The sequence below is a fragment of the Hymenobacter glacieicola genome (assembly GCF_014640315.1).
GTDB classification, from domain to species: domain Bacteria; phylum Bacteroidota; class Bacteroidia; order Cytophagales; family Hymenobacteraceae; genus Hymenobacter; species Hymenobacter glacieicola.
The window spans coordinates 173,014-222,248 of the sequence record NZ_BMGS01000010.1; the positions used below are offsets into that span (position 1 = coordinate 173,014).

A 49,235-nucleotide genomic window follows, 5' to 3' on the forward strand; every position below is an offset into this window, starting at 1 on the left:
ATGTCAATGTTCGTTAGCTCGGCGGCAAACGGGCCCTGGCGCACCGTTGTAGATTTTTCGACAAAGCCAATATTAGGCAGTTCCTGCTGAACCAACGGTTCCAGAATGTCTTCGGTGGTAATCCAGCTCCGGGGCACTTCCCGCTGCAAGGTGTTGCGGATTTCCCAGGTATCGAGGTTGCCGTTGGGAACCGGGGTGGGCGTTTGGGCCAGCGCTGCCGTGCTGGCGGCCAGCACGCTTATTCCGGCCAAAAAAGAGCGTAGCAGATGGCGCATAACGTCAAAAAAAGAAGTGAGTGAAATGGAATGCAGGCAATTTAAAAGATTCAATAGGATAGTAGCGGGCTGGGCTGGGCTAATTTCAAAACGCTACCCCACATTCTGCCGGGCAGAGGCGGGCGGGGCGGCGAGCAGACCCAGTAAACTGCCGGTGAGCAGACCGCCCACGTGGGCAGCATTATCGGTGGTATGAGCTTGCAGGCCGCCGGCTAAGCTGCTGGCCAGCAAATAGAACACGAACAACAACATGGTATAGCGCCCGGTCCGGGTAAAGGTTGCGGGCCGCCGCACCAGGGTAGCCAGCAGTAAGCCGTACCACCCGAAAATAGCGCCGGAGGCTCCCACCGAATTCAGGCCCTGGGTGTGCCAGTACCAGCTCAGCAAGCTACCGCCCACCCCGCTCAGCACATAGCCCACCAGCAGCCGCCGCCCACCCACGAAGCCCTCGGCCAGCAGCCCCAGAAACACCAGGGAAGCCATGTTCAGCACCAAGTGGGCCGCGCCGCCGTGCACGAAGCAGCTAGTGAGCAGGCGCCAGGGCTGGGTAGGCGTCAGGGGCGAAAAGTTGGAGCCCCACTGCACCAGGTCGGTGCCGGCTGGCTGCCAGGCATTCACGCCCGTGGCCACCATAGCCAGGTACACCAGCACGTTCAGCCAGAGCAGCAGGGGCGTTACCCGGTAGCCGGGCCGGGGCCAGCTCACACCCCGCAGGGCCCGCCAGGCCAGGGTACCCGCGCCAGGCTCGGGACCGGGCGCTTCAGTAGGGTGCGGCGCGGGGCCAGCGGGCAATTCGGCCGGAATCAGACCGCGCCGCTGCAGTTCGCGCACGGCGGCCTGGCCCACCGCCGCCGGGTACTGGTGGGCGTGCTGAGCCAGGTAAAGCAGCTCAGCATCCGTTTTCTGGGCAAATAGGGCGGCGGGGTCGGGGGCAGACATACGCAGGAAATACAACGGGGGCGCCCCGGCTACGAAACGCCGGCGCGGCCCCGTGGGCGCGTCATAAACCCTGCCAGCCCCCGCCTACCTGACAGGATTGCGCTCCTCGGGCTACAGCTCCGTAATGTTGCCGCGCAGGGGCTGCTTGCGCTGGTAGTGGCCGCGCAGTTCCTCGGCCAGGCCGGTGGCTTCCTGGTGCAGCTTCTCCTCCTGCGGGTCCATCAGCTGCATCTGGGCCTCGTAGCGCGACTTGAACACCTGCAGGGAGCTGCGGCGCAGCTTCAGGCCCTGTTGCATCAGGTTCAGGCGCTCTTCCATGGTGGCGGTTAGGTGCTGGTTGTAGGCCTTGGCCCGCATAAACCAGGCAATGCGCTCCTGGGTCAGGTCAACCTGGCCGGGAAATACGGCCGTTACGGCGCCGGTGCGGGCCTGGCTGGTGAGGTGGGCTGCCGCGTTTTCCGCCAGCCAGTAGCGCCGGGCCATGCGCAGGTAGCGGCCCGTGGCGGTGGTATCGGCGCGGTCGGCGGCCGGGAGCAGTCGGCGCAACTCGGCCACCTGGGCGGCGGTTTTGGCCTCGAAATCGGGCAGGCGTTCAGTTTTTACGGCTTCCAGCACAATGGGCTCGGCCTTTTTGGCGGCTACCGGGGCCGATGTGGCGGCGGGGGCGGTGGGGGAGTGCAGGCCCCACCAGCCCAACCCGAGCACCGCGGCGGCCAGCACCCCGGCCGGCCACCACCGGGCCATGCCGGCAGCTGCGGGCTCCGGCTCGTGGTAGACGGGTTCCGGCGTGGCGGCGGGCCCTGGGGCAGGGGTAGGGGGCAGGCTAGTCCCGCGGCGGCGCAGCTCGCGGCCAGCTTCGGCTACCACGGAAGGATGGTATAACTCCGGGTGCTGCACCAGAAAAAGCAGTTCCTCGGTTGGTTTTTGCAGGAAAGAGTCGGGAGCAGATGAGGCGGCCATGCCGAAGTAATAAACGGATACGGGTGTAAAATCTCCCCAAATTGGTAAAAAACACTCGGACTACCTCGACCTGCTTCCCAACGCCGCCGCGGGGCTTGCGTATAGCCAAAGCCGGGCCCCACCCGCCCGTTTCTTTCACCGTTAAGCTCCTTGCTCATGGATACTCCTCGCGAAGAACCCCTGGACGCCAGCACCCTGCCAAACCGGCCCGATGCCCTCTCCGACGATACTCAGCCCGAAGGCCGCATCTTTCCTGGCAGCCACGACACCGGCCTTAACGCCGATGACAACTCTGGCAGCGGCGGCACCGAAGGCGGCCAGGCTATCAGCGGCGCCCGGGTACGCTCCGGTGCTCCCAACTACGACGCGCCCGGCAATGCCCAGGACGGCGACGTAGGCGGTAACACAGCCAGCGCCGGTACCGGCGTATCGGGCGGCGAAACCGGTAAAGTAAACCTCTAACCTTAGCTTCCACCCTACTTTTTCCATCATGGCTAACGACCAAAACACGCCCCAGCCGGACCAGCAAGGCGGCAACTCCGCTACCCCTACTACCCCCAAGCAACCCGCTACTACCCAAGAAGAACTGTTGAACGACAGCGGCGCCGGTATCCGGGGCGGCTACGGCGACAGTGACCAGACCAATGGCCTGGAAGGTGGCGGCCAAACCAAGTCAGACCGCTCCGATATCCAGCAGTCGGCCCAGGAATAGTCTGCGCCAGGCAGCGTCTGGAAAGCCGAAAGCTGCTGCTTGTCATTCCGAGTGAAATGAGGAAGGTGGGGTAGGCTCCGGAGCCTGCCTCACCTTCCTCGTTTCTGCTTGATGCCCAGTATAACGGCCCAAACCGCACGTGTCAGGCCCTACTCAACACCCCGGCTTAACCCCTAGTTGACCTGTTTCAAGCGTTACTAGCCCTTACGAGGCGGGCCGCTTCGGAAAGGGCACCTGGGGGTTGCCCTGTTGTTGGGGTTTGCGGTGTACTTTGCTGTTGATGAGAAAAAAACTCTGCTGGTTGCTGGGCTGCCTGCTGCTACCCCTGGCCCACGGGCAGGCCCAAAACCCCTTGCGCCGGCTGCTGCAATCTGATTCCGTGTTGGCGCCTGTGCTCCAGGAAGCGGCCGCCCACCGGGTCCAGATCTTGTACACCCAAATCCGCCGCGACTCCCAAGGTCGGCCGCACTTTCGCAGCTACGGCTACCGGCTGCGCCCGCGGGAGTACTTCTATCCGGCCAGCACCATCAAGCTCCCGACTGCCGTACTGGCCCTGGAAAAACTGCACGCCCTCAGGTTGCAGGTGCCGGGTCTGAGCAGCGAATCGCCCCTGCGCATCGACTCGGCCGCCCGGGGGCAAACGCGGGTTGTGCGCGACGCCAGCAGCCCCACCGGGCGGGCCAGCGTAGCCCACTACGTGCGCAAGGTGCTGCTTGTAAGTGACAATGATGCTTTTAACCGGCTCTATGAATTTGTGGGGCCGGCTGGGCTGGTGGCCGGGCTGCGGCGCCACGGCCTGCGCCACACGCTGGTGCGCCACCGCCTTTCCGTCGGCGACCAGGACTCCACGGCCCGGCAAACCAATCCGCTGGCTTTTTTCGCTGATACCAGCCTTACCCGCCCCCTGTACCTGCAACCCGCCGCTACCTATTCTGGGCCCTGGCCCCGGCAGGCGCGGCGGGGCTGGGGGGTAGGTCGGGCCCACCTGCAGGGTGCTGTGCGGGTAGAGGCGCCCCTCGATTTTCACCCCAAGAACACTACTTCCCTGCCCGACTTGCAGCGCACCCTGCGGGCCGTACTTTTCCCCGAAACGGAGCCCGCGCGGCGGCGCTTCCAGCTGGCCCCCGCCGACTACGCCCTGCTGCGCGACTACCTGCACCGGCTGCCCCGCGAAAGTGACGCGCCCCGCTACCCGGCAACTGAGTACCCGGACAACTACGCCAAATTTCTGCTGGCGGGCGGACCCGCGGGCCCGCTCCCGCCCGGTGTGCAGATCTACAACAAAATAGGCCAGGCCTACGGCTTCCTGATTGATAACGCCTACATCACCGACCCGGCGCACGGGGTAGAGTTTCTGCTGAGCGCCGTGGTGTACGTAAACCAGGACGGGGTGCTCACCGACGACCAGTACGAGTACGATACGGTGGGCCTGCCCTTCCTACGGCGCCTGGGCCAGCGGGTATACCAGCACGAGGTGCAGCGCCGCAAATAAGCCGAAAAGGTAACGGTAGCCCGTCGTTGAGCGTAAGAGCGTCCATTATTCCTGTCCAGGTACGGCTCCGGGCCCTTGTTATAATGTCTGTTAATCCGTTTGGACTCGTTCTTATTAGCTGCCCCGATCAGTACCACCAGCAAGTAGCTTCGGATGCGGAGCAGCAGCTCGTGAATCTAGTGGATCTGATTCCGGATCTGGTGCTTGATATTCGCTACGCTACCCCCCGCAACTTGCTGGGCGAGGCGGTGTACCCCGCGGCCAAGGCGTATGTGCGGCGGCCCGTGGCCGAGGCCCTGCAGCGGGTGCAACTGGCCCTGGCGCGGCACGGCTTGGGTTTATGCGTGTACGATGCCTACCGCCCCTACAGCGTGACGGTGCGCTTCTACGAGCACCTGCGCGACGAAAACTTCGCCGCTCCTCCCTGGCGCGGCTCCCGGCACAACCGCGGCTGCTCCGTGGATGTGGGTCTGGTGGAGCAAGCCACCGGCCGGCCCGTGCCGCTGCCCACCGATTTTGATGAGCTGACCCCAGCCTCGCACACGAACTTCAGCGAGTTGCCCAACTACGTCCTCATGAACCGCATCATTCTGCTGGCCGCCATGAAGGGCCAGGGGTTTATCAACTACGCCAAGGAGTGGTGGCACTTTGACTTCCACCGCTGGGCCGAGTTCGACCTACTGGACTTACCTTTCGAGGCCCTGGACAGGCGGTGAGTTAGCCATTCAGGGAGTCGGGGCCCGATTTGGTAGGTAGAGTTGGGTTAGGGCGTAGGGCTGAACTGACGAACAAAACGTACTGAACCCCCAAATAAACCGCCCCTCATCCTGAGCTTGCAAAGGACCTTATCACGCCCCAAAAGTCGTTGCTACGATACTTGTGCAGACGTGGCAAGGTCCTTTGCAAGCTCAGGATGAGGGGCGGTTTGACAATGGTCCGCCTTACGTGCCATCCTGAAGCTGTGAACAGTTGAATAAAAGTCGCTCATGCTGAGTGATTTGCGCTTCAAGCAGAGGTAAAGCAACTCCCTCGAATCATTGAGTTAGCGTAGCAATGTCAGGTAAATGAACTGCTTCGGCTCCGCTTCAGGCACAGCATGCTCGGCATGCTGAGTCTGTGTAGCGCATAAGCCCTGCCGGTTCACACGACCGAGCTAACTCACTGAATGACCGAATCAGCACCGCACTAAATCATCAAATCACTGAATCACTAATTCACCGCCTCGTAACTTCGCGGGGATGTTTCGATTACTTGCCGCCGGCCGTTTCCTGTTTGCCCTAGTTCTGAGTGTGTATTGCCTGGTAGCCAGCCAGCCGGCTGGTGCCGCCGATGGGCCGCCCAAGCGCGAGCTGCGTGGGGTCTGGATTGCCACGGTGGAGAATATTGACTGGCCCAGCTCCCGCAGCCTCACCCCGGAGCAGCAGCGCCGCGAGTACCGCCGCATGCTCGATGACCACCAGCGCAGTGGCATCAATGCCTTGTTTGTGCAGGTGCGCCCCGCCTCCGATGCCTTTTATCAGAGCAGCCTGGAGCCCTGGAGCAAGTGGCTGACGGGCCAGCAGGGCAAGGCGCCCACGCCCTACTATGACCCCTTGCCCTTTCTGATTGAAGAGGCCCACAACCGGGGCATGGAATTTCACGCCTGGTTTAACCCCTACCGCGCCACCATGGATACCGTGACGCGGCGGCTGGCGCCCACCCACCCCTACCGCCAGCACCCCGAGTGGTTTCTGCGCTACTCCGGCAAGCTGCTCTACAACCCCGGCCTGCCCGAAGTGCGCCAGTATATCAGCGAGGTGATTCTGGACGTAGTGCGCCGCTACGACATCGACGGAGTGCACTTCGACGACTACTTCTATCCTTACCCCGAGGCGGGGCAGGTAATTCACGATGAGGACGCTTTTGCCCGCTTCAACCCCGATAACCTCAAGCTAGCCGACTGGCGCCGCCAGAACGTAAACACCCTGATTCAGGAGTTGCACGGCACCATTCACCAGACCAAGCGCTGGGTCAAATTCGGCATTTCGCCCTTCGGAGTGTGGCGCAACCAAAGCACCGACCCCAACGGCTCGGCCACCAAAGCCTTCCAGGGCTACGATGGCCTGTATGCCGACGCGCTGGAGTGGCTGCGTCAGGGTTGGGTTGATTACGTGCTGCCCCAGCTCTACTGGAGCACCGGCTTCCGGGTGGCGCAGTACCCCGTGCTGGTGGAGTGGTGGGCCCGCAACGGCAACGGCCGCCACCTCTACATCGGGCACGGGGCCTACCGCATGTCGGAAAGCACGAAGTCGGATACGGTGTGGCGCAACCCGCGCGAGCTGCCCCGGCAAGTGCGCCTGAACCGCACCTTCCCCACGGAGGTCAGCGGCAGCGTGTTCTTTAGCTCGAAGTCGCTCATGGCCAACGTGCTGCACACGACCGATTCGCTGCGCCAGCACGAGTTTCGCTACCCCGCTCTGGTGCCCACCATGCCCTGGCTCGATGCCGTGCCCCCACGCCCCGCCCAGAACCTGACCGTTACCACGGAGGCGGGCGCCAACACCCTGGCCTGGCAGCCCGGCCCCGTAGCCGCCGATGGCGACCAGGCCGCGTACTACGCCCTCTACCGCTTCGCCGACGACCAGACGCCTACCCCCGACGACCCCCGCAACCTGCTTACCGTATTTCGGCCCCAGTCCGGCCGCAGGCTGGCTTTCACGGATACCACCGCCCGACCCGGGCGCGCCTACGCCTACTACCTCACCGCCTTCGACCGCCTGCACAATGAAAGCCGGCCAATCTCGGTGCGCACCACCGGCCGCGCCGCCGAGGTAGTAGTTGCCCAAACGGCCCCGCCGGAGTCCGTGCCCTCGCCTAACACGACTCCTGCCCCAAGCCCCGCCCCGCCGGCTCGGCCTACGCCCCGCCCGCCAGTGTCGCGCCCAACTACCACGGTCAACACCCCAACCAAGGTCAAAGTCAAAACCAAGCCTAGGCGCCGCGGCCTGTTAGAACGCATATTCGGCCGGCGGTAAGTAACGCCCCAATTACCGGCAAGCTGCTTGCGGGAGAAACCCAGCGGGTAAGATCCAGCGAGTAAAAAGCGGGTAAAGTAAAAGGGAGGCCCGCACAGGCCTCCCTTTTTGTTGGGTAAATACGCCGGAAGATTTACAGCGTGCGGTACTCGAACTTCACGCGGCCCGTGGAGCCGGCGGAGCTGGGTTTCACGCCCGTAATGCGCAAGAGCATGACTTCGCCGGTGCCCCGCACGCGCACGGCGTACACGTCGTTGACGGCTACCGTGCCCAGGTCGGCGAGGTTGGCGGTGGCGTTCTGATAAAGCAGGTTGCCTACCGCGTTGGCGGTGGCCGTGGTATAGAAGCCCGTGGCTAGGGTAGCGGCGGGCACCTTGTAGTAGCGGGTGCCGTTAGCGGCGCTCAAGGACACCGAGCCTCCCGAAATACCACTGACCAGTAAGTCCTTGGCCGTAGCGGGGTTAGCCGCCGGCTCGTTGAGGGCAGTTCTCAGATTAAACGCCAACGAATCAGGGGTAGAGCTGGGGCCGAAGCTGACGCGGCCGGTTTTCAGGCTGGCAAACGCAGTAGGCTGCGCCACGGTAAGCGGAGCTGAAACGATGGTTGCAAACTGAGTTTGAGCAAAGGCAGTGAAATAGAAGTTAATAGCTGCGCCGGCCGTACCCTTTGGTACCACCACATCCACAGTGCGGTTGGTCGCTGCCCCGTTGGATGGAGCCGCTACCACGCCCAGCCGGAAGCTCTGACCCGCGGCGTTGCGGTAGCCATAGGCCAGGCTGTCCACGTTTTTAAAGAGGGTAGCCGTAGACGTGGCGGGCGGCGTAGGCAGCACCCCGATTCCGCCTTCGTTGATAACCAGAGCATAGCCAATAATGTCGCCTTCAGCCTGAGCCGTAGCGGCTAGCCCGTTGCGGTAGGTGGCAGGGGTAGTACCGAACCGCAGGGTAGGCGTAGCGCCCACGACGTAGGTAAAGCGCCGCATGCGCTTGCCGCCGTTGGCGAAGTTCATGGTTACATCTACGCGCACGGGCGTTTTGTTGGCCAGGGTTGTCGGCACTACATAAGGCACCACTTGGGTAAAGGTCTTGGTAGATTGGTTGAGCTGCCCGTTGGCCGGGTAGGTGCCTACCACCGCCGAGTCCTGCCGGTTGACCACCTGAAACACGGTAATGTCTTTCAGATTATCCGAGGGGTTGTAGGCTACGCTCAGCGGCACCGTTTCGCCGGGGGCGTATTTAGTAGCAAGGGTATTAATCGTCGTGAAGCCTGGCTCGGCCGCTACTTGGTAGTGGTCATCAAAAGGTTCCTTTTCGCAGCTGGCGGTTACTAGCCCTGCCAGGGCCAGGAAAGCGCCCGGCAGCAGGCGCCGCCAGGCGGTGAAAGCAGAAAATATCGTCATCAGAAAGAGAAGTACAGAGGAAGGAAAGGGATTAGGGACGGTCCCACCACAGGGGCTTGCTCACGTAATCGTCGTTGGAAGTGGCCTGCACATCGGCAAACAGCTTGGCTACGGCCTGCGGATTGTAGAGTACCTCCGTGGCGCCGGGCAGCATGCGGCGGGGCCACCGGTCCTTGTAGTCGGCCTTACCGGCAAGGGTAGCGTTGGCGTTGTTGGGGTAGCGCAGGTTCACGTAAATCGTGGGGTCGAAATCAAGGCGGCGCAAATCCGACCACGACTCCGGGTTCAGGAACATGGCAATGTACTTCTGCTCCATGATGCGCTTTAAATCCAGCTGGGCCTCCGTTTGGGCCACGGCCGGGCTGGCCAGGTAGGCGTCAATCTGGGCCTGGGTGATGAGCGGGAAGGTCACGGCCGGGTTGCCGTTCGAGCCGCCTACCCCAATCTTCTGCATGTGGGCCCGGATGCCCGCGCGGTACGCGTTAAGGGCCCGGCCTTTGTCGCCGGCCCGAAACGCGGCTTCGGCCTCAATGAACTTCAGCTCGTGGAAGGTCATCACCTCGAAATAGCCTAGGTCGCGGGCGTACCAGGAGCTATAGAAGTCGGTGAAGCCGTTCACGATGTTGGCCGTGCTGGCCTGGGCTACGCCGGGGTCATTGCCGGTGCTGGTAGCCGTGGCCATAATGGGCAGGCGTGGATCGATGACGCCGGGGTAGGCCGCCCCGCCCACGTTGCCGTTCAGGTACTTGATAATGTTGGTGGAGAAGGTAGCCGTAGCGTAGTTATTTCGCGTGGTCCCGAAAATGTTGGTCGTGCCCGTGAGCGGGGCCACAGCCTGGATAAACTGAATCTGGGCGTCGTCGGCCGAGCCGGTCATGCTCTTGCTTACCAAGTCCAGAATCTGCTGAGGGTTGTAAGAGCTTTTCTTCACCAGGTGGTTAAGCTGGCGGGCCTTCAAGCCGTTGGCAAACTTAATCCACTTCTGCGTGTCGCCCCGGAACAGGATGTCGCCGGAGATGCTGGGCGAGGTCACATACAGGGGGCGGAAGTTTTCCGAGGCCGGCTTCTGCATCAGGGCAATACCCTCGTCGCAAAGCGTCAGAATGGTCTGGTAAATCCGCTCCTGGGGGTCGTACTGCGGGGTGTAGTTCTGGGCCCCTTTGAACGCCTCCGTGTAGGGAATGTCGCCGAGCATGTCGGTGGCATGGGCCAGGTCCATGGCCAGCATAATCTTACCCGCCCCAATGTAGTAGGGCGAGCCTTCCTGCTCGGCTGCCGTCGTCATCGTCGGGATGGTACCGGCCGAGTAGAAGTAGGTGTAGTTGAAAGTGTTGGTGCTGTTGGCGTTGCTGAGCGTAAACTGGTCGGTGCTGCTAGCCGGCGTTTTGCGCACCGTGTACTGGGTAATGTAAGAGGTTGTCAGGGAGGTGAACATCTGCGTCTGGAAGCCCTGTGAAATAATGCTGGGCAGCAGGAAGTTCGGGGTCGACGTAATGGGGTTGTTGGGGTCGGTATTCACGTCCAGGAAACTTTCGCAGGAAGTGAGGCCCAGGCCTCCACCCAGCGCCAGGCCCAGCAAGAGAAGATATTTTTTCATTGAGTTGAGTTGTTGAGGTAGGGTAGCGTAGGATCGGAAACCAGCCCGGCCGTTCGATCAGCAGGCTGCTAAGCTCCGCTTTCCGGTACTAAGCGCCACGAGCCACTAAAAATTCACGCGCACGCTCATGTCCACGCCGCGGGTGCCGGGAATGCTGCCGTAGTCGAAGCCCCCGGAGCCGCCGCCGCGCACACCTGCCCCGGCCGAAGCCGTTTCCGGATCAACGCCGCGGTACTTGGTGAAGAGCAGCAGGTTGCGGCCCGTCACGGACAGTTCCACGCCACGCACCGAGGTAGAGTTGGTAAACAGGGTGGTAGGCAGGCGGTACGTCAGCGTAGCATAACGTAGGCGCGTCCAGGAGCCATCCTCCACGAAGGGCGTGCCGATAACTCCCAGAATGGTCTGGTAATAGGTTTGGTTAAGCTCCACCTGCCGCGTATTTGGGGTGTACGTGGTGCTGCCATCAGCGGCTCTGCCGGCCACCACGCCATCAAACACGGCGGTTTTGTAGCGGTCCAGGGTCCGCTCGCTCAGGCCGGTGCGGGTGGCAAACCAGTCGTTACCATTTACGACCACGCCACCTTGGCGGAAGTCCCACAGGAAGGACAGCGAAAGGTCTTTGTAAGTGAGGGTGTTCGTGACCTGCACGGTATAGTCAGGGGCCCGGTCGCCGGCATACACAAAGGTGCTGGTGTTTACCAGGGGGTAGCCTGTGGTAGGGCTGATGAGGATGCGGCCATCCGGGGCGCGCTGGTAGTCCAGGGCGCTAACCGAGGAGATGGGCTTGCCGGGGAAGGCGCCGCCGCGGGCTACGTCAATCACCCAGGAGTCCGACTGGTACACTTCGGTCAGGAAGCCGGGCAGCTTGTTGGCTTTGTTACGGTTGGCGTAGAAGTTGGCCACCACATCCCAGGTAAAGCCCTCCTTCTGAACGGGCGTGCCGCGCAGGGCTACTTCCAGGCCCTTGTTTTCCACGGTGCCGCCGTTGATGTACTGCAGAATAAAGCCCGTGGCTTGGCTCACGCGCGGGGCAATCAGCTGGTCGCGGGTAATTTGCTGGTAGATGTTGGCTTCCAGACCCAGGCGGTTCTGCAGAAATTGCAGGTCCAGGCCCACTTCGTAAGCGCGGGTGCGCTCAGGTATCAGCTCCCGGTTCGAGCCGTAGAAGCCGTTGCGGAAGCCGCCCCCGATGTAGGTGGCCTGGGCCAGGGGCGAGTCAACGCGGTAGGGGCCGGTATCTTTGCCCACTTCCGAAATCGAGCCCCGAATTTTGCCGTAGTTCAGCCAGGGGTTCTGGTCGAGGCCCAGCAGCTTGGTGAACTGCCAGCCCGCCGAAACCGAGCCGTAGCCGAAGAGACGGCCGAAATTCTTGCCCTCCTCGAACCGGGGTAAGGTCGAGGACTGATCAATCCGCCCATTCATCTCCAGGTTTACCTGCTGAAACAGGTTGATGTTCAGGCGGGCAAAGTTGCCGATCAGCCGCCGCTCCGTGTTCGTGATAAGCGTGTTACGGTTGACGGTGTTGTTGATGGAAGGCACTACCGGGTTGGGGTTCTGGAAAATCAGACCCAGGTTGTCGGTGGCCTCGTTGCGGCTCATTTCCACGGTGTTGCCCAGCACCAAGAAGCCCCCAAGGTTCTCGGAGAAATCGTGCTTGAGCGTGACCAGGAAGTTGGAGTTGAGCAGGCGGTTGAGGGTAGTGGTTTCGGCAATGCCGCCGTCCTGGTTGCCCGTCAGGGACGTGCCCACGGCCCGCACCGAGCGGTCCTTCTGCACGTAGAAGTCGGTGCCAATGTTGTAGCTCACGCCCAGCCACTTCAGCAAGTCCAGGTTGGCCTGCACGTTGCCGATAAAGCGGTTGGTGCGGGTAGTCTGGGGGTTGCGGTAAATGGTGAAGTAGGGGTTGTCGGCGTCGGTGGCGGCGGTAGCGGAGCCCAGCAGGCGGCGGCGGGAGCCATCGGGGTTGAGGTACACCCGGGCGTCATCGTTGCGGGGCCAGTTCAGCAAGCTGACCAGATAGCCCCCGCTACCCCCGAACAGGCCAGGACCCTGCACCGGGTTGCGCCCGCCGGCATTGAGGTACTGCGCCGAGCCCGTAATGGACAGCTTCTCCGTCATTTTAGACGTGCCAGCCAAACGCAGGGTGGTTTTGTCGTAGAGGCTGGTGGGGGCCACCCCGCTTACATCGGTGCGCGAGCCCGAAAACAGGAAGGTGCTGCGGTCTGTGCCGCCCGAAACAGTGAGGTAGTGCTGCCAGCTCTTGCCCTTCTGGAAAAAGTCGCCGAGGTTGTCGTACACCGTTTCGCCGGGCTGGAAAGCCGGGCCCCAGGAGCCGCGGGTGCCAGCGTCAAACAAGCCCAGGTTGCCCTGCTTGTAGCGGTCCTGGAGCTTGGGCAGGCGGCTTACCTCATCCACCGAAAACTGCGTGCGGTAGTTGATGGTAGCGCGGCCCGACGTGCCTTTCTTGGTGGTAATGATAACGGCCCCGTTGGCGGCGCGCAGCCCGTAGATGGCAGCGGCGGCCGGGCCCTTCAGCACCGTCATCGAGGCAATATCCTCGGGGTTTAGGTCGCCGGCGCGGTTCTGGTTGGCCTGGGAGCGGCCCAGCACCCCGTTGAAGCCTGAGCCCCCACCGGGCGCCGTGCTTTCCGTGAACGACGAGTTATCCATGATGATGCCGTCAATCACGAACAGGGGCTGGTTGTTGCCATCCAGGGAGTTGCCGCCCCGAATCACGATGGCTGCGCCCTCGCCCGGGGCCCCACCCGAAGACGTGATGCTGACCCCCGCTACTTTGCCCTGCAAGGCATTCACGATGTTGGTCTGGCGGGTTTCTACCAGTTCCGAGCCCTTTACCTGCGGCGCGCTGTAGTTCAGCTCGGCTCGCTCCTGCTTGATGCCGTAGGCCGTCACGACTACCTCGTTCAGGCTCTTGGAGTCCGGGGCCAGGGTAATATTGGCCGTGGTGCCGGCGCCTACCTTGTATTCTTGGCTGTTGTAGCCAATGAAGCTAAAGACCAGGGTGCTGCCGGTTGGCACGTTGGGCAGGGAAAAGCGGCCATTTACATCGGTTTGGGTCCCGATGGCGGTACCCTTCACCAGCACGTTCACGCCGGGCAGGGGCTGTTGGTCGTTGCTGGCCGTAACGGTGCCTTGCATGGTCACGGTGGCCTGCTGGGCCCACGCCGCGGGCGCGGTCAGCATCAACCCCACAGCCAATGGGGCGGACCATAAACGTCTTTTCATACGCAGTGCAAAAGAAGGTGAGAAAGTGAGAGAAACAGAACGAAACGGCACTCGACACGCAGCCGGGTTGCAGTTGGATTATGACCGGATTACGGGAGTGTTATGCCGGAAAAAAGGAAGAAAATCCGGCGGGCCAGAGTCTGGCCGGGCAGCACAAAAAGGGTGGGTAGGAGAGGCGGGCGGCGGAAATGCGTACGAAAGTGGGGGCCAACGTAAGCACGAGAGCTAAAACTACGGGATGCAACGTAGTGAAGCAACTATATATGGTATTTTTTGAAGGAGCAATTTGGTTTTGAATCCCGGTGGCAAAGCGCCAACTTTCCTGGCCTTGCCCCGCCCCAATTCTCACTCCTTATTCCGGGCGCTTTTCCCACTTCTTCCTGATCCTGCCTATGCAAACTACTACCCAGGCCGCCACCCAGACCACCGGCGCCTTGCCCTTGGCTGAGGCCTCCCAGCCCGGCCGCCTCGTCAGCCTCGACGTGTTTCGGGGTCTGACGGTCATGGCCATGATTCTGGTGAACAACCCCGGCGACTGGGGCCACATTTACGCCCCGCTGGAGCACGCCCACTGGCACGGCTGCACCCCCACCGACCTTATTTTTCCCTTCTTTCTGTTCATTGTCGGAGTTAGCATTGTGTACGCCCTGGACGGGGCCCGGCGCCAGCCGGAAACGCACGGCCGCACCCTGGCGCGCATTTTCAAGCGGGCAGCCATTCTGTTCGGGCTGGGGCTGTTTTCGGCCCTGTTTCCGAAGTTCGATTTTAGCACCGTGCGTATTCCGGGCGTGCTGGCCCGCATTGCGGTGGTGTTTCTGGTCTGCGGCATCCTGTTCCTGAAAACTTCCCGCCGCCAGCAAATCGGGCTCCTGGCCTTCGTGCTCATCTTCTACAATGTGCTGCTGCAACTGGTGCCCGTGCCGGGCTACGGTCCGGCCAATCTGGAAGCGGGCACCAACCTGGGCGCCTGGCTTGATAGAACGGTGCTCGGGGAGGCTCACCTCTGGAAGCAAAGCCGTACCTGGGACCCGGAAGGGCTGCTGAGCACCTTGCCTGCTATTGGCACGGGTTTGCTGGGGGTACTGGCCGGACAGTGGTTGCGCCGCCGCGAGGTAGAGCCCGCCACCAAAGTAGCCTGGTTGTTTGTGGTGGGCGGGGCCTGCACGGTGCTGGGGCTGGTCTGGAACGGCTGGTTCCCCATCAATAAAAGCCTCTGGACTAGCTCCTACGTGCTGTACACCGGCGGCTTGGCCCTAGCCGTGCTGGCCGGCCTGTACTGGCTGACCGATGTGCAGGGCTACCGCCGCTGGATCAAGGCCCCGCTGGTGTACGGCGTGAATGCTATTACCGTGTTTTTCCTCTCGGGCCTGATTCCGCGTTTGCTGAACATGGTGAAGGTAGCGGGTCCCACCGGGCAGCCCCTTGGCCTGCGCGACTGGCTGTACCAGACGTTTTTCGTGCCTTACTTTAGCCCGGTTAATGCCTCCCTGGCCGGGGCCCTTGCCTGCGTGCTGATCTGGCTGGGAGTGCTGTGGCTGATGTACCGGCGCAATATTATAATCAAGGTATAAGGCGAAAAAAAGGAGGATGATACGGTGCGTTGGGCTGCTCTTTCTACCTGCCCAATTGTTATCTTTCTGACAGCTATTTCGTACCTCTGTAGTATGAAAAACTACCTGATTCTGGCGGCGGGGCTGGCCTTCGCTGCCCCAGCCGCCACAGCCCAATCGACGGCTTCGGCTACGGGCGCGGCGGCCGCGCCTATTTCGGCTGGGCAGCGCAAAGCGGCCGAGGAGCTGTTGGCGGCTACCGACTCCGAGAAAAACCTGTCGGCCACCATCGACCGAATGCTCTCCGCCCAGCTGGAGCAGAACCCGGGCATGAAAGCCGTGGAGCCGGAAATGCGCGCCTACCTCACCAAATACATGAGCTGGCCCTCAATGAAGGAGGACATGGTGCAGCTCTACGCCCGCGAGTTCACGGAAAAAGAACTCAGGGAGCTGACCAAGTTCTACCAAACACCGACCGGCCGCAAAACCATTACCAAAATGCCCGAGCTAATGGCCGCTGGCATGGAAATCGGGCAGAAGCGCATGCAGGAACACTTGCCTGAGCTGCAGCAGGCCATTGCCGAAAAGCTCAAGTCGCAGCCGCCGGGAGCAGTGAAGTAGCAGACCAGCCACCAAGTGGCGCGATAAGCACCACTAATAACTCTAGCCGCGCACAAAATTGCCGGAAGCAAAGTAAGCGGAGCCCCAGGAGGGTAGCACTCATTCGGTAAACGAAGGAGGCTGCTCTGCTGGGGCTCTGCCGTAGTGGCTGAGCCGCAGGCTACGCGCCTAGCCTGCGGCCGCTACCCCGGCAAAGGGCGCTCATAAATCAGTTGCCGGGCCTGCGCTAACAATTCGCCGAGGGAAGCCCCAATGGTAACCGGCGAACCCACGGAGTCCAGTTCCGGCGGTGGTGCGCTACGTGGCCGGTGTTCCTGCGGCCCCGTTGCGCGCAGGGAAATGCACACTGAGCGGGCCGGCTGCAAAACCAGGCTAATTGTTGTGGAAACAACCAGGAGCGGCTCTTTAAAAATAGGTAAGCCAGCTAGTACCACCCCGCGCCCGGCTCAACCAGGGCCGCTTCGTGCAGGGTACCCTGGCCCGGCGGCGGAAGACCGTCGGGCCGGTTGTCCTAGGCTGATGAGGCTGATTTATTGCTCTGCTGAGTAGCGCACACGGTAGCATCCGCAAGGGCTTCCGCTACCGGGCCGGACGGAGTGTAGTTGCTCGTGGAGCTAGTATAGGAGCGGTTTGCAAGCCCCCATAAGGTGTAGTGAAATTATATAATTACAATTAAATATTGATTAATTCAAACTATAAAAACGTAAAGTCGTAAAGTTAACTGTTTGATAAACAGACTGAACCGTACGTAAACATCTTATCTGCATCTACTGTTGGGGGGCCTACTGCTTCCGGCAAAACCAAACCGCCGTATGACGACACTTTCTAACTCCCACAACCCCACCCAACTGCTCAGCACTCACTCCGACGTCTACCACGGAGTGCAGCCGGGCGGGACCGGCATTGTGCCCGCCGTAAAGCGCATTTCCTGGGGGGCTATTCTGGCCGGAGCCGTGCTGGCCCTGGTAATTCAGTTGTCCCTGAGTTTGTTAGGTCTGGGAATCGGCATGGGCACTGTTGATCCGCTGGAAGAGCAAAACCCCATGGCTGGCATGGGCATTGGCGCCGTTATTTGGTGGGCCGTAAGCATGCTGATATCGTTGTACTTGGGCGCTACGGTGGCCAGTCGACTGGCGGGCATACCCCGCCCCACCGACGGGCTACTCCATGGTCTGCTTACCTGGGCCGTGGTTACCCTGCTCACGTTCTATCTGCTGACAACCGCCGTTGGCCGCATTATTGGGGGCGTAACTGGCGCGGCCGGCCGGGCCCTGACGGGGGCCGGGCGGGGCCTGGCCGCTGTGGCTCCGGAAGCCGGTGCCGCCATCAAAGAGGAGCTACAGGAGCGGGGCATTGAGGTTAGTGACCTGAAGCGCGAGGCCCGGCAGCTGCTGCGCCAGACGGGCAAGGCCGAGCTGAACCCCGATAACCTGGAGCGGCAGGCTGCCGCCGCTGGCCGGGAAGTAAAGTCCGAAGCCGCCCAGAGCGCCCAGAATCCGCAGGCTGCCGATGATAACTTCGACGACGTAATTGACCGCCTGACCAGCCGGGCCGATAACATTGGGGACGCCGCCGACCGTGACGCCGCGGTAAATGTGGTGATGCAGCGCACGGGCAAAAGCCGCGCCGAGTCGGAGCGTATTGTGGATAACTGGATCAGCACGGCCCGGCAGGCACGCACCAAACTCGACCAAGCCAAAACCCAGGCCGAAGCCAAAGCCCGGCAAACCGGCGACCAAGCCGCCGAAGGATTATCCAAGGCCGCCTTGCTAATGGCCCTCGGCCTTGGGCTAGGTGCCGCTGCTGCCGCCATTGGGGGCCGCCGCGCCGTACCGCACGACTTGGCCGTGGCCAGCGCTCCGGTGGTATAAGTGTCGGATAAATAAGTGGTTGTCTGCTCTGTCAGCCACCGGGAGGAAGGAACCTGGGTTAATCGTTACAACTGTTTACTCCCGACCTCTTAGCAGTCAAACGGCAACTTTATCCTTTTGAAAACTAAGATGAAGCCGTGGCGCCTGTTTGGATGGTGTTCTGTTTCCACATGCAGGCGCCAGATTGAGCAGGACAGTTTTCAAACACGCTCGTATTAAGCAGCAAAGCCAGCCCCACGATTGGGAGCTGGCTTTGTCGCTTGGCAAGGTAGGGTCGTATGGCTCGTTAGCTATTCCTCTACCGTCGTTTCAACGGCCTGTTTCCGGGCCTGCCGGATGCTTTCCAGCGCCACCTGCAGCACCCCGGAGCGGACGCTCAGCTCGGTTATCTTGTTGTTGCGGCGGGTAGGGTTTACGCGGTTGGTCAGTACGATGCAGGTCAGCTCTTCCTTGGGGTCGACCCAGAAGTAGGTGCCGGTGAAGCCGGTGTGCCCATAGCTAAGCTGGGAAACGCTCTTGGCCGAGTTCACCGTGGGGTTAGCGGCGGGCCTATCGAAGCCCAGGGCGCGGCGGTTATCGGGGCAGAACTGGCAGCGGGTGTACTCGGCCAGGGTTTCGGGCTTGAGAAGCTGCTGCCCGCCGTAGCGGCCGTTCCAGGCGTAGAGCTGCACCAGCTTGGCCAGGTCGTTGGCGTTGCCGAACAGGCCGGCGTGGCCCGAAAGGCCGCCCAGCAGGGCCGCGCCTTCGTCGTGGACGGTCCCGTGCAGTTGGGCGTGGCGGAACAGGGAGTCGTACTCGGTGGGGGTGATGCGGCTGAGCGGGAAGCGGCGGGTAGGGTTGTAGCCCAGGGTAGTAGCGCCCAGCGGCCGGTAGATTTCGTCCGTCACGAACTGGTCAATGGCCTTGCCCGAAGCCGCTTTGACAAAGCGCGGGTACATGATAAACGACAAATCGGAGTACACGTAGCCTGGCTTCTCGTTCAGCGGCGACTCGGCAATGGCTCGGGTGATGCGCTCCGGGAAGTCCTTCCGGGCCCACAGGCCGGGGCCGGCCGGCAGCGGGAAGCGGGCCGAAGAATCGGGGCGGAAAAAGTGGCGACTCATTTCGGCGGGCTGGGTGGCCGAAACGTCCTTGGCCGCGGGGCTTTTGCCAAACAGCGAATTGAACAGGCCGCGGGGCTTGGTGTAGTCGCGCCAGAACGGAATCCAGGCTTTCAGCCGGGCCTGGTGGGTCAGCACGTCGCGCAGCTTCAGGCTTTCTTTATTGGTGCCTTTGAATTCCGGGAACAGCTGGCCCAGGGTCATGTCGGGATTGAACTTGCCTTCGTCCTGGAGCTTCATCAAGGAAGGCAGCGCCGCCGCTACCTTGGTCACGGAAGCCAGGTCGTAGAGGTCAGTGTTGCGGACGGGGCGGGCGGGCGCCCCGGCGGCTGCGGGGTAGGAGTGGGTGCCGTAGCTTTTGCGCAGCACCACTACCCCGCGGCGGGCAATGACTACCTCGCCGCCGGGAAAGGCGCGGGCGGCCACAGCCCCGTTCATGATGGAGTCCACACGGGCTTCCAGGTTGTTGTTCATGCCCACGGCTTCAGGGAAGCTGTAGCGCAGTCGGATGCCGCCTTTGGTAGCCAGCCCCGCGCCGTATGGGTACCGGTCGGAAACCGTGACGGGTAGCTTGCCGCTGGCCGACACGCCCCCAAAAATGACTTCGGCGGCTACGTCCTGGGCGTTTTTGCTTTCCTGGTAGGCCAGCACCACCGCATCGGCGCGGTCCAGGTCCCGGACTTTCGCCACGGCGTACGCCGAGCCAAATACCGTCACGACCAGCTTCTGGCCCTTGCCGCCCAGCTCGCGCAGCAGCACGTTGGTTTCCGGCGCTACCCCGAAGTTGGTGGCGGGCAGGCGGCCCAGGTTGTTCAGGCCCACCAGCACTAGGTTGTAGGGTTTCAGGGTTTCGCGCATGCGCGTCAGCTCGTCGATGCTCGGAGCGGCGGGCAGCCAGAAGTGGCGCACGGGGGCGTAGTCGGCCGCCATGCGCTGGAAGTCGGTGGTGTCCTTGGTGCCGATGGTGAGGGTGGCCAGGCGCAGGGTATCGAGGCGCTGGAGGGGTAGCAGGCTCCGCTGGTTACGCAGCACCGTCACGCTCAGCTCCGTGAGGCGCTGGCTTAGGTACTGGGCGTGGGGCGTGTTCAGGTCCTGGGTGATATGGCGCAGGTCAATGGGGCGATACTTGTGCAGGCCGGCCCACTCTTTCAGGGCCAGCACCTTGCGGCAGCGGGCGTCCAGGTCGGCCTGGCTGAGCTGGCCCTTGTTGATGGCTTCGCGCACCATGCGTAGGGCCAGCGGAATGTTCTTGCTGAACTCCAGAATGTCGTTGCCGGCCAGCAGGGCGCGCAGGTCGGCGTCGCCGGGCGGGTACTTCGAGATGACGCCCTTCATGTTCATGGCGTCGGTGAAGATAATGCCCTCGAAGCCCAGCTTCTGCTGCAGCAAGCCCTGGATGATGAGTTTGGACAGGGTAGAAGGCAGGCCTGTGGTATCGAGGGCCGGAATGTTGAGGTGGGCCACCATCATGCCCCCAATGCCGCGCTGAATCAGGCTTTTGAAGGGGTAGAGCTCCAGGGTGTCGATGCGCTTCTTGTCGATGCGCAGCAGGGGTAGGGCCAGGTGAGAGTCGGTGTCGGTGTCGCCGTGGCCGGGGAAGTGCTTGGCGACGGCCAGCACGCCCGCGTCCTGCATGCCCTTCATGTAGAGGTAGCTCTTCTCCGTGACGCTCTGCCGGTCCTCGCCCCAGCTCCGGTACCCAATGACGGGGTTCTGGGCGTTGTTGTTCACATCGACCACCGGCGCGAAGTTGACGTGCATGCCCAGGCGCTTGAACTGCGCCGCTACCTCGGTGCCCATGTCGTACACCAGCTGGTTTTCGCGGACGCCGCCCATGCTCATCTGGTAAGGGAAGCGCTGCACGCTGTCGAGGCGCATGCCCACGCCCCACTCGGCGTCCATGGCCACCAGCAGGGGCACTTTGCTCTGGCTCTGGTAGCGGTTCAGAAGCTTGCTCTGGCGCACCGGGCCGCCCTGGAAAAAAATCAGGCCCCCGATGCCGTACTGCTGAATCAGCGCCGAGATGGAGTCCTCATCAATCCGCTTGCGGTTGGAGTAGGCGGCCACCATGAACAGCTGCGCTACCCGCTGATCGGGCGTGAGCGTCTTCATCACCGAATCAACCCAGCGCGACTGGCCCAGCTGCCCGGCAAACGGCACGGGCTGGTTGCGGCTTTTGGCGGGGGGAGTTTTTTTACCACCGGCCACTTTAAGTGCCGCCGCTGGTGCCTTGGTCGCCGGGGCCCGACGGGTAAGGTTAGTAGTGGTTGTCTTATTACTAGATGACTTCTGGCGGCGCTGGGCCGAGCTGTCGGTGGAGCTCAGCAGCGCCAGCAGCAGCCACAGAAACGGGAGGGAGCGAGTGAAGGACAAGGGCAGTTGCAGCGGTTAGAATGGGTAGGCTGCGAATTTAGCGGAATTGAAGGGGAAAGGCAGGCCGATTACCCAGTTGACGGATAATTGCCCTTCCGCTGGGAATAGGAACGTCATGCCGAGCTGGTTGAGACATCTCGCACGATTCTCCAAAACGTCATGTCGAGCCCCGCGAGACATCTCGCTCGGCAGACGTTGGATTACCATTGCAACATCAGCCGAGCGAGATGTCTCGCGGGGCTCGACATGACGGTCTATTTACTCTTTACCTTTTTGCTACTTGCCCGTCTTACTGCCTACCCGCTACTTGCCTACCTCTATCTTCTCCGAGTAAAACACTTTACCCTCGTCGCCCCGCAGTGAGGTCGTGAGGAACAGCCGCTTGCCTTTGGGCTGAAACTGAAAAAGGGCGTAGTGTTTCTCGTTCACCAAAGGTCCCACGCGGTACTGGTTGGCCTCGGCCGTGTTGTGGGTGGCGGGGTGGGTCAGGCCGCTGGAGGTAACCTCGTACACGGGGTAGGGCACACTGGGCACGGCTACTTTCGAGACTTCTCCGATGTGCCGGTCGCCGCTGATGAGCAGCACGCCTTTCGCCCGGGTGGCAGCCAGCAGGCCGAGGAAGCGCTGCCGGGCGGCCGGGAAGTTTGCCCACTTCTCGAAGCGGTGCTCCTGGGGTAGAAACTGGATGCCGGAGGCAATGATGTGGGCGTCGGCATCAGAGTTCTGGAGTTGGGCTTGCAGCCACAGCCACTGGGCCTCGCCCAGGATGTCGCCGGTGGGGTTGGGGTGGTAGACCTGCTGGGCGTCGCGGGTAAGTGGGTCCTGGAAATACCGGTCATCGAGCAGAATTACCTTGATTTTTTTCTTGCCCGCCTTATACTCGTACGCGGCGTACATGCCCTGCTGCTGGCGCCGGGGGCTGCCGGCGGGTTCCTGCAGGAAGTCGAGGGCCAGCTGCTGGTTTTGGGCTTTGAAAGGGTAATTTTTGTCGCCGTCGTTGCGGCCGTAGTCGTGGTCGTCCCAGGTCCCGATAACGGTCGTGCCTTGCTCGCGCAGGCGGCGGTAGTCGGGCTGGCGGAGCTGGGCGTCGTACTTGGCTTTGAGCACGGCGGGGTCGTCGGAGTCGCCGTAGATATTGTCGCCCAGCCAGATCCAGACGTTGGGCTTGTCCCGGGCAATATCGTCCCAGAGGGGCTGGGGCAAATCGTGGCGGTTGCAGGAGCCAAAGGCGATGCGCAGGTCGTGGCTGGCTTTTTGCGCGGTAGCCGCCGGGCGCATCAGCACGAGAACACCAGCGGCCAGCAGGCAGGTCAGGGTCGTTTTCATGCCGTAAAGATGCATCAGCCAAGAACCTAGCTGCGCGGGGTGGCAATTTGCTAATCTACCTACCTCCCCTTTTGCCCCTAACCTGCCCACACTACCATGTCCACCCCAGCCGAGCGAGCTGCTGCGGGCCTGCCTCTGCCTGGTACTCTACAGTCAACTCAATAAAAAAGCCGCCACCAAGATGATGGCGGCGGCTTTTTTTGTGTTGCTACAGAGGAGTTTACCCTTTCCGGGCTTCGTCGAAGCGGCGGTTTACCTCGGCCCAGTTGATGACGTTCCAGAAGGCTTTTACGTAATCGGGGCGCTTGTTCTGGTACTTGAGGTAGTAGGCGTGCTCCCACACATCCAGGCCCAGCAGCGGGGTGCCGCGCTGAATGCCGGACAGGTCCATCAGGGGGTTGTCCTGGTTGGGTGTGGAGGTAACGGCCAGCTTACCCAATTTCTTGTCGTGGATGAGCCAGGCCCAACCGGAGCCGAAGCGGCCGGTAGCAGCCTTGGTGAATTCGTCCTGGAATTTCTCGTAGGAGCCGAAGTCCTTGTTGATGGCCGCGGCCAGGCCTCCGGTGGGTTGCCCGCCCCCTTTAGGGTCGAGCAGCAACCAGAAGAACGAATGGTTCCAGTGGCCGCCGGCATTGTTGCGGATGGCATCGGGCTGCTTGCTGGCCGAAGCCAGCAGCTGGGCCAGGCTCAGTTTTTCTTCGGGCTTGCCGGCTACCGCCTCGTTCAGCTTGGAAACGTAGGTTTTGTGGTGCGCATCATGGTGAATCTCCATCGTCTTGGCGTCGATGTGAGGATCCAGCGCGTTGAAGGCGTAAGGCAGGGCCGGCAGGGTGAAGGGGCCGTCGGCTATGGGCGTGGCGCGGGCTTCGCGCAGCAGCTTTTCTTCGTGGGCGGCGGCCAGTATTGCGGGGCTTACCAAAGCACCCACCACAGTTAACAGGCCGTTTTTCAGGAAATCTCGCTTCAGCATGAGAGTAGGAGAGAAGGAAATGTGGAAGGACTGACAACCCGACCAACGCCGGAGCCGCAGCCCAAGGTATACTACTTACCCGCATTGGGGCCTTGCTGTTGCGTTTAGCGCCTACTTTTGTCTAAGCGGGCACGGTTTTGGGTCAGGCCCGCGTTATTCCGGTCAGTGTACCGTTCTCTTTTTTTGCTGCTTGCTATGCTGCCAGTCCGCTTACCTTCTGTTTTGCGTCAATTCCTCGCGCGCCCTTCCGTCGTCTCCTTCTTCCTGCTGGCAGTTCTGCTTGGCGCGGCTCACCTGAGCCAGGCCCAGGTGCAGCTGCGCGGGGTAGTGCGCGACAAAGAAACCAAGGAAGTGCTACCCTTCGCCAGCGTGGCCGTGCCCGGCACCACCAACGGCACGACCACCAACATGGAAGGGGAGTTTTTTCTGGTGGTAAAGGAGCTGCCGGCCACCTTGCTCTTTTCGGAGCTGAACCACGTCCGCGACACGGTGCGGGTTTCCTCCAATGCTATTCTGGATATTATGCTGGCCCCGGCAACGGTGGTGTTGCCCGAGGTGAAAGTGGCTAGCTTCCCCTTCCAGCTCGTCGACCGGGCCTTCCGCAACTTGCAGCGCAACTACCGCCGCTCCTACTACGGCAAGGCCTTTTACCGCCAAACCACCCGCATCGACAACGAGCCTACGGAGCTGCAGGAGGTAGTCTGGAACGTGAAATCGAACCCGGCGCGCATTGATGGCACCACCCTGGCCCAGGGCCGCTACGCTGGCCGGCCGGCCCCCATTAACCTGAGCAATTTCTCGGTATACACGCGCAAGTTTGGCCTCTTCGATGCCCAGCAGGACAGCACCACGTCGCTGGCTTTGCTGAGCCCTAACGTGGAGAAAAACTACCTGCTGGAACTGAAAGGCATTGTGGGCGAGGACTCGACTGGCGGGGTAGCGGAAATTTCGTTTGAAACCCGCCCCGAGGTGAAGTACCGGGCCCAGGGCACCATCTGGATTGATATTGAAACCAACCAGGTAGTGCGCTACCGCATGGTGCAGCCCAGCTTTACGGGTTCCACCAACAACCCCCGGCAGAAGTTCGAAAACGCCAAGCTGACCATTGAAATGTCGTTTCATCCGGGCGGTAAGGGCAGCGTAGCACCTCTGGAGCTGATGAAAATGGACCTGACCACCGACCTGACCGAGCCCGGCAAGAAACCCCTGGCCCTTACCGTCTCGTCGTTTACCTTCTTTTACGACCAGTCGACGACGCCCGTCCGCCTGCCCTACGCCCGCGCCAGCCTCACCGACCGGGACCTGGACGCCATCCGGGCCAAGCCCTACGACCCCGAGTTCTGGGCCAACAACCCGGTAGTAAAGCGCACCCCGGCCGAGGACGAGGTAATTGCGGCCTTCGAAAAGCGCGGCGCTTTTGGCACGATGGTTAAAAAGCCCGCCGCCAAACCCACCAACAAGCTGCAATAGCAGGCAATACTTTCCGCAACAGAAAAGGCCCGTAACAGCTGTTACGGGCCTTTTCTGTTGTAGTGCTGCCATGTTTGCCGCTTATTCTTAAGGTAGCAGCAAGCAGTATTCTTACCTACGGTAGGCTGCATGAACAGGAAGAACTTTTAATTCAAAAAGAGACTGTCATGCAGAGGCGCAGCCGAAGCATCTCGCTCGAATCGTTGGGTTTACTTTGGCAACGTTAGCCGAGCGAGATGCTTCGGCTGCGCCTCTGCATGACGGCTTTGTTGAGTTACTATCCACGCACCCTAGTAAGTGGTGCTTCAAGAAAAACCATTTGGCTGTCATGCTTCGACTCCGCTGCGCTCAACATAACGCCCTTCTGAGTCTCGGCCACCTTTTAACTGCTCTCTATCTGCCCTTTTTACGGGTTGGTGCTCCACATGCCGGCTTCCTTGATGAAGATACGGCGGTTGAGCTTGAGCTGAGAAATTACGAACTCCGCCAAATCTTCGGGCTGCATCACTTTCTCGGGGTTGCCGTCGGTGAGCTTGTTGCTGATGGCCAGTTCCGTGGCAACGGTGCTCGGGGTAAGGGCCGACACGCGGATGTTCTGCTTGCGCACTTCCTGCATCAGGGACTCCGTAAGGCCCAGAATGGCAAACTTAGAGGCGCTGTAAGCGCTGGTAGTGGCGGCCCCGCGCTGGCCCGCCGTCGAGGCAATGTTGATGATGTCGCCGGTTTCGCGGGCTATCATCTGGGGTAGCACGGCGCGGGTAGTGTAGTAGGTGCCCAGCAGGTTCACCTGGATGATCTTTTCCCACTCGGCCGGGTCCATGTCAACCAGCTTGGCAAAGGTGCCAATACCGGCGTTGTTGATCAGGATGTCAATCGAGCCCAGCTCCTGCAGGGCCTGGGCCACGGCCGCCTCTACGGCGGCGCGGTCGGCCACGTCGGCGGTTAGGGCCACGGCTTTACCGCCGAAGCCTGCTATTTCCTGGGCTACCTCTTGGAGCTGGCTTTCAGTGCGCGCCAGCAGGGCCACCTGTACGCCTTCCTTAGCCAGGGCCACGGCTATGGCCCGTCCGATTCCTTTGCCTGCGCCCGTTACCAGGGCCGTTTTGCCAGTGAGTGCTTCCATTGGTGTGTGCTATGTTACCTAGTGATGTCGCTGTATAACCGGGCCGGGCGGTTTCGGTTATGGGGCGGGGTAGGCCCGGGGGCGTGCTTGGCATTTGGCTTCGGCTACTTACCTTCCGGCCTCACCTTTACTTTCCTTGCGTTAATGAAAAAAATTGCCCTGACCGGCCTCTTGGCCGGGGCACTGCTGGCTGGCTGCAACCCCCAACAAAAAAACGCGGCCGAAACCGGCGCTGCTACGGAAACCAACCTGGCCGATGTGAAAGACCTGTCTGGGCTGTTTACGGCCTACTGGGAAGAAAACGCCCGGCTGTTTCCCCTGGATGCCACCACCCAAGGCGACAACCGCTACAACGACCAGCTACCCAACGACGGCACCCGGGAGTTTCGGGGCAAGCTGCAGGCCTTCTACCAGAAGTACCTCGACGGACTCCAGAAGTTCAACCGCGAGGAGCTGTCGGCCAATGATAAAATCAGCTACGATATTTTTCAGTACGACCTGGAAAACAAGCTGGAAGGCCTGAAGCTGAACACCTGGATGATACCCTTCCAGCAGTTCTGGGGCCTGCCCATTACTCTGGGCCAGTTCGGCTCGGGTGAGGGCGTGCAGCCCTTCAAAACGGCCAAAGACTACGACAACTGGCTGGGCCGGGTGCGCGGCTTCACGGTGTGGGCTGATACGGCCATCAGCAACTTCCGTCAGGGCATGAAAGCCGGTGTGGTGCTGCCCCGGGCCCTGGTCGTGAAAATGATTCCGCAGATGCGGGCCATGGAAACCCAGGACCCTACTCAGAGCCTGTTCTACGGCCCCGTCAAGAAGCTGCCCGCCGGGTTGAGCGACGCTGACAAAACCCGCCTGACGGCAGCGTATAAAAAGGCCATTTCGGAGGAACTGGTGCCTACCTACAAAAAGCTAGGCGACTTTCTGGAAAAGGAATACCTGCCCAAGTCCCGCCCCAGCACGGGCATTGCGGCCATTCCGGGCGGCCCTGAGCTTTACAAGTACTACGTGAAAACGTGGACTACCACGGATAAAACCCCGGAGGAAATCTACCAGACCGGCCAGCGGGAAGTAGCCCGCATTCGGGGCGAGATGGAGAAGGTGAAGGCGCAGGTCGGCTTCAACGGCGACTTGAAGGCCTTCTTTGCTTCCCTGAAGTCGGACCCTAAGCTCATGCCCTACAAAACGCCGGAAGATGTGTTGAACGCCTTCCGAGCCATTCAGGCCAAAATGCAGCCTAACCTGAAGAAGATGTTCGGCCGCACGCCCAAAACGCCGTTCGAAATTCGGCAGACAGAAGCCTTCCGCGCCGCCTCCGCTTCCGCCGAGTACAACCAGGGTAGTCCCGACGGCTCGCGCCCCGGCATCTTCTACATCCCCATTGTTGACGCCACGAAGTTCAACGTCACCTCGGGCATGGAGTCCTTGTTCCTGCACGAGGCCATTCCGGGCCACCACTACCAGATTTCTTTGCAGCAGGAAAACACCGACCTGCCCAAGTTCCGCCGCTTTGCCTGGTACGGGGCCATGGGGGAAGGCTGGGCCCTCTACACCGAAAGCCTGGGTAAGGAGCTCGGCCTGTACACCGATCCGTACCAGTACATGGGCGCCCTCGGCGACGAGATGCACCGCGCCGTGCGCCTGGTGGTGGACGTGGGCATGCACACCAAAAACATGACCCGCGAGCAAGCCATTGCCTACATGCTGGCCAATGAGGCCATCAGTGAGGAAGGGGCCACCGCCGAAATTGAGCGCTACATGGCCATTCCGGGCCAGGCCCTGAGCTACAAAATCGGGGCCCTGAAAATCCGGGAGCTGCGCGAGAAGTATGAGAAGCAGCTCGGCGCGCATAACGACCGGCTGCGGGAGAAGTATGTAGGCCAGAACCGGGCCCACTTCAGCCTCAGCAACTTCCATGATGAACTGCTCAAGGATGGGGTAATGCCCTTAGCTGTGCTAGAGCGCAAAATGGATACCTGGGCCGCCAATCAGAAATAAGCTCAAATAGCTTCGTGACACAAAAACGGCAACTCATTGGGTTGCCGTTTTTGTGTCACGAAGCGGTTGCAAGCTGCTTAGGTAGTACCGCCTGTTGTACCACCACTTGTAGTACCGCCCGTTGTGGTACCGCCGGTTGTGGTGCCACCCGTTGTAGTGCCGCCGGTTGTAGTACCCGTCGTGGTACCACCCGTTGTGGTGCCGCCGGTTGTGGTACCCCCAGTCGTTGTGCCTGTAGTAGAACCGGTGGTTGTTCCCGTAGTAGTACCTGTCGTGGTGCCGGTGGTTGTACCTGTAGTACTACCCGTAGTACTGCCGGTGGTTGAGCCCGTAGTGCTTCCGGTCGTGGTTCCCGTGGTAGTTCCGGTTGTGGTGCCGGTGGTCGTGGTGCCGGTGGTCGTGCCGGAAGTGGTACCTGTAGTACCAGAAGTAGTACCCGTGGTGCCGGTAGTGCTGCTGGTCGTACCCGTAGTGCCAGATGTGGTACCGCTAGTTGTGCCGGACGTAGTACCAGTGGTTGTACCAGATGTAGTACCCGAGGTGGTGCCAGTAGTAGTGCCTGAGGTAGTATTACCCCCTGAGCTTGAGTCGTCATCGTCGTCGCATGCCGTTAGGGCGAGGGAGCCCCAAAGCATAGACGCCATTAGAACGGACATCCATTTGTGTTTCATAGCTGCTGTGGTATGGTGTGAGAAGAATCGGTGTAGGGATAGTACGCAGGAGAGAGGGGCGGATTTACTCGTAAATCGCCCGAAGAAGTACGGTTTGTTCTCCGTGTAAAAACGTAGTAACTGCTTATGGATGAGTATGATAGCAGGTAAAAATTAATGACCCACAGCTCCGACAGCCGCAGCCCACTTACCCTGCTTGGCCAGGGTGAAGTAACAAAGCAGCAGTGGGCTACGGCGCCCCAATGAAGGCAATGGCAGCACCAGCCGTCAACTAGCGAGACCCATTCAGCTGGGGCGCCCGTTAAAGGCAGCAGTATTCTTTGAGTTCACCCGCAATACCCTTCACTATGAGCAAGCATCTGTGGCAAACCGTAGGACTTGGTGCCATTGCCGGCTTCCGGAGCATGACCGCGCCGGCCCTGCTGAGCAGCAACCTCCTGCAGTATCATCCGCATGCCCTGGCCGGTTCGCCGCTGCGCTGGCTGCAAAAACCCCTGGTAGCTCACGGGCTGAAAGTGCTGGCCGCCAGCGAAATGACGGCCGACAAACTGCCCCAAATGCCCGACCGGATTACCCCCACGGCCCTGGTGGGCCGCGCTGCCGCCGGCGCTTTAGTAGGTGCTACCCTCTACAAAATCAACCACGACAAACCGCTCAGCGGCGCCCTCGTGGGCAGCGTGGCGGCTGTGGCGGCCAGCTACCTCAGCTTTATGCTCCGGAAAAAGGCGACTGAAGGCTCCGGGCTGCCCGGGGGCCTGATTGGCGGCCTCGAAGACTTGTTCACCCTTGGCGCCGGCCTGGCCCTGGCCAAAGGCACCCATGCCGGCCAGCCCGAGCCCCGGCGCTGGGTACTCTAAGCCCGGACGCCGAGCTATACCACGATAAAAAGCGGCCCCGAACTAGTTCAGGGCCGCTTTTTATCGTGGTTGACGGGCTGCAATCAGCCAGCTCATGGACCGGCTGCTGGGGGCACAAAGTCCGCTTATTGTTCGCGGGTAGTGCTTTTGACCTCCGTGTTGTCGGACGGCATGTCGCCCACGGGGGAGTTGGCATTGTTGGGCTGGCCTTCCAGGGCCGCATCCGTAGATTTTTTCTGGTCCTCCGCCGAGCCGGTGCCAATGGGCGTGTAGGCCTCGTCGCCGTTGCTGACACTGTCGCGCATGGTTTCAGCGGGGCGGGCCTTTTGGTAGGTAGAGAAGTCCTGGGTGGTCTGCGGGTCTTTGCCCGGTGTATTGGAATAGTCGCAGGAGGCGAGGGAGGACAGCAGGCCGGCGGCAAAAAACAGGGGGAAGATGCGTTTCATACTATGGTTAGAGAAGGTCCGGAGAAGAAAGAATATATGAGTAAGACGGGAAGCCGCCGGTTTCAGTTACACGGAGTAGCCCGCTCCGGCGTTGTATTATTGCGCATGACCCGTGCTACCCCCGCCCCCGCCCTGCTGAATTGGAGCGGCGGCAAAGATTCGGCCCTCGCCCTCTACCATGCCCTGCGCAATCCGGGCCTGCAAGTAACTACCCTGCTAACCAGCGTAAACGCCCACTACGGCCGCGTATCCATGCACGGCGTGCGGGTGGAACTGCTGGAAGCCCAGGCCCGCCGCATTGGCCTGCCGCTCACCAAGTTGGAGCTGCCTGAAATGCCCGACATGGCCGAGTACGAACAGCGTATGCGCGCCACGCTGGCCCCGCTGCAGGCCCAGGGCATTCAGCATTCTATCTTCGGGGATATTTACCTGGAAGATTTGCGCCGGTACCGGGAGCAGCAGCTGGCCCAGTTGGGCATGCAGGCCGTATTTCCGCTGTGGCAGCGCCCCGCGGCCGACCTGCTGCGTGAGTACCTTGACCTGGGCTTTCGGGCCGTAGTGGTGTGCGTCAATGAAAAGTTTCTGGACTCCAGCTTCTGCGGGCGCCTGCTCAACGAAGAGTTTCTGCGGGATTTGCCGGCCGGCGTTGATGCCTGTGGGGAAAACGGGGAGTACCACAGCTTTGTCTTCAACGCGCCGTATTTCAGCAGTCCTATTCCGTTTGAGCGGGGCGAACTGGTACGCCGCACGTATCAGGCGCCGGCCAGCAGCGCTGCTACCTGCCCCGGTCCCGACGATGAGCCCGCCAATTCGCCCTTTGCTACCGGCTTCTGGTACTGCGACCTGCTTCCGGTGGGGCCAGCTGCACCATAACAAACCGCCGGGCCACGCGGTATTTCACTACCACCCTCAGCTTAGCTCGTTCTCCTATGTCAACTGCCCCTTCCGCCACCATCCTCTTTGATGGAGTGTGTAACCTGTGCAATAGCTTTGTGCAGTTTGTTATTGAGCACGATGCCGCCGGCCATTTCCGCTTTGCTTCCCTGCAGTCGGCGGCGGGCCAGGAGCTGCTCCGGGCCCACGGCCTGCAGCCCCAAACCGAGCCCGATTCGGTGATTCTGGTGGAGGGCGGCCGCGCCCACACGCACTCGGCGGCTGCCCTGGGCGTGTTGCAGCGGCTGAGCGGCGGCTGGAGCGTGGTGGGTACCCTTGGCCAGCTGTTTCCCCGCTTCCTGCGCGACGCCGTGTACCGCCTGATTGCCCGCAACCGCTACCGCTGGTTTGGCCGCCAAGACGCCTGCTGGCTGCCTACCCCGGAGCTGCGGGCCCGCTTTCTGTAAATTCCCTTTTGATTGCTTACTCCCTTTATTCACTTAGTACCCCACTGCATGCAAGCCCTCGTGCTCGAAGGAATTGGTCAGCCCGTCACGCTTCAGGAAGTTCCTACCCCGCAACCCGGCCCCGGCCAGGTGCAAGTGCAGCTGCACGCTGCCGCCCTTAACCACCGCGACGTCTGGATTCAGAAGGGCCAGTATGCCGGGCTGAAGTTTCCCATCATCCTGGGCTCCGACGGGGCCGGCACCGTCTCCGCGCTTGGTCAGGGAGTTGATGCCAGCTTGCTGGGGCAGCCCGTCCTGATTAATCCCGGGCAGCACTGGGGCGACAACCCCGCCGCCCAGGGTCGCGACTTCCAGATTCTGGGGTTGCCGCAGGACGGTACGTTTGCCGAGTTTGTGTGCGTGGCCGCCGAGCAGGTGCAGGCCAAGCCGGCTCATCTGAGCTTTGAGCAGGCGGCGGCGTTGCCCTTGGGCGGCGTTACGGCCTACCGGGCGGTGTTTACCCGGGCGGGCCTGCAACCCGGCGAGCGGGTCCTCATCAGTGGGGTAGGGGGCGGAGTAGCGCTGCTGGCCCTGCAAATGGCCGTGGCCAGTGGGGCCGAAGTATGGGTTACTTCGGGCTCCGAGGAGAAAATTGCCAAAGCCGTGGCCCTGGGCGCCAAAGCAGGCATCAGCTACAAAACCGAGAAGTGGCCCGCCATCCTCAGCAAGCAGGCTGGCGGCGGGTTCGATGTAATTGTGGACAGCGCTGCGGGCCCCGGCTTCAACGACCTGATAGATGCCGCTGTGCCCGGGGGACGCCTCGTGTTTTACGGCGCTACCCAGGGCGACATTCCGGAAGTAGCGGCCCGCAAAATATTCTGGAAGCAGCTTTCCGTGCTGGGTTCCACCATGGGGACGGCCCCGGATTTCAGCGCCATGATCCGCCTCTTTGAGCAGCATTCCATCGTGCCTGTCATCGACGAAACCTTCCCCCTGGCCGAGGGCGAGCAGGCCCTGCGCCGCATGGCCGAAGGGCTCCAGTTTGGTAAGCTAGTGCTGCGAGTAAAGTAATGATAATCAGAAGATTAATTTCTTGAAAAAGTAACAGAAAGCCCCTGTGTTTCGGAATGAAAAGCTGGGGCTTTCTGTTACTTATCCGACATCTGATACTTAGACTTGCTGCCCAATGAAAGCTCCTGCTGACTACCTGAATTGCCCGGTTTTTGAACTGACCTACCCCACTGGCGAAGCCGCCGAGTCGGTACCGGTGGTGGCGTATGACGATGCCGTGCGGGCCATTGAAGTAGCCCTGGCCGACGCGGAGAAATACAAGTATCTGTTGATGCGCGCCCTGCGCCGCCACGCTACCGATACGCGGGTTTCTTACCCCTCCATGCCCCGCCTGCCTCTCCTTGAGGAAGATACTGACGCCCCCGTTCGTCCGCTGTACCCAGACATGGCAGCGTAAACGTTTCTGGCAGCCCTGTCACTCATACAAAAGGCCATTCCCGCCGGGGAGTGGCCTTTTTTTGTGGTAGAATGTGTACCGAATAAATTGCCAGCCACCACGTAGTAAGTACCGGAATGGGGCGCACGAGCGACACCGAACTACAAAGAGCCAGTATGGTAGCAGCTAGCGTGTCTGAGCATCATCTAGCAGCCGCCGCCCTAGCTCCTGGGCCAGCGCCACTGCTTGCTTGCGCAACTCCGGCACGGCCGTCGACTCAAAGTTGGCAGGGCGGCGGCTGGGGCCGAGCGTGAACAGCACTGCGGAGGCCTGACCCTGGGCTGTGAGTAAGGCGCCGTGTTCATCGGTCTGAATTCCTAAGCGAAGCCCATCTGGCACCAAGTGGCCCTCATTGCGCAGGCCTGCTACCACTGCGTCCTCCACGCGGCTATAGTCAAGCAGCGGGCCAGTGCAGGTAATAACGTGGCGAGCTACCAGTTGGCGGGCGGGCTGCTGGGCTTTCCGCACGGTCACTACCAAATCATCGGCATCGGGTTCAATGGCTTGCACCCGGCCCTGCTCCAGCCGTACCAGCCCAAAGTCCAGCATTTCCTGCACGGCCGCAGCATTTTGGGGCGGGCTGCGGTGGCGTACCACCGACCAGATGCCTGCCACGTGCCGCAGAAACCGGGCCTGCTCTGGCTGGGGCCAGGCCGCCCAGATGCGGCCCAGATCCGGCCGGAGCGAATCGATGACTGCCTGCCAACTAATTCCTTGTTGCTGGGCTAGTTGTACGTGTCGGCGTATGGCCCGGAGCACCTCGGCTACGCGCGTGCGGCCGGCCAGCTCCGCCTCATAAAAGCTCGGGTAGGTAGCCTCCTGCTCGGGGTGGGCGGCGGGCCAGCGGCCGTGCCCCGACACCACCGTTATCTGGCCTCGGTGTCCGTCAGCCCGCAAACCCAACAGCACGTCAATGGCCGTTAGGCCTGTTCCAATCAGCAGCACAGTTTCGTCAAGCCCGATGCTGCGCAGGGTTCCTGGGGTCCAGGGGTTGCCGTGGTAGGTGGGATGGCGCAGGTAGCGAAGGTCGTGGCGGGTAGGGGGCGGGGGCGGAAAGTTGCCCAGGGCCATTACCACGTAGTCGCTATGAATCTCGGTGCCAGTGCTGAGCGCTACCACGGCTGAGCGGCCACCGGGCAGCACCCGGATACTTTTGGCGGCCTGGTTGTGCCACTGGCAGCGAATCCCGTTGCTGGAGGGCCACTCCAGCACCTGACTAATGAGCTGCTGCAGGTAGCGGCCATAGCTTTGGCGGGAGCAGAAGGAAAAGTGGCAGGACTCGGTTTGCGTAACGCGCAGCCAATTCACAAAATGCTCTGGCTGCTCCGGAAAGGCACTCAGATGTTCGCAGCGCACGTTCAGCAAGTACTCCGGCCGGTGAGCCGTGTAGGCCAGCCCCGGGCCCGGCACGGGGCGCGGCTCCACCAAGTGTACGTCACAGGTGAAAAGCTCCTGATTAGACAATCGGGCTAATTGAAGCGCCAGCATGGAGCCGGAAAAGCCGCCGCCTACAATAGTTATGCTTTTTCGTTGCACCGGCCTGCGAGAGTAAGATGAACTAAGGGCTGGAAGTTACTCTGGAAAAAATGATATTAAAATTAATTTTTACTATACAAAAAATCACTCAACAGCTACCTGCCCTGGCGCTCCGTCATTGCTTACCGCCACATGGGTGGTAAGCCGCTTACACTCAAAGAATACGCCATGCCTCTGAAGTAGGGGCATGGCGTAGGGAGGGTTGCTAAAATTCCGTTCAAGAACTCGACCTGCTGGCTTCCGGGTAGAGGTAGCAAACCGAGGCTCCGGCTAATAATACTGGCCCGGAACCAAGTAATTGCGCACGTAATCCGAAATGCCGTCTTCCAAGCGGGTGAAGGGCCGGTCGTAGCCGATGCTGCGCAGCTTGCTCATATCGGCCTGGGTGAAGTACTGGTAAGTGTCGCGGATGTCTTCGGGCGTATCGCGGAAGCGGATGTCGGCGGTGCGGTCCAGGGCCGCGAAGGTGCTCAGGGTAAGGTCGAGGAAGGTACGCGCCTCGCCCGTGCCCAGGTTGTAGATGCCGGAGTTGCGGCGGTTGTGCAGCAGGAAAAAGCACACTTCCACTACGTCCTTCACATACACAAAGTCGCGCTGCTGCTCACCATCGGCGTACTCCGGGTTATGGGAGCGGAACAAGGTCATGGAGCCCGTATCCTGAATCTGGCGGAAGGCGTGCAGAATTACGGAGGCCATGCGGCCCTTGTGGTATTCGTTGGGCCCGTACACGTTAAAAAACTTCAGCCCGGCCCAGAAGAGGGGCTTGGCCGGCTGCTGCACGGCCCAGTTGTCGAAGTCGTTCTTAGACTCGCCGTAGGGGTTGAGTGGCCGTAGCAGGGGTAGCAAAGCATCGTCATCGGAGTAGCCCAGCGTGCCCGAGCCGTAGGTAGCTGCCGAAGAAGCGTACACCAGTGGCAGTTGGTACTGGCAGCACGCCAGCCACATCTGCTTGGAATAATCCAGATTAAGCACGTTGAGCACGTCGCGGTTCTGCTCGGTGGTATCGGTGCGGGCCCCCAAGTGGAAGATGAATTCTACCTGCTGGTGATGGGCGTCCAGCCACTCAAAAAATTCCTCCCGATCTACGTACTCGCGCAGGCGCTTGCCAGTAAGGTTGGCCAGCTTGCGCTCGGAGGTGAAGTTATCGACCACCACGATATCATTGAAATTGGCGGCATTGAGGCGGGTGACAAGACAGCTAGCAATAAAGCCGGCGGCTCCGGTAACAACAATCATAAGGCAGAAGATTTAACTCAAAAGTAGTGAGATGCAACGGAAGCGCCGTAGTGCGGCTGCCAGAAGGACCCGGGGGTAGGCAAACGCACGTAGTTAACACCAAAGCCGCAGGCGGGTTTCACCTACCAAGCGGCGGTTGGATACGACTCCCGCCGCAACGGGGCCGAACCCGCCAAACCTTGCGCTACCTTTGCCTCATGCTCTGCTCGCCTCGTCTAGCCGCTTCGTTGCGGCCATTTCTGCCGCTGCTGCTATTAGTGGCCGCCTGCCAGCCCGATAAAGCCCCCGCCTCGGGAGCCGCCGCTCCTGCTCAGCACCTGCGCGACGACCTGGGCCGCGCTGTGGTACTGCCAGCCCATCCGCGGCGCATTATGGCTCTGGCCGCTTCCATGACGGAAATGCTCTACGCCGTAGCCGACACGGCTACCATTGTTGCTCGCACCCAAGTCTGCGACTACCCCGCGGCGGCCCTGCGCAAACCCGTTATCAACAGCTACCCACTGGACCTGGAGCGGCTGGTGGCCCTCAAGCCCGACGTCGTGTTCACCACCGACGGCATCACCTCCCAGGCTGATGCGCAACGGCTGCAGGAACTGGGCATTCCTGTGTATTACCAGCGTTATACCAGCGTAACAGATGTTTTTCGGGGCCTCAATGACCTGGGCCGCATCCTGGGCCGCCAGCCTCAGGCCCGCCACCTCACCGACTCGCTGCGCACGGAACTGACGCGGCTTGCTCCCGACTCGGCTACCCCTTCGGCCCCCCGAGTACTGGCCGTTACCTGGTCGGACCCTATCTACGTGTACGGTCAGAATACGCTGTTTACCGATAAAATAGCACTAGCAGGCGGCCAGAATGCGGTGCATGAAAAGTTTGCCCAGCCTTACCCGGCCCTCACCCGCGAGTACGTGCTCAAGCTCAACCCCGACATCATCATCGGGGGCACTTTCGGGAAAATGGATAGCACCTTTTTCCGGCTGTATCCCGAGCTAAAACGGATTCGCGCCTACCAGACCCGCCGCATCTACCGCGTCACCGATGACCTGATGTCGCGCCCTACCCCCCGGGTAGTGGAATCAGTACGGGAGTTGAAACAGGTGGTTTCGGGGTCGTAGCCAGTTGCTTTTCTCGCCATGCCCCGTCCCGCCCTGCCTTGGATTCTGGCCTGCCTGCTGCTCACTGTGGGGCTGCTGGCCGTGGGCCTGCGGGTGGGTAGCTACGAAACCGACTACGACCTGATCCGCCGCGCCCTGCTGCACTACGACCCGCGCGACCCGGCCCAGCTGGTGCTGGTGGAGCTGCGGCTGCCGCGGCTGCTGCTGGCCTTGCTCGCCGGGGCCGGACTGGCGGTCAGCGGCTATATTATGCAAGCCATGGTCAACAACTCCCTGGCCGACCCTTACCTGCTGGGCACGGCCTCGGGCGGGGCGCTGGGGGCTAGTCTGGTGTTCACTTTCCTTCCCACGCTTACCGTGGCGGGCGTGTATCTGCCGCCACTGGCCGCGCTGGTTGGTGCGTTGGGTACTACCTTGGTGGTAGTCGTCATCAGCAGCCGGCGGGGGCGTATCATTCCTGCCCAGCTGCTGCTGGCCGGCGTGGCAGTGGGCTCTCTAACTACCTCTCTGGGTGGTCTGCTCACGTTTCTAGCCGCTACGGAAGAGAAGCTGCGCACCATCACGTTCTGGGCCCTGGGCGGCTTCGATAAGGCCAGCTGGGCTATTTTGCCGTATCCGGCGGCGGCGCTGCTGCTGGGGCTGGGGGCGTTAACCTTGCTGCACAATAACTTAAACCTGTTGTTATTGGGCGAAGAACGGGCCACCGCCCTGGGGCTGCCCGTGGCGCGCACCCGCTGGCTGCTGCTACTCATTGCTTCCGGCCTGACGGGGTGCGTGGTGGCGCTGGTAGGTCCCATTGGCTTCGTGGGGCTGGTTATTCCGCATAGTACCCGGTGGCTGCTGGGCACGGTAGGACGGGGGAACTTAGTCGTCTGTGCCCTGCTGGGTGGTAATTTCCTGCTACTCTGCGACCTGCTCGCCCGTCTGCTCTATCCGCCGGCCGGGTTGCCCGTTGGCCTGGTCACGGCCCTGTTCGGCGTACCGTTCTTCGTATATTTGCTGCGAAAACAAAGTTGATTGGTGCCGGCTGATTGTTGACCACCGCTGAAAAAGCTGGTCAGCAAGCGGCCATTTTCGCATTTGTAGCCTTCGCTAACCGCCTCTTTTGCACCAAGCAATTCTTAATAAGCACTACGGAACAATGGTTTACATCAGCCGACAGGAACACTTCAACGCGGCCCACAAGCTCTATAACCCACAGTGGAGCGAGGAGCGCAACCGCGAAGTCTTCGGCCCCTGCGCCAACGCCAACTGGCACGGCCATAATTACGACCTCGTCGTGACCGTCAAAGGCAAGCCCGACCCCGAAACCGGCTTCGTCATCGACCTCAAGCAGCTCAGCACCGTTATCCGCACCCACGTCGTGGACCAGGTCGACCACAAAAACCTGAACCTCGACGTGCCCTTCATGCACGGGCAGCTGGCCAGCACCGAAAATCTGGTTATGGCTTTCTGGAAAATTCTGCAGCCTGAAATTGAGCGAATTTCCCCGGCCCGCCTGCACAGCATCAAACTCTTCGAAACCCCGCGCAACTTCGTGGAATACTTCGGAGAGGAATAATTAATTAATAATTAAGAATTAGTAATTAAGAATTGCTGCTTGGGTGTTCACTACCTCGGTCGTTATATTCTGACTGATACCAATTCTTAATTACTAATGATCAATTATTAATTGACAACATGAAATACTACCTGATAGCAGGCGAGCGGTCCGGCGACTTTCACGCCGCCAACCTCATGCGCGAGTTGCGCCAGCAGGACCCTGCCGCCGAGTTCCGCTGCTGGGGCGGCGACATGATGCAGGCGGCCGGCGGCGAATTGGTGCACCACTACCAGGAAATGGCCATCATGGGCTTCTGGGAAGCGGCCACCAGCATCCTCAAGTTTCGGGGCTACCTGAAGGAGTGCCAGCAGGACTTGCTGGCCTACAAGCCCGACGTAGTAATCCTGGTCGATTACGCCGGCTTCAATATGCGCATCGCCAAGTTCGCCAAGGCCAATGGCCTAAAGGTGTTCTATTACATTTCGCCTAAGATCTGGGCCTGGAACCAGGGTCGCGTGCATAAGGTCAAAGCGCTGGTCGATAAGATGTTCGTTATTCTACCCTTCGAGGAGGCATTCTACCAGCGCTTCGACTACAAGGTAGACTACATTGGCAACCCCACCGCCGACGCCGTAGCCGAGCACCGCAAGTCCGAAGATTTCTACAAGCGGAACAACCTCGACCCCCTGCGACCCATTATTGCGGTGCTACCCGGCTCACGCAAGCAGGAAATCGAGGAAATGCTCTACGAAATGGTGGCCATTTTGCCGCCCTTTCTCGACTACCAGTTCATCGTGGCCGGCGTCGATAACCTCGACCGGAATTACTACGCCCACTTCGAGCGCAACAACGTCCGCATCCTCTTCGACCAAACCTACGACCTGCTCGCCCACGCCACCGCGGCCTTAGTTACCAGCGGCACCGCTACCCTCGAAACGGCTCTCTTCGATGTGCCGCAGGTGGTCTGCTACCGTACCAGCGCCGTATCATACACCATCAGCAAGGCCGTTATCAAAGTGCCGTATATCTCCCTGGTCAACCTGATTGCCGGCAAGGAGGTAGTAAAAGAGCTGATTCAAAGTGACTTCAACGCCCGCAACCTTGTCACGGAGCTCAAGAAAATCACCGCCGACGAAGACTTCATTGCCCAGCAAAAAGCCGGCTACGCCGAAATCCGCGAAAAGCTAGGCCAACAGAAATCCGCCGAAAAAGCTGCTAAGCTGATGGTGGGGTATTTGAAAGGATGAGTATCGTAGGTTACTTCAAAAGAGTAGATAAGCTTCTATCTTATTTTTTCGTTACCCTGCTGGCTGTTGGAGTAATAGTAGGATTCATCAGGATGTATTTAACCACTCCTACATTTTTATTTAATATTAAGGATAGACTGTGTAGAGACGCAACGTTGATGTCACCTATAGGAGAGATAAAGAAAAAGGAGATAAAATTTTCTGATGGGAAACTTACTTTGGGTGCTTCAGCAACCTTTTTCGTTAAAATAACGGGAAAATGTGATAGTAACTATGTTCGAGTTAATGGTACATATAGCCAAACGAGCAGTGGAATTAGTTATACCATTCTCGACACAGTAACCTCGAATCAGTGTCTTTGATCAATTCGTTGAAAAAGCAAAAGGAGAAAGCCGTTAGCTTTCTCCTTTTGCTTTTCTATCCTTAAGAAGGAGGCAGCTTACGCAGCTCGCAGCTGTTTCAGTGCGGTCTGCTCAAACTTACTCCGGGCGTATTCTTCGTCAATTACCAGCTCCTTTACGCCTTCCTCCGAAGGCATATCGAACATAGCGTCCGTCATGATGGCTTCGCAGATGCTGCGCAGGCCGCGGGCGCCGAGGCGATACTCGTCGGCTTTCACCACAATGTACTCCAGGGCCCCTTCCGAGAAGCTGAGCTGAATGCTCTCCATATCGAAGAGGCGCTGGTACTGCTTCACGATGGAGTTTTTGGGCTCCGTCAGGATTTTGCGCAGGGTGGCGTGGTCTAGCGGGTTCAGGTGGGTCAGGACGGGTAGGCGGCCGATGAGTTCGGGGATAAGACCGAACGCTTTCAGGTCCTGGGCCGTCACGTAGCGCAGGAAATTCTGCGTGTCTATCTTCTCCTCCAGCTGCGTCTTGGCAAAGCCAATGGGCTTGGTGTTAAGGCGGTTTTTAATGATGCGCTCAATGCCCACGAAAGCCCCGCCGCAGATGAAGAGGATGTTTTCGGTGTTTACCGTAATCATCTTCTGCTCGGGGTGCTTGCGGCCGCCGTGCGGGGGCACGTTTACGGTTGTGCCTTCCAGCAGCTTCAGCATAGCCTGTTGCACACCTTCGCCGCTCACGTCGCGGGTAATGCTGGGGTTGTCGCTCTTGCGGGCAATCTTGTCAATCTCGTCGATGTAGACGATGCCGCGCTCGGCTGCTTCCACGTTGTAGTCGGCGGCTTGCAGCAGGCGGGTCAGGATGCTTTCCACGTCCTCGCCTACGTAGCCGGCCTCCGTCAGTACGGTAGCGTCGGCAATACAGAAGGGAACCTGCAGAATGTTGGCCAGCATCTTGGTCAGGAAGGTTTTGCCCGTTCCCGTCTCGCCTACCATGATGATGTTCGATTTCTCGATCAGCACGTCATCCTTCTGGGGTTTCTGCATCAGGCGCTTGTAGTGGTTGTACACCGCCACCGACATCACCTTCTTCGCCTCGTCCTGACCTACTACGTACTGGTCGAGGTACTCCTTCATCTCGCGGGGCTTCACGAGGTTAAACTTCGGGGTTTTAGAGTTGGCCCGAATCTTATTCTCCTCGTTCAGGATTTGCTGGGCCTGACCTACGCATCGCTCGCAAATGTGCGCGTTGATGCCGGAAATCATGACCGAGACGTCTTTTTTGCTCTTGCCGCAGAAGGAGCACGTGATATCTGCCATTGTCAGGGAAACTCTCAGGATAGGGGAGGATAGGTAACTTTCGCTAACCTAGCTCAAAGGTACGAAAAGGCCAACGCCCCGCGGCGTTAAAAAAGTGCCGTTGGGCTTCGCCTCTATTAAAAAGAAGAAGCCCGCCGGAGCGGGCTTCTTCTTAATGTTATTCTGAACGGAGAAAGGAATCTGGGTGATACTCAAGGCCTGATAACCCAAGTTTCCTGCCTCATTCACAGAAGCAAACCTAAATGGTTAGGCCTTCTTTTTTTCCAGCACCTCGTCAATCAGGCCGTATTCTTTGGCCTCGTCGGCCCGCATCCAGTAGTCGCGGTCCGAGTTGTCGTGAATTTCCTGGTAGGTTTTGCCCGTGTGCTCGGCCAGAATGTCGTACAGCTCTTTCTTGAGCTTCAGAATTTCGCGGGCCGTGATTTCGATGTCCGACGACTGGCCTTGCGCGCCACCGGAAGGCTGGTGAATCATGACGCGGGCGTGGGGCAGGGCCGAACGCTTGTCCTTGGCACCACCGGCGAGCAGCACCGCACCCATGGAAGCCGCCAGGCCGGTGCAAATAGTTGCCACGTCGGGATTCACATACTGCATCGTGTCGTAGATACCCAGACCGGCGTAAACCGAGCCGCCGGGCGAGTTGATGTAAAGCAGGATGTCTTTCTTGGCATCTACCGACTCCAGGAACAGCATCTGCGCCGTCAGGATGTTGGCAATGTAGTCGTCCACGGCCGTGCCCAAGAACACAATCCGGTCCATGATTAGGCGCGAAAACACGTCAATCTCGGCAAAGCGCGTGGGGCGCTCCTCAATTACCGAGCGGGTCATGCCCGTAGGCATAATCAGACCATTGCGGGTCTGGCCCTCTACGTGCTGGATGTATTGGTCAACGCCCAGACCGCTTAGGCCCTGGCCTTTCACGGCAAACTTGCGGAACTCTTCTTTATTCAGCATGTCAGAAAATTAGGAGAAGTAGTAAGGTGGCAATTGAAACCGCAAGGGCAACAAAAAAGCCCATACGACAAGTAAGGGCTTTTTTGTTGGTCTAAAACCAAAAATGTTAGCGCTTAGCCAGCATTTTGATTGCGGAAGTCCTCAGCCGTAATCGGGTTGTCATTAACAACAACTTTGCCGCGCAGGTTTTCCAGCACTTTCTCTGCCAGAATGGCTTCGTACTCGCTTACGTAGTTCTTACCGTTCTCCTGACGGAGGAAATTGTCAGCAAAGCCGCGCACCGACTCTTCCAGCTCCGGGGTCATTTCCATGTTGAACTGGCCCAGAATCTTCTGCATCGTGCGGTCCACGATTTCTTCGTTCGAAACTTTCAGCTCCTGCGCCTCTACCACCTTGTTGCGGATCAGGGACCATTTCAGCTCCTTCTCATAATCTTCGTAGTGCTCCTCAATCTGCTCGGGCGTCAGCTTGCCTTCGTTGGCGCGCAGCAACCACTTCTTGAAGAACTCCTTGGGGATTTCGATGGTAGTGCTTTCCAGCATCTTGTCGATGATCTGGCGGTTCACCAAGTTGTCTGACTCCCGGTCATAGTTTTCCTGCACCGTCGAGCGAACTTTCTCATCGAAGTCTTCCTTCGACGTGACGATATCCTTGCCGAACACCTTGTCGAACAGCTCCTGGTTGAACTCAGCCGGAACGGAACGCTGCACTTTGCCCACCGTCAGGGTGTACTCGCCTTCTACGCCTTCGGCTTCCTCCTTGCTCAGGCCCGAGAAGTTGGAAATAGCTGAAACGTCGCCGTCAAAAGCATTTTTGAGGTCGAACGTAACCACGTCATCCGCCTTCACGCCTACAAACTTGTCAGCGTCATTCTTCAGCTTGTTGGTCGGCAGCAGCACGACGCGGCCTTCGCCTTCTTCGCCCGCCTTTTTCAGCTTGCCCGAGATGTAGTCGCCAGCTTCGGCGGTTTCCGGCTCAGAGGTTTCTCCGAACTGGCGCTCCAGCTGCTCGTAGGTTTCCTTCAGCGTGTTTTCGTCGAGGTCAACCTTATGGCGGTCAACGGTAACCGACTGATCGGCGGGGAGTTCAAACTCGGGCAGCAGGCCCAGCTCAAACTGGAAAGAGTAGTCCTTCTGGTTGTCGAAGTCCACGTCGGTTGGAACCGGTAGGGGCTCACCCAGGATTTTCAGGTTGTTTTCCTTGATGTACTCATCCACGGACTTGCTGAGCAGGCCGTTAATTTCTTCCACCAGAATGCCTTTGCCGTACATTTTGCGCACCAGCGTTACCGGCACCTTGCCCGGGCGGAACCCTTTGATCTGCGCCTTTTTGCTGTATTCTTTCAGCTTCGACTCCACGGCAGGAGCGTAATCAGCCTCCGTGAGGGTTACTGTCAGGATGGCATTCAGCTGGTCGTCTTTCTTGTCGAGGGTAATGTCCAAAACGAGTGGTCGGTTAAGGGTACTACTAGTGGTGTCAAAGGCGGGGAAACTCCCGGGTAAAAAGAAACCCCCAACGGGTGGGTTGAGGGTTTAGAAGCGGTTTTTAGAATCAAAAACCAAAATAAGTGCGGATGGAGGGACTCGAACCCACACGCCTTGCGGCACCAGATCCTAAGTCTGGCACGTCTACCAATTTCGCCACATCCGCGTCTCAAGGCCAACTGCCTCGGGGGCGCAAAACTACAAAAGCCAACTGTAAAAACAAGAGCGGAAAGCAAAATATACCGCTGGGCTAGTAAATCAGTGAACGGCAGCAAACCCCGTTTCGGATGGCTCAAGCATTAATCCATCGAAAACGCGTCGGATAGATTCCCTGTTTATTTATTCTGCACCAACTCCCCGCCGGCTGCGTTCTACTAGAGCTTTCGTGTAGAAAGAGGCAAACCGGTAAGTGAGAAGTTAAGCTTGCCGCACAAGCAGTACCTTAGCAGTCTATAATTCCGGCACCCTGGGTGTCGCCCGCGTACCATGTCCACTGTCATCGACCCCGAAGTAGAGCGCCAGGAAATTCTGCGCCACTACCGCCGCCTTCTGCGCACCGCTAAGCCTTATTTAAATGAGGGCGATGCCAAGCTGATTAAAAAGGCGTTCAACACTTCTTTGGAAGCCCACAAGGAGATGCGCCGCAAATCCGGTGAGCCCTACATCCTGCACCCGCTGGCCGTAGCCCAAATTGTGGTGGAAGAAATCGGCCTGGGCACCACCAGCATCATTGCGGCCCTGCTCCACGATGTGGTAGAAGATACGCCCTGGGAGGTAGCCGACGTAGAGCGGGAGTTTGGCCCGAAGGTGGCGCGCATCGTGGACGGGCTGACCAAGATTTCCGGCGTGTTCGAATACGGCACTTCGGAGCAGGCCGAGAACTTCCGTAAGATGCTGCTGACGCTCTCCGATGATGTGCGCGTCATCCTGATCAAGCTAGCCGACCGCCTGCACAACATGCGGACCCTGGACTCAATGCCCCGGCACAAGCAGCTCAAAATTGCCTCCGAAACCATTTACCTCTACGCTCCGCTGGCCCACCGCCTGGGGCTGTACGCCATTAAAACGGAGCTGGAGGATCTGTACCTGAAGTACACCGACACCGAAATTTACACGGAGCTGGTCAATAGGGTGCGCCAAAGCCGCGCCGCCCGCAACCGCTTTATCAAGGAGTTCGTCCAGCCCATCGACGAAGAGCTGAAAGCTCAGGGTTTCGACTACGAAGTGAAGGGTAGGCCCAAGAGCATTTATTCCATCCTGCGCAAGATGCGCAAGCAGAACATCACCTTCGACGAGGTGTATGACCTGTTTGCCATCCGGGTAATCCTGGACGTGCCGCCAGACCAGGAAAAAGCGGCTTGCTGGCAGGTGTATTCCATCGTGACGGACTTTTACCAGCCCAACCCCGACCGCCTGCGCGACTGGGTGAGCACGCCCAAAGCCAACGGCTACGAGTCATTGCACACTACGGTAATGTCGCGGACCGGGCAGTGGGTAGAGGTTCAGATCCGTAGCCGCCGCATGGACGACATTGCCGAGAAAGGCTACGCGGCGCACTGGAAGTACAAGGATACGGGCGTGCCCCAGCCGGAGTCTACCCTGGAGTCGTGGATAAATAAGGTGCGCGAGATGCTCGAAACCAATAACTCCAGCGCCCTGGAGTTCATGGACGAGTTCCGCCAAAACCTCTTCGTAAAGGAAGTGTATGCCTTTACGCCCAAGGGTAAGCTGGTCATTCTGCCCGATAAGGCCACGGCCCTGGATTTTGCGTTCGAAATTCACTCCCACATTGGCTTGCAGTGCCTCGGGGCCAAGGTCAATCAGAAGCTACAGCCGCTCAGCTACCAGTTGCGCAACGGCGACCAGGTAGAAATTCTGACCTCCCACAAGCAGAAGCCCACGGAGGAGTGGCTGCAGTACGTGACTACCTCTAAAGCCCGGACGCGCATCAAGGACTGGCTCCGGGACGACCGACGTAATAAATCGGAAGATGGCCGCTTCATCGTGGAAAAGCGTCTGGAACTGCTCGGGGTTGAGTATTCGCAGGACAACCTGAACCGGCTGCTGGCCCATTTCAACACCAGCAACGCTCAGGAGTTTTTCTACCGGATTGCTATTGGGCAGATAGACGGCCGCGAGATTCAGAAAAACCTGTTCGACTCGCCCCTTGAAACGCCCCGCCTACCCTCCATGCTGGAGCCCAAGGCCTTCGACCATGAGGTACAGAAAGTGCGGGGAGTTAATGCCAATATGCTGGTCATTGGAGAGCAAACCGATAAGTTCGATTACACCATTGCGCCTTGTTGCAACCCCATTCCTGGTGATGATGTGTTCGGCTTTGAAACGGAGCAGGGCATTGTAATTCACCGCACTTCATGCCCCAAAGCAGTGCAAATGATGTCCAACTATGGCAACCGCATCGTGCGGGCTAAATGGACGGAGCAGTTGGAACTGGCTTTCCTGGCCGGCATTCGGATCAAAGGCTCCGACCGGGTTGGCCTGGTCAACGACGTTACCCGCATCATTAGCAACAGCCTGAAAGTAAACATGCGCTCCATCACAATTGACTCTAATGATGGCATGTTTGAAGGGCAGATCATGGTGTTCGTCAATGATACCGACCACCTGACCAAGCTAATCCAGCGCCTCTCCAAAGTGAATGGGGTCCTGCTGGTCGAGCGCTTTGACTCCTAAACTAGTTCTAAAAAGTTTTCTAAAAGTAGGGAAGTATAAAACGGTATAAAGTGGCGTTGCAGGAGCTTCATTCCGTCGTTTTTTGGTCAGTTGCAAGTGTTACAGCCAAGCCAAACTTCTTTTGATTTCACCGGTTTTCACTCCTTATATATAAGGCCTCAAAATGTCTGTCACAGAGAAGCACTTGGACAAGGAAAAATACGAGGAGGTGAAAAAGATTTTCACCGCTTACCTTGAAAATAAAGGACTGCGCAAAACATCGGAGCGCTACGCCATTCTGGAGGAAATCTATTCCCGCACGGGACACTTTGATGTGGAAGAACTGTACGCGGGCATGAAGGAGCAAGGCCTGCAGGTTAGTCGCGCTACGGTATATAACACCCTTGATCTGTTGGTAGAGCACGGCCTAGTCAGCAAGCACCAATTCGGCCGTAACCTGGCGCAGTACGAGAAAAGCTACGGCTACCGCCAGCACGACCATGTGATTTGCACGGAGTGTCATAAAGTGGTGGAATTCTGTGATCCGCGTATTCATGGCATCCAGACGATGGTAGGGGAGTTGCTCAACTTCCATATCTTGCACCACTCTTTGAATCTTTATGGCGTGTGCGGCGACTGCCGCGCTAAAGCCGCCGCCCGCTCTCTAGCCGAATGAAAACTGAAACCGCCGTCCGGGACGGCATCCTCTTCGTGCGCCTAACCGGCGACCTAATCGGTAGCCCCGACACCCAGCAACTCCTGCAAAGCGTTGATCAGCACCTTGGCGATGAACTGCGTCACTGCACCGTTGATTTGTCGGGTATCCGTTACATCAATAGCACCGGAATTGGGGTGTTGGTCTCGCTACTAACCAAATTCCGCAGCCGGGGCGGGGAGATGGTGTTGATAAACCCAGCCGACCACCCACGTAAAATGCTCGCGCTAACCAAATTGAACGCCATTTTTTCCATTGCGGATGACGAGCAGTCGGCCGCCCAACAACTGAAAGTCGTAAGCTAATGCCCGTTGATGTACTAGTAGGATTGCAGTGGGGTGACGAGGGCAAAGGCAAGATTGTCGATGTACTCGCCCCTACTTACGACGTAGTAGCCCGCTTCCAAGGCGGCCCAAACGCCGGTCACACCCTTACTTTTGACGGGGTTAAGCACGTACTTCATCAGGTCCCATCGGGCATCTTCCATCCCCATATTATTAATGTAGTGGGTAATGGTGTTGTGCTGGACCCTGTTGTCTTCCGCCAAGAGCTCCAGAAGCTCACAGATCGGGGGGTAAACTGGGGACAAAACCTCTATGTGTCCCGCAAAGCCCAGCTGATCTTGCCGTCCCACCGAGCCCTTGACCGCATCAACGAGGAGGCACGCGGGGGTAGCAAAATCGGTTCTACTCTCAAAGGCATTGGGCCTACTTACCAGGATAAAATCGGCCGCACCGGCCTGCGTGTGGGAGATATCCTGCTACCCGATTTTCAGGAACGCTACCAAGATGCTGTTGCGCGCCACGCCACCCTAGCTGAATTCCACGGCCGCGGCCTCGAAATTGAAGAATTCGAGGCCGATTTCTTTTCCGCCGTTGAGTTCCTGCGCACTCTGCAACTAGCCGACACAGAGTACCTATTGAATGACCTGTTAAAGCAGGGTAAAAGTATCTTGGCGGAAGGAGCCCAGGGCTCCATGCTGGACATTGACTTTGGTACTTATCCCTTCGTTACCTCTTCCAGCACCATTGTAGCAGGTGCTTGCACAGGCCTGGGCATTGCGCCGCGCCATATCAATAAGGTATACGGAATCAGCAAAGCATATTGCACGCGTGTAGGTAGCGGCCCCTTTCCAACCGAACTTCACGATGAGGTAGGGGAGCAGATTCGGGCAGCAGGTAGAGAGTTTGGGGCCACTACCGGGCGTCCCCGCCGCTGCGGCTGGATTGATTTACCCGCTCTACGGTACAGCATCATGCTTAACGGTGTAACTGAAATTCACCTGATGAAAGCCGATGTACTAGACGAATTCGATGAAATTCAAGTCTGCACTCACTACCGCTTGCCCAATGGCAAAGAGACGGATCAGCTTCCAGATCATGGAGACCTGCAGAATCTGACCCCCGTTTATACTAAAGTGGCCGGGTGGCGTACGGAGCTGCAAACCATCACCGACCCCCACGCACTACCTCAGCCGCTCAAGGAATATGTTAGCTTTCTTGAGCAACAGTTGGAAGTACCAGTAAGCATTGTCAGCGTAGGACCTGACCGTATCAGTACCTTGCACCTAAAGTAGAGGGATTCTGGATTATTCATGTGTATATCAGAAACCGTCCAAATGGGCGGTTTTCTGCATTATAAGAGATACTTCACAACTACAGAATGATGCCTCTGAAAAAAAATATACAGGGGCTGTGAACTTAAACAAGCCCGTAAAGAGTTTACCACCAGCCAGCTGTCCAAGAACCAGTAAGGCCGAAAAGCAAACAGATAGAAAAAAGTGAGGCTAGGTTTGGAGATTCTACTTCCATGCTGCACTTTTGCACTCCCAAACCGAAACGCGGTGGGGCCAAGCAGAGCACGCGGTGCGACTTACGCTGGGTACTCGGTTGCCACTTGCTCTAGTGCGGAGAGACTCCCGAAAAAAAAGTTTTACACGGGGCTTGCACAGTTGCCACACGGAGTGCTACCTTTGCACCCCGATTCAGCCGGAAGCGGACAGGAAGAGGCGAAAAAACTTTCGTTGCTTCCTTGTAAAAGACAACTTGCAAGTAGTACCTTTGCAGCCCGCTTCTAGCCGAGAAACGGGCTAAGGAGAACAAGGGAGAGGAAAACGCGAAAAAAAGTTTTCTGTCCTGGAACTTGGAAAGTGCAACACCAGTTCCTATCTTTGCAGCCCGCTTCAATCGGAAGCTGATCAGCAACAAAAGAAAGCGGCTCGCTTGAAAAAAAG

Annotated in this window: 40 protein-coding genes and 1 tRNA gene (1 of these 41 running past the window's edge); 23 read left to right on the forward strand and 18 right to left on the reverse strand. The window is 59.4% G+C overall.

Translation table 11 applies throughout. The annotated features are described in order from the left end of the window. The 3 genes from IEW18_RS17870 to IEW18_RS17880 all read right to left on the reverse strand — a co-directional run. A protein-coding gene (locus tag IEW18_RS17870) for a T9SS type A sorting domain-containing protein (RefSeq protein ID WP_188559237.1) crosses the window boundary here: on the reverse strand, positions 1-275 show its 5' end (the start). 658 nt of this gene lie to the left of the window's left edge; 275 of the gene's 933 nt are visible here — the first part of the coding sequence; the start codon lies at positions 273-275; its stop codon lies beyond the left edge, outside the window. Between the two features lie 93 nt (positions 276-368). Next, a complete protein-coding gene (locus tag IEW18_RS17875) occupies positions 369-1,214 on the reverse strand; it encodes a rhomboid family intramembrane serine protease (protein WP_188559238.1) in 846 nt (281 codons plus the stop codon). Positions 1,215-1,325: 111 nt separating this feature from the next. Further along, positions 1,326-2,174 carry a hypothetical protein gene (locus IEW18_RS17880; RefSeq protein WP_188559239.1) on the reverse strand — a complete coding sequence of 283 codons (849 nt, stop codon included), beginning with the start codon at positions 2,172-2,174 and terminating at the stop codon, positions 1,326-1,328. 156 nt (positions 2,175-2,330) lie between these two features. On the opposite strand from IEW18_RS17880, the gene IEW18_RS17885 reads away from it, so the two are divergent. The 5 genes from IEW18_RS17885 to IEW18_RS17905 all read left to right on the forward strand — a co-directional run bounded on the left by IEW18_RS17885 (position 2,331) and on the right by IEW18_RS17905 (position 7,392). Beyond that, entirely contained in the window at positions 2,331-2,636 is a 306-nt protein-coding gene (locus tag IEW18_RS17885) for a hypothetical protein (RefSeq protein ID WP_188559240.1), read from the forward strand. 28 nt (positions 2,637-2,664) lie between these two features. After that, positions 2,665-2,886 carry a hypothetical protein gene (locus tag IEW18_RS17890; RefSeq protein WP_188559241.1) on the forward strand — a complete coding sequence of 74 codons (222 nt, stop codon included), beginning with the start codon at positions 2,665-2,667 and terminating at the stop codon, positions 2,884-2,886. 280 nt (positions 2,887-3,166) lie between these two features. Beyond that, positions 3,167-4,378 (forward strand): serine hydrolase, encoded by a 1,212-nt coding sequence (locus IEW18_RS17895; RefSeq protein ID WP_188559242.1) that lies wholly within the window; start codon positions 3,167-3,169, stop codon positions 4,376-4,378. A gap of 83 nt (positions 4,379-4,461) precedes the next feature. Further along, on the forward strand, positions 4,462-5,094 hold the full coding sequence (locus IEW18_RS17900; protein ID WP_188559243.1) for a M15 family metallopeptidase: 633 nt from the start codon (positions 4,462-4,464) through the stop codon (positions 5,092-5,094). Positions 5,095-5,616: 522 nt separating this feature from the next. Then, complete coding sequence (locus IEW18_RS17905; RefSeq protein ID WP_188559244.1) at positions 5,617-7,392, forward strand: family 10 glycosylhydrolase; 1,776 nt, start codon at positions 5,617-5,619, stop codon at positions 7,390-7,392. A gap of 133 nt (positions 7,393-7,525) precedes the next feature. Here the strand turns inward: IEW18_RS17905 and IEW18_RS17910 are convergent, their stop codons facing one another. From IEW18_RS17910 to IEW18_RS17920, 3 genes are all read right to left on the reverse strand, one after another. After that, positions 7,526-8,791, reverse strand: coding sequence for a hypothetical protein (locus IEW18_RS17910; RefSeq protein WP_188559245.1), 1,266 nt, complete (start codon positions 8,789-8,791; stop codon positions 7,526-7,528). A 31-nt stretch (positions 8,792-8,822) separates the two neighbouring features. Then, the gene (locus IEW18_RS17915; protein ID WP_188559246.1) at positions 8,823-10,388 is read right to left on the reverse strand and encodes a SusD/RagB family nutrient-binding outer membrane lipoprotein; all 1,566 of its coding nucleotides are present in this window, start codon (positions 10,386-10,388) and stop codon (positions 8,823-8,825) included. A gap of 105 nt (positions 10,389-10,493) precedes the next feature. After that, positions 10,494-13,634, reverse strand: a complete 3,141-nt coding sequence (locus IEW18_RS17920; RefSeq protein ID WP_188559247.1) for a SusC/RagA family TonB-linked outer membrane protein — start codon at positions 13,632-13,634, stop codon at positions 10,494-10,496. A 392-nt stretch (positions 13,635-14,026) separates the two neighbouring features. On the opposite strand from IEW18_RS17920, the gene IEW18_RS17925 reads away from it, so the two are divergent. From IEW18_RS17925 to IEW18_RS17935, 3 genes are all read left to right on the forward strand, one after another. After that, complete coding sequence (locus tag IEW18_RS17925) at positions 14,027-15,205, forward strand: acyltransferase family protein (RefSeq protein WP_188559248.1); 1,179 nt, start codon at positions 14,027-14,029, stop codon at positions 15,203-15,205. Positions 15,206-15,298: 93 nt separating this feature from the next. After that, entirely contained in the window at positions 15,299-15,805 is a 507-nt protein-coding gene (locus tag IEW18_RS17930; RefSeq protein WP_188559249.1) for a DUF2059 domain-containing protein, read from the forward strand. An 812-nt stretch (positions 15,806-16,617) separates the two neighbouring features. Continuing rightward, entirely contained in the window at positions 16,618-17,676 is a 1,059-nt protein-coding gene (locus IEW18_RS17935; RefSeq protein WP_188559250.1) for a hypothetical protein, read from the forward strand. Positions 17,677-17,966: 290 nt separating this feature from the next. On the opposite strand, the gene IEW18_RS17940 is transcribed toward IEW18_RS17935, so the two are convergent. The 3 genes from IEW18_RS17940 to IEW18_RS17950 form a co-directional block, all read right to left on the reverse strand. Beyond that, positions 17,967-21,149 carry a serine hydrolase domain-containing protein gene (locus IEW18_RS17940; RefSeq protein ID WP_229728828.1) on the reverse strand — a complete coding sequence of 1,061 codons (3,183 nt, stop codon included), beginning with the start codon at positions 21,147-21,149 and terminating at the stop codon, positions 17,967-17,969. 303 nt (positions 21,150-21,452) lie between these two features. Beyond that, positions 21,453-22,475 (reverse strand): alkaline phosphatase D family protein, encoded by a 1,023-nt coding sequence (locus IEW18_RS17945; protein ID WP_188559251.1) that lies wholly within the window; start codon positions 22,473-22,475, stop codon positions 21,453-21,455. Between the two features lie 220 nt (positions 22,476-22,695). Further along, a complete protein-coding gene (locus IEW18_RS17950; protein WP_188559252.1) occupies positions 22,696-23,445 on the reverse strand; it encodes a superoxide dismutase in 750 nt (249 codons plus the stop codon). A 222-nt stretch (positions 23,446-23,667) separates the two neighbouring features. Between IEW18_RS17950 and IEW18_RS17955 the strand changes: the two genes are divergently transcribed. Then, the gene (locus IEW18_RS17955) at positions 23,668-24,915 is read left to right on the forward strand and encodes a carboxypeptidase-like regulatory domain-containing protein (RefSeq protein ID WP_188559253.1); all 1,248 of its coding nucleotides are present in this window, start codon (positions 23,668-23,670) and stop codon (positions 24,913-24,915) included. A gap of 406 nt (positions 24,916-25,321) precedes the next feature. On the opposite strand, the gene IEW18_RS17960 is transcribed toward IEW18_RS17955, so the two are convergent. After that, positions 25,322-26,038, reverse strand: a complete 717-nt coding sequence (locus IEW18_RS17960; RefSeq protein ID WP_188559254.1) for a 3-ketoacyl-ACP reductase — start codon at positions 26,036-26,038, stop codon at positions 25,322-25,324. A 144-nt stretch (positions 26,039-26,182) separates the two neighbouring features. Here IEW18_RS17960 and IEW18_RS17965 point away from each other — a divergent pair, with 144 nt between their 5' ends. Continuing rightward, a complete protein-coding gene (locus IEW18_RS17965) occupies positions 26,183-28,036 on the forward strand; it encodes a DUF885 domain-containing protein (protein WP_188559255.1) in 1,854 nt (617 codons plus the stop codon). A 77-nt stretch (positions 28,037-28,113) separates the two neighbouring features. Here the strand turns inward: IEW18_RS17965 and IEW18_RS17970 are convergent, their stop codons facing one another. Beyond that, complete coding sequence (locus IEW18_RS17970) at positions 28,114-28,707, reverse strand: hypothetical protein (protein WP_188559256.1); 594 nt, start codon at positions 28,705-28,707, stop codon at positions 28,114-28,116. Between the two features lie 347 nt (positions 28,708-29,054). On the opposite strand from IEW18_RS17970, the gene IEW18_RS17975 reads away from it, so the two are divergent. Then, a complete protein-coding gene (locus IEW18_RS17975) occupies positions 29,055-29,564 on the forward strand; it encodes a DUF4126 family protein (protein ID WP_188559257.1) in 510 nt (169 codons plus the stop codon). Positions 29,565-29,689: 125 nt separating this feature from the next. Here IEW18_RS17975 and IEW18_RS17980 read toward each other — a convergent pair whose 3' ends face one another. Further along, a complete protein-coding gene (locus IEW18_RS17980; protein WP_188559258.1) occupies positions 29,690-30,010 on the reverse strand; it encodes a hypothetical protein in 321 nt (106 codons plus the stop codon). 105 nt (positions 30,011-30,115) lie between these two features. Here IEW18_RS17980 and IEW18_RS17985 point away from each other — a divergent pair, with 105 nt between their 5' ends. The 4 genes from IEW18_RS17985 to IEW18_RS18000 all read left to right on the forward strand — a co-directional run bounded on the left by IEW18_RS17985 (position 30,116) and on the right by IEW18_RS18000 (position 32,797). Beyond that, positions 30,116-30,883, forward strand: coding sequence for a Dph6-related ATP pyrophosphatase (locus IEW18_RS17985; protein ID WP_229728829.1), 768 nt, complete (start codon positions 30,116-30,118; stop codon positions 30,881-30,883). A 56-nt stretch (positions 30,884-30,939) separates the two neighbouring features. Further along, on the forward strand, positions 30,940-31,350 hold the full coding sequence (locus tag IEW18_RS17990; protein WP_188559259.1) for a thiol-disulfide oxidoreductase DCC family protein: 411 nt from the start codon (positions 30,940-30,942) through the stop codon (positions 31,348-31,350). A 48-nt stretch (positions 31,351-31,398) separates the two neighbouring features. After that, entirely contained in the window at positions 31,399-32,400 is a 1,002-nt protein-coding gene (locus IEW18_RS17995; RefSeq protein ID WP_188559260.1) for a zinc-binding dehydrogenase, read from the forward strand. A 115-nt stretch (positions 32,401-32,515) separates the two neighbouring features. Continuing rightward, positions 32,516-32,797, forward strand: a complete 282-nt coding sequence (locus tag IEW18_RS18000; RefSeq protein ID WP_188559261.1) for a hypothetical protein — start codon at positions 32,516-32,518, stop codon at positions 32,795-32,797. A gap of 165 nt (positions 32,798-32,962) precedes the next feature. Here IEW18_RS18000 and IEW18_RS18005 read toward each other — a convergent pair whose 3' ends face one another. Both IEW18_RS18005 and rfaD read right to left on the reverse strand, forming a co-directional pair. After that, complete coding sequence (locus IEW18_RS18005; protein ID WP_188559262.1) at positions 32,963-34,372, reverse strand: FAD/NAD(P)-binding protein; 1,410 nt, start codon at positions 34,370-34,372, stop codon at positions 32,963-32,965. A 270-nt stretch (positions 34,373-34,642) separates the two neighbouring features. Next, positions 34,643-35,608, reverse strand: coding sequence for an ADP-glyceromanno-heptose 6-epimerase (rfaD, locus tag IEW18_RS18010; RefSeq protein WP_188559263.1), 966 nt, complete (start codon positions 35,606-35,608; stop codon positions 34,643-34,645). Positions 35,609-35,805: 197 nt separating this feature from the next. On the opposite strand from rfaD, the gene IEW18_RS18015 reads away from it, so the two are divergent. The 4 genes from IEW18_RS18015 (at position 35,806) to lpxB (ending at position 39,513) form a co-directional block, all read left to right on the forward strand. After that, positions 35,806-36,723 (forward strand): ABC transporter substrate-binding protein, encoded by a 918-nt coding sequence (locus tag IEW18_RS18015; RefSeq protein WP_188559264.1) that lies wholly within the window; start codon positions 35,806-35,808, stop codon positions 36,721-36,723. Between the two features lie 18 nt (positions 36,724-36,741). Beyond that, positions 36,742-37,740 carry a FecCD family ABC transporter permease gene (locus tag IEW18_RS18020; RefSeq protein ID WP_188559265.1) on the forward strand — a complete coding sequence of 333 codons (999 nt, stop codon included), beginning with the start codon at positions 36,742-36,744 and terminating at the stop codon, positions 37,738-37,740. Positions 37,741-37,864: 124 nt separating this feature from the next. Beyond that, a complete protein-coding gene (locus IEW18_RS18025; RefSeq protein WP_188559286.1) occupies positions 37,865-38,284 on the forward strand; it encodes a 6-pyruvoyl trahydropterin synthase family protein in 420 nt (139 codons plus the stop codon). A 119-nt stretch (positions 38,285-38,403) separates the two neighbouring features. Then, positions 38,404-39,513: a lipid-A-disaccharide synthase gene (gene lpxB / locus IEW18_RS18030; RefSeq protein ID WP_188559266.1), complete on the forward strand. Its 1,110-nt coding sequence runs from the start codon at positions 38,404-38,406 to the stop codon at positions 39,511-39,513. A 439-nt stretch (positions 39,514-39,952) separates the two neighbouring features. On the opposite strand, the gene clpX is transcribed toward lpxB, so the two are convergent. From clpX to IEW18_RS18050, 4 genes are all read right to left on the reverse strand, one after another. After that, positions 39,953-41,176: an ATP-dependent Clp protease ATP-binding subunit ClpX gene (gene clpX / locus IEW18_RS18035; RefSeq protein ID WP_188559267.1), complete on the reverse strand. Its 1,224-nt coding sequence runs from the start codon at positions 41,174-41,176 to the stop codon at positions 39,953-39,955. 246 nt (positions 41,177-41,422) lie between these two features. Then, entirely contained in the window at positions 41,423-42,130 is a 708-nt protein-coding gene (locus IEW18_RS18040) for a ClpP family protease (RefSeq protein ID WP_135531719.1), read from the reverse strand. 113 nt (positions 42,131-42,243) lie between these two features. Beyond that, positions 42,244-43,572: a trigger factor gene (tig, locus tag IEW18_RS18045; RefSeq protein WP_188559268.1), complete on the reverse strand. Its 1,329-nt coding sequence runs from the start codon at positions 43,570-43,572 to the stop codon at positions 42,244-42,246. 126 nt (positions 43,573-43,698) lie between these two features. Next, positions 43,699-43,780, reverse strand: a tRNA-Leu gene (locus IEW18_RS18050). 320 nt (positions 43,781-44,100) lie between these two features. Between IEW18_RS18050 and IEW18_RS18055 the strand changes: the two genes are divergently transcribed. The 4 genes from IEW18_RS18055 (at position 44,101) to IEW18_RS18070 (ending at position 48,578) form a co-directional block, all read left to right on the forward strand. Beyond that, positions 44,101-46,308 carry a RelA/SpoT family protein gene (locus tag IEW18_RS18055; RefSeq protein WP_188559269.1) on the forward strand — a complete coding sequence of 736 codons (2,208 nt, stop codon included), beginning with the start codon at positions 44,101-44,103 and terminating at the stop codon, positions 46,306-46,308. A 163-nt stretch (positions 46,309-46,471) separates the two neighbouring features. Then, on the forward strand, positions 46,472-46,963 hold the full coding sequence (locus IEW18_RS18060) for a Fur family transcriptional regulator (protein WP_188559270.1): 492 nt from the start codon (positions 46,472-46,474) through the stop codon (positions 46,961-46,963). Then, a complete protein-coding gene (locus IEW18_RS18065) occupies positions 46,960-47,307 on the forward strand; it encodes an STAS domain-containing protein (protein ID WP_188559271.1) in 348 nt (115 codons plus the stop codon). The genes IEW18_RS18060 and IEW18_RS18065 overlap by 4 nt, the downstream gene beginning before the upstream one ends. Next, the gene (locus tag IEW18_RS18070; protein WP_188559272.1) at positions 47,307-48,578 is read left to right on the forward strand and encodes an adenylosuccinate synthase; all 1,272 of its coding nucleotides are present in this window, start codon (positions 47,307-47,309) and stop codon (positions 48,576-48,578) included. Before IEW18_RS18065 ends, IEW18_RS18070 begins: the two co-directional genes overlap by 1 nt. Positions 48,579-49,235: the final 657 nt, after the last annotated feature.

Coding starts and splice junctions, on each gene's coding strand:
- IEW18_RS17875 (WP_188559238.1), bottom strand. CDS start 1,214: ATGTCTGCCCCCGACCCCGCCGCCCTATTTGCCCAGAAAACGGATGCT.
- IEW18_RS17880 (WP_188559239.1), bottom strand. CDS start 2,174: ATGGCCGCCTCATCTGCTCCCGACTCTTTCCTGCAAAAACCAACCGAG.
- IEW18_RS17885 (WP_188559240.1), top strand. CDS start 2,331: ATGGATACTCCTCGCGAAGAACCCCTGGACGCCAGCACCCTGCCAAAC.
- IEW18_RS17890 (WP_188559241.1), top strand. CDS start 2,665: ATGGCTAACGACCAAAACACGCCCCAGCCGGACCAGCAAGGCGGCAAC.
- IEW18_RS17895 (WP_188559242.1), top strand. CDS start 3,167: ATGAGAAAAAAACTCTGCTGGTTGCTGGGCTGCCTGCTGCTACCCCTG.
- IEW18_RS17900 (WP_188559243.1), top strand. CDS start 4,462: ATGTCTGTTAATCCGTTTGGACTCGTTCTTATTAGCTGCCCCGATCAG.
- IEW18_RS17905 (WP_188559244.1), top strand. CDS start 5,617: ATGTTTCGATTACTTGCCGCCGGCCGTTTCCTGTTTGCCCTAGTTCTG.
- IEW18_RS17910 (WP_188559245.1), bottom strand. CDS start 8,791: ATGACGATATTTTCTGCTTTCACCGCCTGGCGGCGCCTGCTGCCGGGC.
- IEW18_RS17915 (WP_188559246.1), bottom strand. CDS start 10,388: ATGAAAAAATATCTTCTCTTGCTGGGCCTGGCGCTGGGTGGAGGCCTG.
- IEW18_RS17920 (WP_188559247.1), bottom strand. CDS start 13,634: ATGAAAAGACGTTTATGGTCCGCCCCATTGGCTGTGGGGTTGATGCTG.
- IEW18_RS17925 (WP_188559248.1), top strand. CDS start 14,027: ATGCAAACTACTACCCAGGCCGCCACCCAGACCACCGGCGCCTTGCCC.
- IEW18_RS17930 (WP_188559249.1), top strand. CDS start 15,299: ATGAAAAACTACCTGATTCTGGCGGCGGGGCTGGCCTTCGCTGCCCCA.
- IEW18_RS17935 (WP_188559250.1), top strand. CDS start 16,618: ATGACGACACTTTCTAACTCCCACAACCCCACCCAACTGCTCAGCACT.
- IEW18_RS17945 (WP_188559251.1), bottom strand. CDS start 22,475: ATGAAAACGACCCTGACCTGCCTGCTGGCCGCTGGTGTTCTCGTGCTG.
- IEW18_RS17950 (WP_188559252.1), bottom strand. CDS start 23,445: ATGCTGAAGCGAGATTTCCTGAAAAACGGCCTGTTAACTGTGGTGGGT.
- IEW18_RS17960 (WP_188559254.1), bottom strand. CDS start 26,038: ATGGAAGCACTCACTGGCAAAACGGCCCTGGTAACGGGCGCAGGCAAA.
- IEW18_RS17965 (WP_188559255.1), top strand. CDS start 26,183: ATGAAAAAAATTGCCCTGACCGGCCTCTTGGCCGGGGCACTGCTGGCT.
- IEW18_RS17970 (WP_188559256.1), bottom strand. CDS start 28,707: ATGAAACACAAATGGATGTCCGTTCTAATGGCGTCTATGCTTTGGGGC.
- IEW18_RS17975 (WP_188559257.1), top strand. CDS start 29,055: ATGAGCAAGCATCTGTGGCAAACCGTAGGACTTGGTGCCATTGCCGGC.
- IEW18_RS17980 (WP_188559258.1), bottom strand. CDS start 30,010: ATGAAACGCATCTTCCCCCTGTTTTTTGCCGCCGGCCTGCTGTCCTCC.
- IEW18_RS17985 (WP_229728829.1), top strand. CDS start 30,116: ATGACCCGTGCTACCCCCGCCCCCGCCCTGCTGAATTGGAGCGGCGGC.
- IEW18_RS17990 (WP_188559259.1), top strand. CDS start 30,940: ATGTCAACTGCCCCTTCCGCCACCATCCTCTTTGATGGAGTGTGTAAC.
- IEW18_RS17995 (WP_188559260.1), top strand. CDS start 31,399: ATGCAAGCCCTCGTGCTCGAAGGAATTGGTCAGCCCGTCACGCTTCAG.
- IEW18_RS18000 (WP_188559261.1), top strand. CDS start 32,516: ATGAAAGCTCCTGCTGACTACCTGAATTGCCCGGTTTTTGAACTGACC.
- rfaD (WP_188559263.1), bottom strand. CDS start 35,608: ATGATTGTTGTTACCGGAGCCGCCGGCTTTATTGCTAGCTGTCTTGTC.
- IEW18_RS18015 (WP_188559264.1), top strand. CDS start 35,806: ATGCTCTGCTCGCCTCGTCTAGCCGCTTCGTTGCGGCCATTTCTGCCG.
- IEW18_RS18020 (WP_188559265.1), top strand. CDS start 36,742: ATGCCCCGTCCCGCCCTGCCTTGGATTCTGGCCTGCCTGCTGCTCACT.
- IEW18_RS18025 (WP_188559286.1), top strand. CDS start 37,865: ATGGTTTACATCAGCCGACAGGAACACTTCAACGCGGCCCACAAGCTC.
- lpxB (WP_188559266.1), top strand. CDS start 38,404: ATGAAATACTACCTGATAGCAGGCGAGCGGTCCGGCGACTTTCACGCC.
- clpX (WP_188559267.1), bottom strand. CDS start 41,176: ATGGCAGATATCACGTGCTCCTTCTGCGGCAAGAGCAAAAAAGACGTC.
- IEW18_RS18040 (WP_135531719.1), bottom strand. CDS start 42,130: ATGCTGAATAAAGAAGAGTTCCGCAAGTTTGCCGTGAAAGGCCAGGGC.
- IEW18_RS18055 (WP_188559269.1), top strand. CDS start 44,101: ATGTCCACTGTCATCGACCCCGAAGTAGAGCGCCAGGAAATTCTGCGC.
- IEW18_RS18060 (WP_188559270.1), top strand. CDS start 46,472: ATGTCTGTCACAGAGAAGCACTTGGACAAGGAAAAATACGAGGAGGTG.
- IEW18_RS18065 (WP_188559271.1), top strand. CDS start 46,960: ATGAAAACTGAAACCGCCGTCCGGGACGGCATCCTCTTCGTGCGCCTA.
- IEW18_RS18070 (WP_188559272.1), top strand. CDS start 47,307: ATGCCCGTTGATGTACTAGTAGGATTGCAGTGGGGTGACGAGGGCAAA.